Consider the following 55,644-nt stretch of genomic DNA (forward strand, 5'->3'; position numbering starts at 1 on the left):
TTTCCCCGCGCCCTTTCAGGGGCGCGGGGAACCGCGCGCTCAGCCCGGAACCAGCCGCGGACGACGGTCACCAGCGGCCTTCCACCTGCTCCTTGATCCGCCGCTCGTACAGGTCCGAGATCGCCGCGAGCGTCTCCGCGGGCAGCGGCGGCAGCTTCCCGGCGGCCGCGTTCGCGCGGGCCTGCTCCGGCGAGCGGGCCCCGGGGATCACCGTGGTCACGCCCGGCTGCTGGACGATCCAGGCAAGCGCCAGCTGGGCCGGGGTGCGGCCCTCCGGGGCCAGGGCGGAGAACTCGGCCGCCGCCTCGACACCGGTGGCGTAGTCGACGCCGGAGAAGGTCTCGCCCTGGTCGAAGGCCTCGCCGTGGCGGTTGAACGTCCGGTGGTCGTTCTCCGCGAAGACCGTGTCCTTCGTGTACTTGCCGGAGAGCAGCCCGGAGGCGAGGGGGACACGGGCGATGATGCCGACGCCGGCTTCCCGCGCGGCGGGCAGGACCTGCCGAAGAGGCTTCATGCGGAACGGGTTGAGGATGATCTGGACGCTGGCCACGCCCGGGCGGGCGATCGCCGTCAGCGCCTCGTCGCACGTCTCGACGCTCACGCCGTACGCGGCGATCCGCTGCTCCTCGACAAGGGTGTCCAGAGCGTCGAACACCTCGTCGGACGAGTACACCGGGGTCGGCGGGCAGTGCAGCTGTACCAGGTCGATGCGGTCGACACCGAGGTTGCGGCGCGAACGGTCGTTCCAGGCACGGAAGTTGTCCAGGACGTAGTTCTCCGGGACCTGGTCGACTCGGCGGCCCATCTTGGTCGCGACCAGTACGTGGAGGTCGGGCCGGCTGCGCATGAACGTGGCGATGGTCTCCTCGCTCCGCCCGTCGCCGTACACGTCGGCCGTGTCGAAGAACGTCACCCCCGACTCGGCGGCGGCCTCCAGGACCGCGAGGGCGTCCTTCTCGTCCACGTCGCCCCAGTCGGCACCGAGTTGCCAGGTGCCGAGTCCGACGACCGATGCGTGCTGTCCTGACCTGCTGAATTCGCGCTCGTCCATGGGATCAGTCTGGCACCCGGCCCGCTCCCGTCCGGACGCCGCCCCCGACAACGAGGCCATCGAGGCGACGACGGCGGACGCGGCTGCTCCGGTGATCTCCCGCGCCCTGCCCGTCTGTCCTCCGTCGGTCCTCTCCTCACCGGTCAGGAACCCAGGCGCCCCCGTGGAACGTTGTCCGGGCAAGGCCCCTCGGGGCGCGCACCGTGACCCAGCACCCCGACAGGCGGCACCGATGAGCGAGTTGGTACCCGGAGGCAATCTGCCCCTGCCGGGCGGCACCCTGACCCTCCAGGTGCCCGGCCCGTTCGACGTGTCCGCGCTGATCACCGACGACAGCGGCAAGGTGCGCGGCGACGGTGACTTCGTGTTCTACAACCAGCCGACCGCGCCCGGCGCCCAGCTCCACGGCGAGACGCTCACCGTCGACCCGCGCGGGCTGCGGGCCGGGGCGAGCCGCGTCACCGTGGTCGTCAGCCCCGCCGATCCCGGCACCCCGCTGGGCCGGCTGCCCGCGCCGACCCTGCGGGTGACCGGTTCGGGCGGCCGCCTCCTCGCCCGGTTCACCCCGGCCCGTCCCCAGCAGGAGACCGTGCTGCTGCTCGCCGAGATCTACCGGCGCGGGACCACCTGGAAGCTGCGCGCACTGGGCCAGGGGTACGCGGACGGACTGGCCGGGATCGCGCGGGACTTCGGGGTCGAGGTCAGCGAGGACGCCGGTGCGGCAGCGGGCGGCGCGGCTCCGGGCGGAGGCTCGGTGCCCGGAGGCTCCCGGACCGCCGGTGTCACGACGGCCTTGAGCGCCGCGCGTGCCGGGCTCGGGCGGCTCCGGGGCGCCGGCCGTACACCGGCGGGGCGCACCGCCCCGGCACCGGCCGGGGTCCCCCGTTCCCCCTCCGTCGTAACCCCTCGTACCGCTCCCACCGCAAGCGCGCCCGACGGCTACCTCGGCCTGGTGAACTCCGCCCGTGCCGCCGCCGGCTCCCCGCCCGTCTCCCTGGACGCCCGGCTGACCGCCGCGGCGCGGACGCACGCCGCGGGCATGGCCGCACAAGGGCGCCTGGGTTCGGAGGGCGCGGACGGGCTCTCGGTCCACCAGCGCGTCACCGCGGGCGGCTACGCCTATCTCACGGTCGGCGAGCACCTCGTCTCCGGTCCGCGCACCCCGGCGGAGTTCGTGGAGTACTGCCTCTCGGGCGAGCAGTCGCGGCGTACGCTCCACGACCCGGCGTTCACCGAGGCGGGCGTGGCGTACGTGGCCGACAACCGCTCCGGCACCCTCTACTGGACGGCTCTGTGGGCCCGCCCCCTCACCCCGGCAGGACTGGCGCGGACGGCCGCCGAGGTCATCGCGCTCACCAACGCCGAACGAGCCTCGGCCGGCCTGCCGCCGCTCGCCGGAGATCCGCTGCTCGCCGCTGCGGCGCAGGCGCACAGTGCGGACATGGTGACCCGCGCGTTCTACTCCCACACCTCCCCCGACGGCAGCGAGCCCTGGCACCGGGCCGCCGCCGCGGGCAGCACCCGACGCACCATCGGCGAGAACATCGCATGCGGCCAGCGCTCCCCCGCCGAGGTCGTGGACGGCTGGATGAACAGCCCCGGGCACCGTGCCAACATCCTCAAGCCGGCCTTCACCCACATAGGCGTCGGCTTCGCGGGCGGCGGCTCGGCGGGCACGTACTGGACGCAGCTCTTCGGCGCCTGACCGAACCCGTCATCGACGCTGGTCAGGGGCCTGTTAACGATGATGACAACGGTCACCGGTGCAGCCTTTGCCGATCTCCGCGAGGTGCGCTTCACTGCGGGGGTCGGACATTGGATCGAGGGGGACACACATGACCAGCGCGCACCACGACCACGATCACGGGTCGGGGGGGCACGCGGGGCACTCGCACGGTGTGGCCGCCGACGCGGACCGCCGGTGGCTCGCGATCGCCCTGACGCTGATCACCTCGTTCATGGCGGCCGAGGTCGTCATCGGCATCCTCGCCCAGTCGCTCGCCCTGATCTCCGACGCGGCGCACATGCTCACCGACGCCGTGTCCATCGTGCTGGCGCTGATCGCGATGCGGCTGGCCGCGCGGCCGGCCCGCGGCGGCTTCACGTACGGCCTCAAGCGTGCCGAGATCCTCTCCGCGCAGGCGAACGGGCTGACCCTGCTGCTGCTCGGCGCCTGGCTGGCGTACGAGGCGGTGCGGCGGCTGATCGATCCGCCCGCGGTGGAGGGCGGGCTGGTGTTCGGCACGGCCCTGGCCGGGATCGTGGTGAACATCGCGGCGGCCTGGTGCATATCGAAGGCCAACCGGACCTCGCTCAATGTCGAGGGCGCCTACCAGCACATCCTCAACGACCTGTTCGCGTTCATCGGCACCGCGATCGCCGGTCTCGTCGTACTCCTGACCGGGTTCGCGCGGGCCGACGCCATCGCCACACTGGTCGTGGTGGTCCTCATGGCCAAGGCGGGCTACGGGCTCGTACGGGAGTCGGGGCGGATCTTCCTGGAGGCGGCGCCCGCGCACCTCGACCCGGACAGCATCGGGGACCGTCTGGTCGCGCACCAATTGGTCTCCGAGGTGCACGACCTGCACGTCTGGACCATCACATCAGGGCAGCCCGCCCTGTCCGCGCACGTCCTGGTCGACCCCGTGGCGGACTGCCACACGGTGCGCCGGGACCTGGAGAAGATCCTGCAGAGCGACTACGAGATCAGCCACACAACGCTCCAGATCGACCACGCCCCCGCGGAGGTTCTGGAGGTCCGCACCCGCGTCGACGACGACGGCTCGCACTGCGAGGCCCCGCACGGCCCGGTGCACCGCGACGAGCCGCACGCCCACTGAGCGGCAGTGGCTCCTGGGCCGGTGACGGCCATGATTCGCCGAGGGCAGAACGCAATGACCTCCCTGAAGCGCGCCCCGCTTCCTAGGGTGGAGCAGTGAGCAGCCACGCGCCCGACCAAGCCCGTGTCATTCCCCTGCGCCCCGTGCCGACGGAGCCCACCGAGCCGACGCCCAAGGAGCCCTTGTGGCGGGACGTCGTCGGTGACGTCCTGCGGCGCGAACGGCTCGCCCAGGAGCGGACGCTCAAGGACGTCGCCGACTCGGCCCGCATCTCGATGCCGTACCTCTCCGAGTTGGAGCGCGGCCGCAAGGAGGCCTCGTCGGAGGTTCTCGCCGCGGCCGCGCACGCGCTCGGCCTCGGGCTCGCCGATCTGCTCGCCCTGGCCCACGGCCGACTCGCACAGCCGACTCGGCCGGCCCGTCCGCTGAGGTCTCGCATCGCGCCCCGGCCCACCGAGACGCAGTCCCGGCCGGGCGACGTGCGCCTCGCCGCCTGAGGCGCTGAAGCCCGAGGCGTTGGAGTCCGAGGCGCTGAAGCCCGAGGGCGCTTGGACCGTCTGATGGCTGTCTGGCGGCACCGCGACGCCGCAAGCCTGAAGAGACAACCGTCAGACGGCCATCAGACAACCCTCGCACAGCCCGTCAGGCGGCGGACAGCATCCTTCGGCCGACCACCTCGTCGGCGAGCCCGTACTCCACCGCCTCCTGCGCGGTGAAGACCTTGTCGCGGTCCATGTCGGCGCGGAGGGTCTCGACGGTGTGGTGGGTGTGCAGGGACAGGACCTCCTCCACCTGGGAACGGATGCGGATCATCTCCTTGGCCTGGAGGCTGAGGTCGGAGACCGTGCCCCGCGCACCACCGCTCGCGGGCTGTCCGAGCAACACCCGGGCGTGCTCCAGGATGAAGCGCCGTCCGGAGTCTCCCCCGGCCAGCAGCACCGCCGCGGTGGAGGCCGCCTGTCCGATGCAGAACGTCGAGATGGGCGCACTGACGAAGGTCATCGTGTCGTAGATGGCCATCAGTGAAGTGAACGAGCCGCCGGGCGAGTTGAGGTAGATCGCGATCTCCCGCTCGGGGCCCGACGACTCCAGGTGGAGCAGCTGGGCGATGACGACGTTGGCGACCCCGTCGTCGATCTCGGTGCCGAGGAAGATGATCCGCTCGGACAGCAGCTTGCTGTAGATGTCGTACGCCCGCTCGCCCTGCGGGGTGCGCTCGACGACGTTCGGGATCGTGTACTGGCTCATCTCGATCCCGTACCGACCCATGGCGTCCATGTCTCCCATGCGCCCCATGTCAGAGTCCCATCCGTCGCTTCGAGGTGGCCGGACGGACGTCGTCGAGGGACTCGACGACGCGGTCGACCATGCCGTACGCCATCGCCTGCTCGGCGGTGAACCAGCGGTCGCGGTCACCGTCGCGGGAGACCGTCTCCTCGGTCTGGCCGGTGTGTTCGGCGGTGATCCGCTCGATGGTCTGCTTGGTGAACTGCAGGTTCTCGGCCTGGATGGCGATGTCGGCGGTGGTGCCGCCGATACCGGCCGAGGGCTGGTGCATCATGATCCGCGCGTTCGGCAGCGTGTAGCGCTTGCCGCGTGTGCCGACGGTGAGCAGGAACTGCCCCATGCTCGCGGCGAATCCCATGGCCAGGGTCGACACGTCGTTGGGAATGAGCCGCATCGTGTCGTAGATCGCCAGTCCCGCGTGGACGGAACCGCCCGGGCTGTTGATGTAGAGGCCGATATCGGTGCGGGAGTCCTCCGCGGAGAGCAGGAGCAACTGGGCGCAGACGCGGTTCGCGGAGACCTCGTCGACCTGGGTGCCGAGGAAGACGATGCGCTGGTTGAGGAGTTGGGCGGCGAGATGGTCGTCGAACCGCGACGGAGGGGTGTCCCCCTCCTCGGCTCGGGGTGCCAGGGCCGGGGCCCAGCCGCCGCCGAGGCCCGTGCCTGGCCTGGTGCCCGGCGCGGTACCGAGCCCGGTACCACATCCGGTACCGACTCCAGTGCTGAATGGTGCCATCGCTCCTCCTTGTGGTGGCCGCGGCCCGAGTCACCGCGGTGACTCCACCCTCGGCCCGTCGGCGCCGGCGCGTAAGGAATCTTGGCCCGCAGCAGATTCGCCGACGGCAGAGCGGCCGGATCACGGGGAGGGGCAGGCAGCGCGGCCGAGCCGGACGAGGTCGCGATGTTCGGCGCGGGTGGCCACGAGGGACAGGGGCGAATCAGGGAGCGGAGCGGCCGAGTTGGCGGTGCATATGGGGTACGAGGAGGGTCTTGGCCTTCATCCCGGCGGTCGTGCGGCCGCCCAGGACCACGGTCTCGCCCCGCGGCATGGGCAGCACGGTGATCCCGTCGGCCGGACCGAACGGCACCGAGAAGGGCGCGCGGCGCATGGGCCGGTGGAAGCGGGGCTCCTTGCGGTGCTTCCCGGAACTCTGGAGGTAGGCACGAATGTTGTGCGCCGCCACGTCGCCCTGGGCCGAAGCCGCCGGGACGATCTTGGCCTCGCTCACATCGGTCACGTCGCCGACGGCGAAGACGTCCAGCCGCCCGTCGACCCGGAGCAGTTGGTCGACCTTGACGTGACCCGTCTCGTTCAGCCAGTCGCCGTGTCCGCCCAGGCGAAGCCAGAGCGTGTTGGGGGTGGTGCCGCTGGTCCAGAAGGACACATCGGCGGCGAACGTGTTGCCCCGTGCGTCGCGGTAGACGCCGAAGTCGTTGCCCGGCGAGACGAAGGTATCGAGCCGCACCTCCACCTCGTGGGACTCCAGCCAGGCCAGGGCCCGCCGCCCGGCCCGGGCGCTCCCGACGGATTCGAGCAGCGCCCGGCCGGCGTGCGCGAGGATCACCCGGGTGTCCGGGTGGGCCAGCCGGATCTCGGCGCTGAGTTCCACACCCGCGGGCCCACCGCCGACGACGAGGACGCTGCCGGCTGCGGCGATGCGCTCCTGGTGCTGCCGGAAGGACTTGGCGGCCTCCTCCTCGCTGGTTCCGGTGAAGCGGGCTGGCTCGGGGTAGTCGGCGCCCGTGGCGATCACCACCACGTCGTACGGCAGCCGCTCCCCCGTGGCCAGCACCACGTGCCTTTCGCGGGCCTCCACCCGGACCGCCTTGCCCATGACCACACGGCCGTTGCCCAGCAGTCGGTCGTACGGAATGAAGGGGGTCCTGGTCCAGTCGCTGTGCGTGCTGGCGCGTAGGGAGGCGATCCGGTGGAAGAAGACATCCTTGCGGTCCACCAGCGTGACCCGCGCGACGTCGTCCAGTCGTTTGGCCAGGCGGACACCCGCGTAGCCGCCGCCGATCACCACGACATCGCCGTCAGGCATCTCCAGCCTTCCCATCGTGCGCGTGGGAACGGCGGATCACGGCGTATGGCCGTGCGACCGCTCCTTCGTGCACGAGCCTAGCCATTGAAAGTTCAAGAGACAGTCGGGAAGCGTGTGCGTTCGGTGAAGCACGGGACAGCTCAGTCCAGTTGTTCCGGTGAACCCCGGCTCCGACGGGCCGACCGCCTTGGCGGGCCCCTGCCCTACTCCGTCACCACCAGCGAGAACTCGTACAGATCGCCACGGCACAGCGACTCGCCGTACTCCACGACGTGTCCCGTGTCGTCGAAGGCCGTGCGTCGCACGAGCAGGGCGGCGGAACCCTCTTTGACGCCGAGCAGTCGCGCCTGGCGGCCGGTCACGTTCACCGCCCGGATCTGCTGGGTCGCCCGGACCACGCGGACACCATGGGTGACCTGCAACGCCTCCGACAGTGATCCCCTGAGCAGCGATTCGTCGAGGTTCGGAAAGCGCTCGGCGGAGAGATAGACGGTCTCCAGGCAGATGGGGAAGTCGTCGCCGAGGCGCAGCCGTTCGATGCGGTGGAGGGTGGTGCCGGGGTCGACGCCCAGGGCCGTGGCGTGGTGCAGGTCGGCCTCGACCAGCTCCGCGGCGAGAAGCTCGGAGCTGGGACGGTAGCCTCGCGATCGCAGGTCCTCCGAGAACGAGGTGAGCGCCGACGTCTTGGTGATCTGCGGGTGCGAGACGAACGTCCCCACGCCCCGCACACTGCGGATGAGCCCGTCCTCGCGCAGCGCCTGGAGCGCGCGCCGGGCCGTCGCCCTGCTGACCTCGTACCGCTCGGCGAGCTGACGTTCGGTGGGTAGCGCCTCGTCGGGCCGCATCCGGGCGATGTCGGCCTGGAGCCGCCGCCGCAGCGCCTCGTGCTTGTAGGACTCCGTCGTCTCGGATTCCGGCCTGTCGGATTCCGGCCTGTCGAACTCCGTCGTGTCGGACTCCGCCGCCGGGCCGTCGTCTCCGCGCCTGTCCTCGACCGTCACATTCACTCCGCGGTTCGCACGTGTCCGCTATCGCAGATGGGCGCGGTAACGGGGCATCAGCGTACGCACCACGTCCAGGGTCGCCCCGGTGGTGTCCGGGCCGGGCGGCGCCGTCTCGCCCCGGAGGGCGGTCCACCGCTCCTCCCAGTCGATCAGGGACGCCTCGAATTCCTCGGCGCGACAAGGGGATCCGGTCTCCAGCGCCTGGGCGATGTGCTCGCACCAGTGCCGCCAGCGGGGGAGGTGGAAGGAGCGGACGAGGCCGGACCAGTGCCGCCCGAGTAGTCGTGGAGCTCGCTGCGGGCGTGGCCCCAGAGGGTGAGGATGCGCCCCGCGTTGGCCTCGTACGGCTCGGCCTCGGCGGTGGTGGACGCCCAGCTTCTGGCGTCGGCCAGGTGATCTGCGTCCGGCAGGCGGTCCGCAGGTACCAGCGCAGCGCCGAGGCGCCCGCGACGCCGCTGGATCCGCGCAGGACCACACCCTCCGGGCCGGCGTCGACCTCGTACCAGTCGGGCTCGGCAGGCAGCCGCGTCGCCCCGCTCTCCCCGGGCACCACGTCGATGGTGAACTCCGCGGCCCGGTCCCCGAGGAGGCGATGCAGCAACTGCCGGGCAGCCGGGTCCTGCGGACTTTGGCCTGCCGCGCCTTGTTCTTCGGGTGGTGTCATCGTCCGGACCGGCTCCTGCCGACGTCGATCGTGGTACGTACCACAGGCGCTCAGGCTAGGTTCGACGGAGAGGACGGTCAAGGAAATCGACCGCGTGTACGGTCGGCTGGTCCGGAGGCTGTGCAGCCCCATGGCCCTCTGGTACGGTCCACAGCCACGCCAGCGGCTTCCCAGCCGCCGCCTCCGAAGAGAGGACGGCCAGGACAGCGAGATGCAGTCGACCCAGCGCACCGCGGCACTCACCAGAACACCGGACACGGTCACAGCGGCCACGGGCACAACGGCCACCGCCGGACGGCGTCACGTCACGGTCGCCGTCGACGGCGGAGAGACCGGCTGGTGCCGTGCCGCGTCGACCCCGGCCTCGACTCCGATCCCGATCCCTCAGGTGGCCTCCCCACGATGAACGCCGATCTCGCCTACTTCGCCGCTCTCCAGGAGAACCTCACCGCGCTGGCCGCCACCGAGCGGCCCGCCGTCGAGCGCGCCGCCCGCGCCATCGCGGACAGCATCGCCGCCGGGGGCGTCGTCCATTACTTCGGCAGCGGCCACTCGCAGCTGGTCGCCATCGAACCGCTCCTGCGCGCGGGCGGCCTCGCGCCCGTCAACGTGATCGCCGACCCGGCGCTCTCCCCCACCGCTCCTCGGCACGCGGGCGCGGCCGAACGCGTCAGCGGCTACGCGGCGGCGATCCTGCGTACGGCCGACATCAGGGCCGGAGAGGTGGTGGTCGTCATCTCCAACTCCGGTATCAACGCCGTGCCGGTCGAGTTCGCCCTCGGGGCGCGCGAACTCGGCGCGACCGTCGTCGCCGTCACCAACCGGGCCCACTCCCTGGCCGCCGAGTCCCGGCACACCGGCGGGCAGCGGCTGCTCGACATCGCCGACGTCGTCATCGACACGCACGGCCGCCCCGGAGACGCCGTCGTGCCCCTGGGCGACTTGGCCGTGGGGGCCCTGTCCACGGCGGTGGGGACGGCGCTCGTCAACGCCCTGACCTGCCGGGCCGCCGAGCTGCTCGCCGAACACCACGGGCAGGCACCGCCGTTGATAGTCAGTCAGAACACCGCCGACGACGCCGAGCGCCACAACAACGCGCTCCTGGAGAAGGTCAGAGACCGCTGTCCACGCGGCTGACGCACCGATGCACCGCTGCACCGCTCATCCGCCCGACGAGACCCCGCAAGGAGGCCGATGATGGACCGTACGCACCAGGTGCGCCGCGTGTGCCGCCGCCGCATCGCGGCCCTGGCCTGTGCCGTCGCCCTCGTACTGCCGCTCGCCGCCTGCGACGCTCTCACCCCTGGCAGCGCGGCCGAGGCGCCGGGGCAACGAAGCATGCCGTCCTCGACCGCCGTGCCGGACGAGGACGTCACCCTGCGCCTGCAGTTCGCCGACGCCCCGTTGATGGTGGACGCGCTGATCGCCGCGTTCGAGAAGGACCATCCCCGGATCACGGTCGAGCCGCAGTACAAGACGTTCTCCGACTACGTGCAGAACCTCAAGCTCACCATGACCTCCGACACCGCTCCCGACATCGCCCAGTACGCGGTCGGGATGACCGACCTCGCGGCGGACGGCCACATTCTCGACCTGGCGCCCTACCGGGAGGCGTACGGCTGGGACAAGTCGATACCGGCAGTCAGCCTCGACCAGCTCACCGCCGGGCGGACCAGCGAAGCCACCGGCGGGCGGGCCCTGTTCGGAGTCCCGGCCGGTCTGTCGATGACCGGCATCTACTACAACAAGGAGCTCGCCGAGCGCGCCGGGATCGACGGCCCGCCCAGGACCCTGGCGGAGTTCGAGGACCAGCTGGCCACCGCCGAGGACGCGGGCCTGACGCCGCTCGGCGTCGGCGCCCTCGACTCCGGCGGACTGCACCTGTGGGCCGCCCTCCTCAACCAGACCATGCCCACGGACGACTACTGGGACTGGGTCAACGGCACCGACGGCGCCACCATCGAGGGGGAGGGCGCGATCACCGCCGGCGAACTCGTCATCGAGTGGGGCCGTAAGGGCTACTACAACGAGTCCGCCAACGGCACCGGCCAGCTCGACTCCACCGCACAGTTCACGCAGGGCGACAGCGCCTTCCTGATCAACGGCAACTGGGCCGCCGGACAACTGGCGACCGTCATGGGAGACAACGTCGGCTTCTTCCCGATGCCGGGCGAAAACGCCGACGATCCCACGGTGGCCTCGGGGTTCAGCGTCTCGTACGCCGTCTCGTCCCAGACCGAACACCCCGAGGCGGCAGGTGCGTTCCTCGATTTCCTGACCACGCCCGAGGCCGGCCAGATCATCAGCGACAACGGCTTCCTCCCGCCCAATCCGGAGGCCGTGGCGAAGCCGGAAGGCGTGCTCGCCGACGTCGCGGAAGGCCACCGGCGGGCCGTGGCCGACGACGGGATCACGACGTTCCCCGACTTCGCCGCCCCCGCCATGCTCGACAGGCTGCGCTCCGGCGTCCAGAAGCTCATCGCGGGCCGCACCGAGCCCGCGGACTACCTCGACTCTCTTCAGGACGAGTGGGAGGAACACCATGGGGAGTAGGCCGCCGACTCCGGCCCCGGCTTCAGGTGCCCCGGCTCGAAGCACGCCGGCTCCACATGCGCGGACCCCGGGCGCCAAGTCCCGCTGGCGCAGCCCCTGGCGCGGCTACGTGTACGTGCTGCCCGCCTTCGCCGTCTACTTCCTCTTCGCGGTCCTGCCCGCCCTGCACACCGCGTATCTCTCGCTGTTCGAGTGGGACGGCGTCACGCTGGGCGACTGGGTCGGCCTCGGCAACTACCAGGAGATCTTCCAGGACGACATCCTGCGCCGGTCCGTGGTCAACGCCCTGGTGCTGGTGGTGTTCTTCTCCTTCATCCCCATCGCGCTCGGCCTGGCGATGACCGGCCTGCTGGCCCGTTACCGGCGGCCCGGCATGGCGGCGTACCGCTTCCTGTTCATGCTCCCGCAGGTCATCCCGCTGGTCGCGGTGGGCGTGACGTGGCGCTGGCTGTACGGGGACGACGGGCTGGTGAACCAGGTGTTCCGCGCGGTCGGCCTGGACGGGGTCACGCGGGCGTGGCTCGGCGACTTCGGCGCCGCGCTGATCGCCGTGGGGCTCGTCGGCACCTGGGTGCTGAGCGGCCTGTGCATGATGCTCTTCCTCAGCGGCGTACAGAAGGTGGACCCGAGCCTCTACGAGGCGGCCCGGATCGACGGGGCGGGCCCGGTCCGGGAGTTCGTCTCCGTCACCCTGCCGCAGCTGCGCGGTGAACTCGCCGTTGCCATGACCGTGACGACGGTGGCCGCGCTCGCCAGCTTCGACATCGTGTACGTGACGACGAACGGCGGTCCGGGCGAGCAGACGACGGTCCCCGGGCTCCTCGTGTACCGGCTGGCGTTCTCCGAGGGGAAGGTCGGGCTCGCCGCGGCGCTGGCCGTCGTCCTCGGCTGCCTGATACTCACGATCGTCTACCTCATCAACCGTCTGTCGAGGTCGGAGTCATGAACAGCGCCCCCCGATCGGAACGCTGGTCCGGCTACGCGCTGCTGACCGTCATGGCCATCGCCGTCGTGATCCCGTTCCTCAGCGTCTTCCTCGCCTCCATGCAGCCGGCGGGCACACCGGTGGTGGGGCTGACCTGGCCGGATCGGTGGAGCTGGGACAACTACGAGCAGGCGTGGTCGGTGGCGGGATTCTCCGACCTCATCCGCCACAGCCTCGTCATCGCGGTCGGGGTCGTCCCCGCCTCGCTGGTCCTCGCCGCGCTGGCGGGGTACGCGCTCGGCACCATGCCGCTCCCGGGCGGCAACGCGGTCGCGGCCTTCTTCATCGCGGGCCTCACCATCCCGGTCGAGCTGATCGTGGTCCCCCTCTACTTCGACCTGCGGGGACTCGGCCTGACCAACTCCTACCTGGGCGTGATCCTGGTGGAGATCGCGTTGTTCATGCCGTTCAGCGTGTTCTGGATGCGCACCCACTTCCAGTCCACGCCCGCGTCACTGGTGGAGGCGGCCCGCATCGACGGTGCCTCGTCGGCCACGATCCTGGTCAGGATCCTGCTGCCGCTGGCCCGCCCGTCGCTGATGACGCTCGGCCTGCTCGTCTTCATGTGGTCGTGGAACCAGTTCCTGCTGGTACTGGTTCTCATCCAGGACACCACCAAGCACACGGCCCCCGCGGGCCTGGGCTTCTTCGTCGGGCAGAACAGCACGGACATTCCCACACTCGCGGCGGGCACGATCATCGTGATGCTGCCGATCCTGATCCTCTTCGTCGCCTTCCAGCGCAGCTTCATCGCGGGACTGCTGCAGGGGGCGACGAAGGGGTGACTCCGCCGACCGCGCCGACCCTCCGCCCACTGTGTCCGCTCGGTCACGCCACCTTGGGCGATCTCGACTGCTCGTGGGAGTGCGGAGCTGCCGCCGACCACTCCAGGACCAGCCGCTGGTACACCCGCCGCTGTTCGCCGCTCAGCGTCCCACCGGCCCGCAGCCACAGGGCCCGGATCTCCTCGTTGACTTCGGCGGCCGTTCGCTCGGTGTCGAACGGAGCACGACGTTGAGTGGTGGACATGCCGTGAATCATACGGGGCCCGGCGTGAAGACCATGTGAGTAGTCGCTGTCATCAAAGCTACCTATTGGTAGCCGTTGACCAGCGGAATCAGCGCGCGGCGGCCCCCAGCACGAGCACCTGGATCGCCAGCACCGCGGCACCCCGCGCCCAGTCGTGGAAGTCGGACACCTTGGTCTCCAGGTTCACCGGCTCGGCCCTCGGATGACGGTTGGCGAGGATGGTCTCCTCGACCACCGGGGCCGCCACGTCGACCAGGCCCACGCCCTCCCCGGCGAGGAGGATCTTCTGCGGGATGGCGAAGTTGGCGATCTGGGCGACGAGCGTGCCCAGGGCGCGGGCCGCCTCGTCGACGACGCGGGCGCACATGGGCTCGCCCTCGGCGGCGAGGGCGAGGATCTCGTCGTACGACACGTCGCGGCCGGTGGCGGCCCGGATCTGGTAGCGGATGCTGGGGATGGTCAGCAGGGAGACGGCGCTGCCGCGCTGCCCGTCGGGGGTGAGCGGGCCGTTGGGGTCCACGATCCAGTGGCGGCCGACGCCCACACCGTCCTCCGCGGTCGCGATCCGCTTGCCGCCGCTCACCAGCCCGTAGCCGAGGCCCGCTCCGATGGTGAGCACCGCGAAGCGGTCGAGGCCGCGGCCCGCGCCGAACCAGCTCTCGGCCTCGACGAGTGCGTTGACGTCGTTCTCGACGACGACGGGCAGCCCGGTGCGTTCCTCGACGAGGCGGGCCAGGGGTACGTCGTGCCAGCCGAGGAAGGCCGACTCGTCGACGACGGACCGGTCCTGGGCGCGGCCGCCCAGGCCGATGCCGATTCCGGCCAGGCCGGGGAATCGAAGCGCGAACTCGTCCGTCAACTCCCGTAGCACGTCCGCCACTTCGGCTGGATCATGGCTGGTGAGCGGGTGGTCGTGGCGGGCGACGATGTCGCTTCTGAGGGTGGTGACGACGCCGTAGACCATGTCCTCGGTGATCTTGAAGCCGAGGAAGGTGCGGGAGTCGGCGACGACGTCGAGGGGCTGGGAGGGGCGCCCCTGACGCGCTTCCGCGATCGCCGTGCCCTCGGCGACCTCGACCAGCAGGCCCGACTCGATGAGCGGCTTCGTCAGCCGGGTGAGGCTGCCCGCGGAGAGGTCGAGCCGCCGGGCGATGTCGCTGCGCGACAGCGGCCCATGGGTGAGCACCTCTATCGCGACGGCACGCTCACCGGGACTGAGCGGCAACCAACTGGCGGCACGTGCGCTCATGGCCGAAACTTCACCCAATTTCTTTCGATGCAGAACTAATGAAGCCACGATAGATCGTCGAAGCGCGCTTCGAAAGATGCATGCACGACTCTTGACGGCTGGATTCTTTCGCCTCAAAAGTAAGGGGCCCGAGGATGAGCCGCAGACGAGGGAGTCTCCCGATGACCGTCGCCTCCAGCAGCCCTCCGTCGCGTCTGCCACTGCGCGGCGCCGAGAGGACTGAGCCGAAGCCGAGGACCGGCAAGAAGCGAGAACGAGACCGCGACGGTGGCGGCCGCGGTGACGGAGCCCTCGCGGCGCTCTTCATCGCGCCGGCCATGCTGGGCTTCCTGGTCTTCCTGCTGTGGCCGACGCTGCGGGGCATCTACCTGAGCTTCACCCGGTTCAACCTGCTGACCCCGGCGGAGTGGGTGGGCCTCGACAACTACCGGCGCATGGTCAACGACCCCATCTTCTGGGACTCGTTGACGGTCACCGTCGAGTACGTCTTCATCAACATCGGCGTCCAGACAGTCTCCGCCCTCGCCATCGCCGTCCTCCTCCAGCGGCTCACGCAGTCGGCGGTGCTGCGGGGCATCGTGCTGACGCCCTACCTGATGTCGAACGTCGTGGCCGGCATCGTCTGGCTGTGGATGCTCGACACCCAGCTCGGCATCGGCAACGAGATCATCGCGGGCCTCGGCTTCGACCGCATCCCGTTCCTGGCGGACGAGACCTGGGCGATCCCGACCATCGCGCTGATCAACGTCTGGCGGCACGTCGGCTACACCGCGCTGCTGCTCTTCGCCGGGTTGCAGGCCATACCGGGCGACATGTACGAGGCGGCGAAGGTCGACGGCGCGAGCGAGTGGCGGATGTTCTGGCGCATCACGATGCCGCTGCTGCGGCCGGTGCTCGCGGTGGTCCTGATCATGACGGTGATCGGCTCGTTCCAGGTCTTCGACACCGTCGCGGTGACGACCAACGGCGGTCCGGCGAACGCCACCAACGTGCTCCAGTTCTACATCTACGGCTCGGCGTTCGGCCGCTTCCAGTTCGGCTACGCCTCGGCGATGTCCGTCGCCCTGCTGGTCGTGCTGAGCGCGATCACCGTCCTCCAGTACCGGCTCACCCGGGCCGGCCAGACCGACCTCGGCTGAGCGGAAAGGAGACGCCGACATGGCTGCCGTGACAACAACACCACCGACACCAGCGCCAACGACGACCGTACGACGGACCAGGCCCAGGCCCTCCTTCGGGCGGGTCGTGGCCTGGACCGTGATGGGCGTGATCGTCCTCATCACCCTGCTGCCGTTCTACTGGATCCTGCGCACCGCGCTCTCCACCAACACCGGACTGAACGCCGACCCCACCAATCCCCTGCCGGCGGACTTCACCGGCGGCGGCTTCGCCCGCGCCCTCGGAATGCAGTCCACCAAAGAGGCGATCGCGCAGGGCGGCGCGGGCGGCGGGCTCGACTTCTGGCGCTATCTGCTCAACTCGGTGGTCGTCTCGACACTGATCACCGGCTGCCAGATGTTCTTCTCCGCGATGGCCGCCTACGCGTTCGCGCGGTTGCGGTGGCGCGGACGGGACAAGGTCTTCGCGCTCTTCCTGGCCGGGCTGATGGTGCCGACGATCTTCACCCTGCTGCCGAACTTCGTGCTCATCAAGCAACTGGGCCTGGTCGACTCCCTGTTGGGGATCGCCCTGCCCACCATGTTCATGACTCCCTTCGCGGTCTTCTTCCTCCGCCAGTTCTTCATGAACATTCCGCGCGAGGTCGAGGAGGCGGCGCTGCTCGACGGCGTGGGGAAGATCGGCATCTTCTTCCGGGTGCTGCTCCCGATGGCGTCCACGCCGGTGATCACCCTGTCCGTGCTGACGTACATCACCTCCTGGAACGACTACTTCTGGCCGCTGATGGTGTCGTACAGCGACAGCTCCCGGGTGCTCACCGTGGCACTGGCGATCTTCCGGGCGCAGAGCCCGCAGACGGGCATCGACTGGTCGGGGCTGATGGCGGCGACGCTCATCGCCGCGCTCCCGATGCTCGTGCTGTTCGCGTTCTTCGCGCGCCGCATCGTCAGCTCCATCAGCTTCACCGGAATCAAGTAGGAGGCACCTGATGCGATTCCATACGCCCCCGAGGCGATTCCGTACGCTCGTCGCGCTGACCGGAGCACTGGCGCTGTCCCTGGCTGGGTGCGCGAACGGCGGCTCCGCCGGGTCGTCGTCGAACACCGTGACGTACTGGCTGTGGGACGCCAACCAGCTGCCCGCGTACGAGGCCTGCGCCAAGGACTTCGAGAAGCAGAACCCCGGCCTGAACGTGAGGATCACGCAGATGGGCTGGGACGACTACTGGACCAAGCTCACCGCGAGCTTCATCGCGGGCACGGAGCCGGACGTCTTCACCGACCACATCGCGAAGTTCGGGCAGTTCGCCGACCTGGAGGTGCTCCAGCCGCTCGACGAACTCCCACTGACCAAGGGCATCAAGGACGCCGACTACCAGCCGGGGCTCGGCGCCAACTGGCTCGGCAAGGACGGCCACCGCTACGGCGCCCCGAAGGACTGGGACACCGTCGCCCTCTTCTACAACAAGAAGATGACCGAGCAGGCCGGCATCGACGCGACGACGCTGAACAGCCTCGACTGGAACCCGAAGGACGGCGGCACGTTCGAGAAGACCATCGCCCACCTCACCATCGACAAGAACGGCAAACGGGGCGACGAACCCGGCTTCGACAAGAACAACGTCAAGGTGTACGGCCTGGCCACCAACGGCGGTGGCGACGGCGACGGCCAGACGCAGTGGAGCAACTTCGCCGCGTCCGCGGGCTGGACCTACACGAACGAAAAGCGCTGGGGCGACCGCTACCACTACGACGACAAGACCTTCCAGTCCGTCATGAAGTGGTACTTCGGCCTGGCGAAGAAGGGCTACATGGTCCCCTTCGCCGACTGGAACTCCCAGTCCAACCAGGCCAACACGCAGGTCGCCGCGGGCAAGGCGGCGTCCGCCTTCGACGGCGCCTGGATGATCTCCAGTTACTACGGCTTCAAGGGCATGGACATCGGCACGGCCCTCACACCGGTCGGCCCGACCGGCAAACGGGCCACCATGATGAACGGCCTCGCGGACTCCATCACCAAGAACGCCTCCAACAAGAAGGGCGCGGAGAAGTGGGTGGCCTATCTGGCCTCCGACGAGTGCCAGCGGACCGTGGGCAGCTACGGCATCGTCTTCCCCGCGACCGAGGCCGGTACGGACGCGGCCGTCGCCGCCTACAAGAAGAAGGGCCTCGACGTCACGGCCTTCACCCGGCCGGTGGACGACAAGAAGACCTTCACCACGTTCTCCTACCCGATCACCGACTACGCGGCCGACGTTCTCGCGCTGATGAAGCCCGCCATGCAGGACATCTTCGCCAACGACGCGCCGGTGACCGGCCTCGACGAGACCAACAACCAGATCAACCTCATCCTCAACCAGTGAAGGGCAACCGCCATATGACGTTCTCCCTCGGCATCGTCGGCGCAGGCCAGTTCTCCGGCCAGTTCGCCAAACTGTTCCTCGCCCACCCGGGCGTCGGCGATGTCTTTGTCACCGATCTGCTCCCAGAGCGTGCCGAGCAACTGGCCTCCGCCGAAGGGCTGTCGGGAACCTTCCCCACGTACGAAGCCATGCTGGAGTCGAAGGCGATCGACGCCGTCGCGATCTTCACCCAGCGCTGGACCCACGGCCCGCTGGTGCTTCAGGGACTGAACGCCGGCAAGCACGTGTACTCGGCGGTGCCCATGGCCATCACCCGGGAGGAGATAGCGGCGATCATCGACGCGGTACGGGCCACCGGGCTGACGTACATGATGGGCGAGACCAGCCAGTACAACCCGGCGACCGTGCATGCCCGCGACCAGATCGCCGACGGCGCGTTCGGGCGGCTCTTCTACGCCGAGGGCGACTACGTGCACGACATGGACCTCGGCTTCTACGAGGCCTACCAGTACAGCGGCGGCGAGAACTGGAAGGCGACCGCCAGCTATCCGCCGCTGCTCTACCCGACGCACTCGGTCGGCGGCGTGCTCGGCGCCTGGCAGACGCATGCGGTCAGCGTGTCGGCGATCGGGGTCAAGGACGATCGCGCGGACGGCGTCTTCGACCAGGACGTCAGCCAGTTCGGCAACGACTTCTCGAACGCGACCGCGCTGTTCGAGGTCGCGGGCGGCGGCTCGTTCCGTACGAACGAGTTCCGGCGGGTGGGCTATCCCTCACACATCAGGGAGTCGCGTTTCCGGTTCTTCGGAACGGACGCCAGCATGGAGCAGCTCGCCACGGTCAGCTTCTGGCAGGACAAGAAGGGGGTGAAGGACATCACCGAGCTGTTGGAGCCCAAGCCGACCCTGGCTCCTGATGATCCGTCACTTCAGCACATCGCGCCCGCGCTCCGGGCGGCCTTCACGTCAGGTTCGGCGCCCGTGCACGACCGTGAGCGGCTGCCCCGGGAGTTCGACAACCTCCACAACGGCCACGAGGGAAGCCACCACTTCCTGGTGGACGACTTCGTCACCGCGGTCAACACACGCACGCTGCCCTCGGTGAACGCCTGGGTCGCCGCCCGCTACACCCTGCCGGGCATCGTCGCGCACGAGTCGGCGCGGCAGGGTGGGGCGAGGCTGGAGATCCCGGACTTCGGGGACGCGCCCGAGGCGTAACTCCCTCGTGCGGTCCGGCCGGTCGCGAGGCCGGCCGGGCTTCGTCACCTGCGCGGCCGCGACTGGGGCCGGGGCTGTGGCTGGGTCACGTGCCGGGCTTGCGGCCGTACACGAAGACGTCGTCGCCCTTCTTCAGCAGCGACCAGTACTTCTGGGCCACCGTCTTCGTCATGTTGACGCAGCCGTGCGAGCCGGGCGGGTTCCACATGCTCACGCCGACCGAGTGGAAGGCCTGACCGCCGTCGAAGAACTGGCTGTAGGGCATCGGCACGTCGTAGATGGACGAGACGTGGTCGATGTTCCGCCAGTAGATCTTCTTCAGGCCGGTGCGGGTCTCATAGCCGTTACGGCCGGTGCGGACCGGCACCGGTCCGTACACGAGGTTCCTGCCGTCCTGGATCCAGCTGAGCTGGAGCGTCAGGTTCACGCAGGCTATGCGGCCCTTGTTGACCGGGCACCTACCGTCCCTGTTGGGGTTGTTGCCCACGGCCTTCTGCTTGGTCATCAGGTCCATCACGCCCCAGGTGACGGAGCCCGCGTAGCCGATGTTCGGCGTGATGCCATGCTTGGTCTGGAAGGCCCTGATCGCCGTGCAGTCGGCCCCCGACTGCTTACCGTCGACCGTCCGGCCGAGGAACTTCTCGACCTGCTTCTGATACGGGCCGGTCTGCGTGGTGCAGCTCGCCGCTTGTGCGGGCGCCGCGCCCAGCGCGACGGTCAGCGGCACCACCAGTCCGGTGATCCCCAGTGCGACGGCTCCCCGTCTGCGTATGTCCCCCATGATCAGGCCTCTCCCGTTCGATCCGGTCAATCTCTGCCAGCTAGACCTGCGCCGGGGGACATCGGTTGTAGGGCAGACCAGACTGCGACGAAACGGTGACATGGGCGGAAGGTCGGGTCAGATCACACGGAAGAGGTCGGCGGCGGCGTGGACGTCGGTGAAGTCCTCGATGGAGCGGAGGTTGTCGCACAGGGCGTCCAGGACCGAGTCGGCTTCGGCGACGCGCGGGGCGCCGATGGCCACGCCGAAGACGCGGAAGCCCAGCAGGTGCTTGGCGTCGTTCCAGCCCCGCATCCATCTCTCGGTGACGCCGCAATCGTCGTCGGTGAGCATCACGATGTCGCCGCGCGTGCGGGCGGCGTCGTTGAACTCTTCCTCCAGCAGTTCACTGGCTGCCGTCAGCGGCGTCTGGTAGCTGGTACCGCCACCGAGAAACGTCTCCGCGAAGTCGAGGATCCGGGCGGTGCCGGCCGGCTGGTCGGCCGGGAAGCGGAAGACCTGGATCTTGTCGGCGGCGGAGAACAGGATGCCGACGAAGTCACGCCCCGCGTGGCGGGCCTGATCCAGCAGCGCCAGGGCGCACGCCTTGGCCCACGCCTCCCGGGTGACTCCGCCGGGCCCTGCCTCGTACATGGAGTGCGAGGTGTCCACGCACGCGATGATGGCGCCCCGGCCGGTGGTCTGCTCTCCCTGACTGTCGTAGAGCATCAGCTCCCCGGCGGCGTAGCGCGCGGCGAACACCGCACGCAGCTCGGGCAGGCCGAGATTGGCCAGCTCGGAGGGGATGACACGGGAGAGGTCATTGCCGAGCGTGACGCCGACCAGCTCCCCGGCGGCGTTCTCCACCTTGCGGGCGCGCTCACCGCCGGCCATCTGCCGGAAGCGGCCGATCAGCTCGGCCCACTCTGCGAGACGGCTGGTGCGCAGCCGCTCGGCGAGCCGACCGCGCTGATCGAACGGCATCCGCTCCAGCTCGCCGGGACCAACGCCCCATGCCCGCATCAGCGTGGCCTCCTCCCGCACCGCCTCGGCGGCCTTCGCCGCCGCGTTCCGCGCGGCGGCACGGATACCGGGGGCCGCCGCCGCGAGGGCCCGCACGGCGGCCCGGGCAGCCTGCCGCGCGGCGGCCTCGGCGGCTTCGGCGGCCTCGATCGCCTGTTGGACGGCGTCGGAGGCCGGGGCCGGTACGGTGCCGTCCTCGTCGGCCTCGTCGGCGGCCTGCTGGAGCGCCTCGCCCACGGCGGTCGCCGCGCCTTCGGTGTCCTGCCGGGCCTTCTTCGCCTGCTCGGTCTCTTCCTGGGCATCCCGGGAGTGCTCCAGCATCCGGCGCAGCGCGGCGGCCTGGGCGAGCACGGCCATGGCGGCGGCGTAGGGGTCGCCCGCCGTCTCCCGGCGCAACTCGGCGAACTCCAGTGACTCCACCAGTGAGGTGATGACCTGGTGGTTGACCAGCCGGGAGGGGTCCATCTCCGCGCGCTCGCGCAACCGCGGGCTGACCTTGTATGCGGCCAGGAACACGTCGGTCAGGAGGTCGGTGGTGGAGGCGGAGGCGGCGGAGGAGTCGAAGCGCTCGTTCAGCTCCTCGGCCAGCTCGCGCAGTCCGGCCGACTGCTCGTAGGTGTCGCGCCATGTGATCTGTTCGAACCGGTCCGCGACCACGGCCGCAGTGTGCCGCTCGGGAGCGGCGGCGGACAGGCCCAGCCACTTCCCGGCCCGGCTCGCCAGCTCGTTGAGCTCGTCCAGCGTCTTGCCCGCCTCACCCATCTCACCTGCCTCGCCTGTCTCGCCTGTCTCGGCCGCCTTGCCCGTGTCGCCTGCCTCGCCCGCCTTGACTGTCTCGCCCGCCTTGCCCGTGTCGCCCGTCTTGACTGTCTCGCCCGTCTCGTTCATGGTCCTGATCCCCCGGAGCTCAGAGCTGGGCCTGCACCATGCTCGCGTCCATGCCGAGGGCCTCGGTGAGAACGCGGGCGCGGACGGCGCGCCGGCGGACGGCGACTCGGTCGATGGCGGCGGTGGAGCGCCCGGCGCCCGCCGCCTCCTCACGCAGCTTCTCCAGCCGCTTCCCCGCCATGGCGAGCTGGTTGTGGGCCTTTTTGATGACCCACTCGCTCAGCGCCTCGCGAGACTGCCCGGCCATGGCGTCGAGTTGGACCTCCAACTCCTCGATGGCGTCGGCCAGGTCGAGCGCCTCCTTGGCGTCGGGGTTGACCAGTTGCAGCACCTCGCGCTCGACGGTCGGGCGCTCGGCGGGGGAGTCCCACAGCACGTGGGTCAGCACCGACAGGTCGGTCTCGCCGACCGCCTGGCGGCCGTCGAGGTACGCGGACGCCTGGAGCAGGCCCACCGCCTGTCGCCAGCGGCGGTCGGAGGCGACGAGTTCCCTGCGGCGCAGAGCGGCCCGCAGCGTACACACCGCGTCCACGATCACGTCGGGGACGTCCACGGCCGGGACGGCTTCGGTCACGGCGTGCTGCAACGCGGCCAGCTCGATGGTGGTCCGTGTCGGTGCCGCCGGGCGGCTGACGGCGGAGCGGACCAGCGCGGCGAAGTTCGAGGGGTCGGCCAGGTACCCGACCTCGATCCGCACGAGCAGCCGGTCGTAGATCGCGGCCGTATCCTCTCCGCTGGGCAGTTCGTTGCTCGCCGTGATGGCCCCGATCAGGGGGCAGCGGATCGGCTCGCCGCCGCTCTCGGGGTGGTAGATCCGCTCGTTGAGGAAGCCCAACGTCTCGTTCAGCGCCGCCGTGGAGCACTTGAAAATCTCGTCGATGAACGCGACATGCGCGGTCGTGGCGCGGCCCTCGTACACCTGGCGGTACTCACCCCGGGCCAGCGCGGCGACGTCGATGGGGCCGAACATCCTCGTCGGCGCGGTGAACTTCGACAGGAGGATCTCCCAGTAGGACGCCCCCTCGACCCTGCCCGTGAGCTCCCGGGCCAACTCGGACTTCGCCGTTCCGGGCGGGCCGAGCACCAACGAGTGCTGCCCGGCCAGCAGCGTCACCACGAGCGTCCGCACCACGTCAGCCCGCTCGTAGAAACGGTCCGACAGCTCGTCGCTGATCGCCCGCAGCTTCTTGGCCGTGTCCTGCGCGTCCTGTGCGCCCATCCTCAACTCCTCGCCTCTGACTCCCGGTTGGGCCGGCAAGTCATACTCTCTCGGGGAGGGAGTTCGTTGGGCGAGTGGCCCGGAGCGCGGGAAGGGTCCATGCCACGCGGCTGCCTGAGGTGCAGTCAGCCGACGTCCCGTCCCTGCCCGGCTGAGCACTCACCGCGCCGTGCGGTCGCCAGGGCCTCGACGGCGTCCACACTCCTCAAACTGCCCTGGCAGGCCCACCAGCGGCTCGGTTACTTCCCGCTGTCCGGCTCGTTCAGGCCGGCCGACCGTGAACTGGGCGTCCAGCCATGGCACTTGCTGCTGCACTCTTCCCCCTTGCGTCCCACTGTGCTTGTCTGGGGGCCGTTTTTCGGTGGCTGGGGCGGGAGTTGCCGTATGCGCAAGCCGTGGATCGTTGGGGTGGTGGCGGGTTTCCTGCTGCTCGGCGCGTGTGGGGACCCAGCATCCGGGCCCGACGCCGCGCCGCCGCCCGTTCCTTCGACTGCCCGTACATCACCGTCGCCGTCGTTGACCACGCATCAGCGCCCGGTCGCGACACCCGGGGCCGGGACCGAAACCAAGCCCGCGGCTGAGATCAAGGCGCCCGCCGAACCCCCCACCGTGCTCTACCTCGGCGACTCGCTCGCGATGGAGAACCAGAAGGTGCTCGGCGGGCTCCTGCGGGACGAACTGAACGCCCGCTACACCAGCGCCCCGTACTCGGGCACCACCCTCTGCGACTACCTGGAAGGCACGGGCGAGAAGTCCCTCGTACCGCCCAAGGACAAGGCTGCCGCCCTGGTCCGCTCCCTGCGGCCGGACTTCGTGGTGCTGCAGTTCTGGGGCAACGCGTGGGACTACACGTGGTGCATGGACGGCATCACCCACGACAAGGCGCGGGACGAGTACTTCGCGCGCTACACCGCCGACGCGCGGAAGCTGACCGACCAGATCGCGGGCGCGGCGGGCGGCGCGGACCGGCCCAAAGTCGTGTGGGTGCTCCAGGGACCCGACCCGATCACGCCCGACCGAGTCCGCGGCGTCAACGCGATCTACGAGCGGCAGGCCGACGCCTCCGGTGATCTGCTCGCGGACGCCGGCAAGGCGGTGAGCCCGGCCACGGCCCGCTACACCTGGGCCCAGTACCTGCCGTGCACCGCGTACGAACGCGACCGCGCGGAGGACTGCACCCAACCCGGCCGCGACCGGACCGCCCTCCACCGCGACGACGACTATCTGCACTTCTGCCTCGCCCCCACCACGTCGAAGTCCAGGCCCTGCCCGGTCCGCTCCCCCGGCATCCTGCGCATCACCCGGGAGATCACCCAGGCCGTGGCGTCGGCGACGGGCTGACGAACGGATGGGCGGATGGGCCGGTGAGCCGGGTCAGTCCCCGCGCCCGGACGTCAACTCCGTTTCGACCAGCCGGTACAAGTGGCGGCGGGCCTCCTCTGTGCTCAGCGGAGGCGCCTGCCGCAGCCGCTGGAGGGCCAGTCCGTCGGAGAGGGCGGCGAAGCGGACGGTGAAGCCGGCCGAGTCCGCGCAGACGAACTCACCGTCGGCGACGCCCCGTTCGACCAGGGCCCGGATCTGACTGTGCCAGTCCTCGTACCGCTTGGCCTGGCCGCCGGCGAAGGCCTGCTCGGGATCCCGGTCGCGGTCGCCGGCGCGCCAGTAGTCGAACCACATCCGCCAGTGCCGGTCGGTGTCCTCCGTGAACAGCGCGTCGATCAGCAGCCGCAGCGCCTCGGCGCTACTGGACGCCTCTTCTGCGGCCTCGCTCAGCGCCGCGTAGTACCGCTCGATGTGCAGCACCATGGCCTCGGAGAGGATCTCCTGCACGCTGGCGAAGTGGTACGTGACGGTGCCGACCGACACTCCGGCCGCGGCGGCGACGTCGCGCACCCCCACGGACGCGTACCCGCGCTCGGCGATGAGCGGTACGGCCGCCTCCACGATGAGCCGGCGGCGCACCTCGGTGGGCTGGCGGGTGCGGTCGGCGGCGGCGACGGCACGGCGGGGCGTCCTGGCGGCGTTCATGCCGACGTCCTCGGGGTGGTGCGGTGCCATGCGCGCTTGACCACTGTCTCTCCGTCCGCCCGTGCTTCGATGCGACTGTCCATGATGAACTCCGTGGCCGTGGCCCGCAGCTCGGTGCGCGCCATGATCTCAGCGTCCCAGTCGTCGCCCCGCCGCAGCCGGATCCCCCACTCGGAGACGGCGCGCGCCGAGAGCGGGTCGTCGGTGCGGATCCGGTACGTCTCGCGCGCGCTCTCCTCGTAGCGCAGCCCGTCGGGGTAGGTCCGGGATCCCCCGTAGTTGGGGTCGACCTCCAGCGTCCACTCCCCCTTCGCGACGTCGTGCGTGACCAGACGCTCCGGCATCGGTTCGGCGGGCCGCTCGTACCCGACGGGGAGCGGCGCGGCCTGCTCGGGCTCCTCGAAGCGGATCGGCGCCAGGTCGGCTCCGTACGCGGGATCCCGTACGGGAAGGAGCAGGGCACTCTCGGCGGGCCGCACGGTCAGCTCGCCGCGCTCGCCGTGCGGCCACACCCACGGCCAGTACGCGTCGGAGACGGCGACCCTGATGCGATGTCCGGGCGGGAAGGCGTACCCGATGCCGTTGAGCTCGAACTCGACGGTCTCGTACGTACCCGGGGTCCACTCCACGGCCCGGTCACGCCCGTGTCTGCTCAGCAGGTTGAGCACGCCGCGGGTGACGAGCGTGGACGAGCCGTCGGGTGCGACGTCGCAGACGCGGGCGATCACGTGGGCGCGGGGAGTGGCGCTGTCGAGGCGGAGCCGGACGCGCGGTCGCCCGAGGATCTCGACCCTCTCCGGTAGGGGAGCCGAGTCGAAGCAGACCGAGCGGCCGTCCTCCTCCCGCTGGTCCGGCGGCAGATCGCTCGCGTTGCCGAAGGGGAAGAAGCGGCCGGCGTCGAGGCCTGTGTGCTGTGGCGAGCGTACGAGGACGGGCGCACTCGTCGCTTCGCCCAGCGGCCGTTCGTCCCAAGTGACCGACGGCGGCGGCCAGTTCGGCTCGCCGACCCAACGGCCGGGCATGACGTCGTACGAAGTCGCGGGCGGGACCGGGTCGTTGAGCCAGGCGCGGAGCTTCGGTTCGCGCATGATCCCAGTGTCCTCACCCTTGAGGTGCTGGTCCCACCAGCGGAGGGTCTCCTGGAGGAAGCCGATGGCCGGGCCGGGCGGCAGGCCTCGGTCCGGGTACTGGTGCGACCAGGGCCCGATGAGTCCTCGTACGCGCTCGTCCGGCAGGTGTTCCACGAGCCGCAGCACGGTGTCGCGGTACGGGTCGTGCCAGCCGCCGACGGCCAGGACGGCCGCGTCGATCGCCGTGTAGTCCTCGCAGACGCTGCCGTGCCGCCAGTAGGCGTCGCGCTGCTGGTGTGCCAGCCAGGTGTGCAGGAAGGGTTCGAGGGCGTCGAGGCGTTCGCGCCACATCGGGAGCCAGCGGTCCTCGCCGACGCTCGTGGGGTCCGGCGGGCGGGCGGTGAAGGCGAGCATCGTGCCGGCCCAGGCGAGCATGTCGATGCCGAGGACGGCGCCGCCCGTGTAGTGCACGTCGTTGTCGTAGCGGTCGTCGGTCGAGCAGACCGTGACGATCGCCTTCAGCGGTTCCGGGGCGAGGGCGGCTGTCTGGAGGGAGTTGAAGCCGCCCCAGGAGATGCCGAACATGCCGACCTTGCCGGTGCACCAGGGCTGCTCGGCAAGCCAGTTGACGACGTCGACGCCGTCCGCGAGTTCCTGCGCGTCGTACTCGTCGCCGGGGGTTCCCTCGCTGTCGCCGTGTCCGCGGATGTCGACGCGGACGGAGGCGTAGCCGTGGCCGGCGTACCAGGGGTGGCGTTGGGCGTCTCGGGGAGCGGTCCAGTCGGTCTTGCGGTACGGGAGGTATTCGAGCAGGGCGGGTACGGGGGTGTGTTCGGCGTCGGTCGGTCGCCAGATGCGGGCGTGCAGGCGTGTCCGGCCGGCCCGGGTGGGGATCCAGACGTCCTCGCGCATGACCTGCCGGTCGAAGCGGTCGCGGTACTTCACGTGGCTCCTTGTTCTTGGGGGTGGGTGTCCGCGGTTGGTTTTCGCCCCCGCCGCCCCTACGCCACCACCCGCCACCGCCGAACCCGATGCCCCGCACCATGATCCGTCCAGAGATCATCCGGCTCCGCGGCGTCAGCCCACTCCACCGCCCCGCCCTCAAGAGGACGCGCCCCTGGAGAAGGTTCCAGCACAGCCGCCATCAGCTGACGCGTGTAGGGATGCCCGGGGTCGGAGAACACCGAGTCCGTGGGCCCCTCCTCCACGACCACCCCGTGCCGCAGCACGACCACCCGGTCGGCGATCCCTCGTACGACAGCGAGATCGTGACTGATGAACAGGCAGGCCAACTCCCGCTCCCGGCGCAGATCGTCGAGCAGCCGCAGGACGTCGGCCTGGACCGAGACGTCCAGGGCCGTGGTGATCTCGTCCGCGATGAGTACATCCGGCTCACCGGCCAGCGCCCGCGCGATCCCGATCCGCTGCCGCTGCCCGCCGGAGAGCTGCGCGGGCAGCCGTTCGGCGAGGGCGGGATCGAGCCGCACGTCGGAGATGAGCTCCCGGGCGCGCGCGGCGGCCTCCGTACGCGAGCCCGCCGTGCCGAAGAACCGCAGCGGCCGCCGCACCGCGTCACCGACCGTGCGGCGCGGGTTCAGGGACGTGTCGGCGTTCTGGAAGACGAGCTGGACCCGGCGCCTCAGCGACAGCGGTCGCTTCCCGGCGGGCCTGGCGAGGTCGCCCGATTCATGGGTCATCGTGCCGCCGGACGGGGTGCGCAGGCCCGCGAGCGTCCAGGCGAGCGTGGATTTTCCGCTGCCCGACTCCCCTACGAGGGCGACGACTTCGCCGCGCCGGACGTCGAAGGAGACACCGTCCACGGCGCGGGACGATCCGTAGTCGATGGTGATGTCCCGTGCGGAGACGGCCGGGGGCGAGTCGTCGGGCACCGCCGTCCTCGGACGCACCTCCCGCTCCCCCGTCTCGCCCACGAGCGCGAGCCCTTCGTCGTCGAGGCGCGGCACACTCGCCAACAGCCGTCTGGTGTACGGGACTTGGGGCGCGGCGAAGAGCCGCCCGGTGGGCGCGGCCTCCACGATCCGTCCGGACCGCAGCACGCTCACCTCGTCGGCCATGTGGGCGACGACCCCGAGGTCGTGGCTCACCAGGACGGCGGCGAGGCCGAGTTCGTCGCGCAGCGTTCCGATCAGATCGAGGACACCACGCTGGGTGACGACATCGAGCCCGGTCGTCGGCTCGTCGAGGACGAGGAGCTTCGGACGGGCCGCGATGGCCATGGCGATGGCGACGCGCTGCTGTTGACCTCCGGAGAGCTCGTGCGGGTAGCGGCGGGCGAGTTCGGCGGGGCGGGGCAGCCGGACCTGGTCGAGGAGGTCCACGACGGGTACCTCCCCGCCCGCCTCGGCGATCTGCCGTCCGATCCGCATGGAGGGGGTCAGGGCCTGCCCGGCATTCTGTCCGACCATGGCGGCCGTCCCGCCCCGCAGCCGCCTCAACTCCCGCGCGGGCAGCGCGAACACGTCGGCTCCGTCGACGCGGACCGAGCCGCCCGTCACCCGAGACCCGTGCCGCAGATGCCCCAGCAGCGTCGCCGCGACCGTCGACTTCCCGCTGCCCGACTCACCCACCAGCGCCAGCGTCTGCCCGGGCAGCACGTCCAGCGACACCTCACGCACCACGGGCACCTCACGCCCGCCCGAGCGATAGGCGACCGACAACCCGGCAACGGAGACGATCGAGGTCTTTGGAGTCATCAGAACCCCTCCCTGACCCGGTCGACGCCCCACGCCTTGGACAGACCGTCGGCCGCGAGGTTGAGCCCCACCACGAGCGTGGCCAGGGCGATGATCGGCGCGAGGCTCGCCATCGGGACGACAGTGATGGCCGTGCGGTTCTCGGCCACCATCAGGCCCCAGTCGGGAGTCGGCGGATCGGCGCCGAAGCCGAGAAAGGACAGCGAGGAGATCAGCAGCACCACCCATGAGGCCCGCATCGCGAACTCGACACACACCACGTCGACGATGTTCGGCAGGACCTCGCGCCGCAGGATCGGCCAGGTGCCCTCGCCCCGGGCCCGCGCCGCGGTCACGTAGTCGGCGGGCACGACCGCGAGCGCGGCGCCTCGCACGACCCGTACGACCTGCGGTACGTACACCACCGCGATGGCGAGGACGATGACCGACGGCCCCGTGCCCAGCGCGGTGACGACGACCAGCAGCGCCAGGACCGGCGGCACGGAGAGGACCGCGTCCAGCACCCGCCCCAGCACCTCGTCGAACCAACCGCCGCGCAGTGCCGCGGCGCACCCCACGATCGTGCCGATGAGCAGAGTCACCAGCGTCGCACCGATGGACACACCGAACGCGTACCGGCCGCCGTACAGGACGCGCGCCAGCACGTCGCGACCGTACTGGTCGGTCCCGGCCAGATGCCCCCAACTCGGCCCGAGCAGCGCCTGGTTCGCGTTGTTGGCGATGGGATCGTAGGAGGTGAGGACCGGTGCGAGCAGGGCGATCAGGACGTGCACGGAGACGATCGCGAGGCCGGCCGTGGCCGCTCGCGAGGACCGGAGCGTGCGCCATGCGCGGACCGCGGCGGACGGCGGCGCGACAGGAACGGCGGGCGCGGCCGCCGGGGTGTCCAGGGTGGTCATCGGGTCCTCCCGCGCGTACGGAGCTTGGGGTTGAGGGCCATGGCGCCGAGGTCGGCGGCCAGGTTGCAGGCCACGTACACGACCGCGCTGACCAGCGCGATGGCCTGGATGACGGGCAGGTCCCGGTTCTGCACCGAGGCGAGCATCAGCTTTCCGATGCCGGGGTAGTTGAAGACGTTCTCGACGACGGCGACCCCGCCGGCCAGCCAGGCGACGTTCAGCGCGATGACGTGCAGGGTGGGCAGCAGGGCGCTGGGCAGCGCGTGTCGAGTGACGACCCGCCATGTCGACAGGCCCTTCAGCCTGGCCGTCGTGACGTACTCGCTCGCCATCACGTCGATGACGGACGTGCGGGCCATGCGGACGATGTACGCGGCCATCACGACGGCGAGTGCGAGGGCAGGCAGCCATACGCCGGGCAGGAGTTGACCCACGCTCGCCTCGGGCCCGTACAGCACGACGGCGGGAAACACCGGCAGCGCGACCGAGAAGCACAGCACCAGCACGGTCGCGACGACGAACTCGGGGACGCTCATCCCGACCAGGCTGACCGTGGAGATCAGATGGTCCGGCCAGCGGTCGCGGTGGAGGCCCGCGAGGATGCCGAGGACGATCGAGCCGGTGACCGCGAACAGGACGGTGATCAGGGCGATGAGCGCGGAGTTGCCGAGATACATGGCGACTTCGCCGCCGACCGCCTTGCCGGACACCAGCGAGAGCCCGAAGTCGCCGTGCAGGGCCCCGCCCATCCAGTCGACGTACCGCTCCCAGGCCGGCTGGTCGAGCTTCAGTTTCTCGCGGAGGGCGGTGACCGCGTCCGGTGTCGCGTCCTTGCCGAGCACCTGGGTGGCGACGTCGCCGGGCAGCGCCTGGACGGCGAGGAAGACCAGGACGGAGGAGAGGAAGAGGGTGCCGACGGCGGCGAGTACGCGGCGGGCGACGAACGAGAGCACGCTCAGGCCCCCTTCTGCTGAAGGCCGATGCCGAGGTAGTCGAACTCGAAGCCGTACTCGGCGTATCCGCGCACCTTCCGCGAGATGCCGACGAGCCGGTCGGCGAACATCGGGGTCATCGCCCCGCCCTTGTCGATGACGAACGTCTGTGCCTCGCCGTAGAGTTCGCGCCGCCGCGTCTCGTCGGTCTCCTGGCGGGCCCGGTCGAGCAGTGCGTCGAACTCCTTGTCCGACCAGGCGGTCTCGTTGTAGGAGGAGCCGCTGCGGAAGACTTGGGTGAGGAGCTGGTCGACGGGTCTGCCGGTGAACCAGTACGTGGCCATGAGCGGCTTCTTCATCCAGATCTGCGTGTAGTACGAGTCCGCCGCGGCCGTCTTCACTCGGATGCGGATCCCGGCCCGCCTGGCCGAGTCCTGGTAGGCGAGGGCCATCGGTGTGAAGACCGGGTCGTACGAGGACGTGTAGAGGTCGACCGTCAGGCCGTCGTGCCCCGCCTGCTTGAGCAAGTACCGCGCCTTCTCCGGGTCGTGCTTCGGGTGGGCGGTGATGTGGGCGGGGTCGCTCGGCGGCACCGGGTTGTCCCAGCCTGCCGTGCCCGCGCCCTGCAACGCGACCCTCACCACGTACTCCGGGTCGTAGGCGAGCTTCATCGCCTGCCGGACGCGTACGTCGGTGAAGGGCTTCTCGGTGGTGAGCATCGGCAGCACGTACCACTGGGCGTTCTCGACCCGGGCGATCGTCGCTCGGTCGGAGGCGGCGACGACGCGGGCGGTGGCGAAGTCGAGGTTGGTCTGGGAGAGCAGGTCGACCTGCCCCGCCAGCAAGGCATTTGAGCGGGCCGACATGTCGGCGACGGAGTAGAAGTCGATGGCGTCCAGGACCGGGCGGCCGGCCCAGTGGTCCTCGTACGCGGTGATCCGGCCGGGGCCCGCGGGCGTGAACGACTCCAGCTCGAAGGGGCCGGTGCCTATGCCGGTGCGGCCGATGCCTCGAGCGCTGCCGTCAGGGATGACGTAGCAGTTGTAGTGGGTGAGGAGGCTCGGGAACTCCGCGTTGGGGGTCTTGAGCGGCACGACGAGCGTATGGGCGTCGGGTGTTCGCAGCTCCTCGGGGTCGATGAGTGGTGCGAGCACGGCCGCCTGCGGGGAGGCCGTCTGCTTGTCGAGGATGTGGCGCAGGGTGTACGCGGCGTCGGCGGAGGTGAGTTTCCGCCCGTCGTGGAAGGTGACGCCCTTGCGGAGGCGGAAGGTCCAGGTGCGCGCCTTGGCGTCCGGTTCCCAGGACTCGGCGAGGTCGGGGGCGAGCTCGCCGTTCGCGGCGATGCGGACCAGGCGGTTGTAGAGGGCGCCGAGGTACTCGTACGCGGACAGGGCGCTCGCCGGGTCGAGGGTCTCGGCGTCGGAGGCGGGCGGCCGGGCGATGCGGAGGGTGCCGCCGCGGTCGGGAGTGCCCTCCTTCGAACCCGTGGGCAGGGCCGGGGCCGCCGAGGCGCCGGTGCAGCCGGTGAGCAGCCATGACGCACCGAGCGACGCGCCGCCCGCGGCGGCAGCGGCGAGGACCGAGCGCCGTCCTGGGTGGTGGATGTCGGGCATGGACCGACCGCCCTTCCCGCTATTCGTTCAGCGGAACGATTGAGTGAACGGCGTGAACGATAACCAGCCGCTGGTTCCGCGCCAACCCCGGGAACGCGGAAATTAACCCAGGAAACCGAGCTGTTACGCCGACGCAGGAAGCCCGGCCGCCCCGCGTGCAGCTGGTAGACGCCTGAACGGAAAGCGCTTGCTCCGTTCTCATCTCCCTTTGGGAGGGACGGCCACCCATGGCCTCGCGGGAGAAACCGCTCGAGCACCGCTACCGCGGCGAACACCCGATCCGCACGGTCGTCTACCCGTTCCGCGCCGACCGCTGGAAGCTCGCAGCCGCCTTCCTCGTCTCCACCGTCGACGACCCCCCTGGCGGGGCCGGCTCCGGTCATCACCAAGGGCCTGGAGTCCGTACTCGGTCTCGTCATCGGGGGCATCCGGCCGACCTCGGGACGGCTGCTGCTCGACGGGGCCGACATGAACTCCCTGGACCTGCGGACGTACCGGCGCTTCGTCTCGGTCGTGCCGCAGGAGTCGATCCTCTTCGAGGGCACCGTGCGGGAGCACGTCGCGTACGGCACCGACGACGCCGACGAGGCGACGGTTCGCGCGGCGCTGGAAGACGCCAACGTGCTGGAGTTCGTCGACCGGCTGCCGCGCGGGCTCGACACCGTGGTGGGAGAGCACGGGGCCCGGCTGTCGGGCGGTCAGCGGCAGCGGCCGTCCGTCGCGCGCGGGGCCCTCATCCGCGATCCGCGCGTGCTCATCCTCGACGAGGCGACGTCCGCGCTGGACACCCGGTCGGAGGCGCTGGCCCGGCTGGCGCTGGCCCGGCTGGTGCGTGGGCGCACCACGTTCATGGTGGCGCACCGGCTGTCCACGATCCGGGGTGCGGACCGGATCGTGGTGATGGGAGACGGTGCCGTGCGGGAGATCGGGTCGCACAAGGAGCTGGTACGGCGCGGGGGTGCGTACGCGGCACTGCATGGCGGCCAGCTCGCCTGCGCCGATGCGGCGCTCGGGTCTGTCCGAAGGATCAGGCCCCGGGGGGCTTCTGGCCGGGATCCGCCAGAAGCCCCTGGGCCGACAGGGCCCAGGGGTCCGACCACCGTGCCGACCGCCTCACTCCCCCGCGTAGGCCTTCTCCAGGGCGGCGATGTCGAGCTTGGACATCTTCATCATCGCCTGCATCGCGCGGGCCGCCTTCTCCACGTCCGGGTCGCTGATCATCTCGGTCAGCCTGATCGGGTTGACCTGCCAGGAGAGGCCGAACTTGTCCTTCAGCCAGCCACAGGGGCCGTGCTCGCCGCCGCCCTCGATGAGCTTGTCCCAGTAGAAGTCCACCTCCGCCTGGTCCTCGCAGTCGATCAGGAAGGAGACGGCCTCGGTGAACTTGAACTCCGGGCCGCCGTTCAGGGCGACGAACTTCTGGCCGTTCGCCTCGAACTCCACGGTCAGGACGGAACCGGCGGGGCGGCTGGGCCCGGCCTCCGGGTAGTGGGTGATCCGGCCGATCCGGGAGTTCTTGAAGACCGAGGCGTAGAAGTTGGCGGCGTCTTCTGCCTGGTCGTCGAACCAGAGGCAGGTGGTGAATCCTTCGGTGGCCATGGGCACCTCCTGGAGTGGGAACGCTGTCACCTCTGTCGACTGATCCTCGTGCGGAAACTCATCGGTGGCTCGGGCAATCGCCTGGATATCCGCAGCAGGATGTCTACCTTTGATCTTGGCCAGTGCTCCGCCGTTTACGGCGAGGGTGAAGGCCATGTCAGGGCTGCTGTGACCCGTGCTGGTGCACGGGTCCGCAGTGTTGTCCTCAGCCGGCGGGGCGCTGCTGGTTCTCGATGTACTGGCGGACGACGGTCAGCGGTGCCCCGCCGCAGGACCCGGCGAAGTAGGAGCCGGACCAGAAGTGTCCGCCCCACAGGTAGCGGCGGACGTGGGCGTCGTATTCCTGGCGCAGGCGTCGGGAGGAGACGCCCTTGAGGCTGTTGACCAACTTGGAGAGCTGGACCTTGGGCGGGTAGTGGACGAGGAGGTGGACGTGGTCCTGTTCGCCGTTGAACTGCTTCAGCTCGGCCTCGAAGTCCTGGCAGACCTCGCGCATGACCTCTTCCGTGCGGGTCAGCATGACGTCGGTGAAGGCGTTGCGCCGGTACTTCGTGACAAAAACCAAGTGGACATGGAGGTTGTAGACGACGTGACGACCGGTGCGTACATCGGGGCTTGGATTCCAGCGGGGTGACATAAACCAATATCGTATAGTGTCGTCCATGAGTGATCACGACGTGGAGACACGGCAGTTCGGGCACCGTGCCCGGCTTGCACTGCCCCCTGCCATGGCGCTCAAGGCTGATGGCCAGGCGCACGCGGCCCGCACCATGTGGAATCTCCTGCACGCCTGGTGGCAGATGATGCCGAGGCAGAAGCGGACGCTCGCGAACGCGGACGCCGCGATCCGCCAGGCCCGCCAGGACATCGATTTCCTCGCCGTCCTTCCCGCTCACCGCGCAGGCGGTGCTGAAGACGTATTTCCAGGCGTGGAAGAACTGCTGGGACGGCCGGACGGACGCCCCGAACTTCAAGGCCCGTTTCCGCACCGCCCTGACCGTGGACGTGCCGCAGGGCCGGGATTTGAACATCGTCCGTGTCCACCGCCGGTGGGGCATGGCCAACCTGCCGAAGATCGGCCGTGTCCGCTTCCGCTGGACCAAGGACCTCCCCGTCGGCGAGCACGCCGGCAAGGAGAACCGGATCACCGGCGCCCGGCTGGTCAAAGACCCGCTCGGCTGGCACATCGCCTTCCGTGTCCAGAGCCTCGAACCCGTCCCGGAACCCCACCAGGGGCCGCAGGTCGGCATCGACGTCGGCATCACCGTGCCCCTCGCACTCTCCGACGGCCAGACGTACGAACACGGCGCATGGCTGACCGAGCAGGAGCGGGCCAAGCTCCTGGGCCTGGAGCAGCGCGCCGCCCGCCGCAAGAAGCACCACAAGCCGACAGAGCGCACCTCCCGCCGGCTGCACCACACCTACGACCAGATCGCAGCACTGCGCGCGAAAGCCAAGCGCCGGGCCACGGACTGGCAGCACAAGACCACCACCCAGATCGCCGACAAGTACGGCGTCGTGGTGGTGGAAGCACTCCAGATCACGAACATGGTCAAGTCCGCCAGGGGAACCGTCGAAGAGCCGGGAACGAACGTCGCCCAGAAATCCGGGCTGAACCGCTCGATCAGCGGAGAGGCATGGGGCCGCACGGTCACCCTGCTGACGTACAAGCTCGCCCATCGAGGCGGCACCCTGGCCAAGGTCCCCGCCCCGGGCACCTCCCGGCGTTGCTCAGCCTGTGGGTTCACCACACCCGGCAGCCGGGAGACCCAGGCCCTGTTCGTGTGCAAGAACCCCGACTGCGGATGGTCCGCCAACGCCGACCACAACGCGGCCCGGAACGTCTTGCACCTGTACCGGACGGGCCACGCGCTCATCCCGGCTGCCGGGAGGGCAGTCGCCAGGCGCGCTCGCCGCGTCAAGCCCGCCACCGCAAGGTAGGCAGGAATCTCCCTGCTTAGCTGGGAGAGCACTTCAAACGTGCCGTTTCACCTCGTAGATCGTCTCGGAGACGGGCGCCGGATGGGGTGTGTCGTGCCAGCCGATCTCCGCTGCCCGCTTGACGATGGCCCGGCGGGCGGCCACGGCAGCGTCCTCGTTCTCGAAGAACGCGACGGACAGGCCGTTGCCCGTGGCCGGGTCGACGAGGTGATAGGCGGCGTGGACACCCGGGACACCGACTGCCGCGTCCAGCACCCAGTCCCGGTCGTCGTCGGGCATCGGTTCCCACACGGCTACTCTCGCGATCATCGCTTCCTCCAGTGGTGGCGTCCTGTCTCGTTCGTCCTGTCCTGTCTTCCTGTCCCGTTCGGCTTCCATGGCGTCGGGACAGCGGTGCCGACGGCCGGTACCCATGGCTTTTATTCACGCGACCGAGTTCCGGTACGGAACTAGCATGGCCCGCCATGACCTCTTCCGACGTCGAGAGCATCCAGCCCTTCCGTATCGACATCGCCCAGGCGGACCTCGACGATCTGCACGCACGCCTCGACCGCACGCGGTGGCCGGACGAGCTGCCGGGCGTGGGCTGGGCGTACGGAATCCCGCGCGACTACCTCAAGGAACTCGTGCGGTACTGGCGGCACACGTACGACTGGCGTGCGGCCGAGGCCCGGCTCAACGAGTGGCCCCAGTTCACGACGACGATCGACGGGGCGAACGTCCACTTCGCGCACATCCGCTCGCCGGAACCGGACGCGACCCCGCTGATCATCACGCACGGCTGGCCGGGCTCGATCGTCGAATTCCTCAATGTGGTCGGGCCGTTGACCGATCCGCGCGCCCATGGCGGTGATCCGGCCGACGCGTTCCATGTGGTGGTGCCGAGCATCCCGGGATTTGGTCTGTCGGGGCCCACGACGGCCACCCGCTGGGAGATCGGCCGGGTCGCCGCCGCGTTCGCCGAGCTGATGGACCGGCTCGGCTACCGGCGCTTCGGGGCACAGGGCGGCGACTGGGGCGCGGCGATCTCCCGCGAGCTGGGCCGCACCCACCCCGAGCGGATCATCGGCGTCCACCTGAACCTACTGCCGGGCGCACACGCGACCGTCGAGCCGGACCCCGCGGAGCTGTCCGCGCTGAGCCCGCGGGAACGCGAACGCACGCTCGCCTCGTGGCGACGCACGCAGGAATGGACCCGCGAGCGGCAGGGGTACGGCGTCCTCCAGTCGACCCGGCCGCAAACCCTCGCCTACGGGCTCACCGACTCGCCCGTCGGCCAACTCGCCTGGATCGCCGAGAAGTTCAAGGAGTGGACGGACTCGGACGAGCGCCCCGAGGACGCCGTCGACCGGGACCAGTTGCTCACGAACGTGATGCTGTACTGGCTGACGGGGACGGCCGGTTCGTCCGCGCGGCTCTACTACGAGCGGGCCCATGCGGACGGCTGGGGCGGGCCCGTCCCGCCGTCGACCGCGCCGACCGCGCTCGCCGTCTTCCCTCGGGAGAACTTCATCCCGCTGCGGCACATCGCGGACCGCACGGACTCCATCGTGCGGTGGACGGAGTTCGACCGGGGCGGGCACTTCGCCGCGATGGAGGAGCCGGACCTGCTCGTTGGTGATGTCCGGGCGTTCTTCCGGGAGCTTCAGGGCGGGCGGGGACAGTGATCGGGGAGAGTCTTCATCTCCAACGTCAGCATTTCCGACGTCAGCCGGTGAGCCCGCGGACAGCCGACCAGCGTGGCCCGCTCCCCCACGAACCCTCTGGGTGAGCCTCGGGCGTCCGCGGGCAACCGCCACCGTTTTCTCAGCTCGCGGGGGCCGACTCCGTCGTCGTGTCGGATGACGTGTAGTCGGGCGGCGGCGACGCGGGGGAATCGTCAGGGGCGGGTTCCGTCGTCGGGGGCTCGGGGGACGGGGAGTCGGATGGCGGTGTCGGTGAGGACGGGGTGGGCGAAGAGGTCGACGGGGACGGGGAGTCCGGCGACGGCGGCAGCGAACTCACCGACGGGGAGGGCTTGTTCACCGGCGGGTCCGTCTTCTTGTCCTTCTCGCCGGTGTCGCCCTTGTGGCGGTTGAACCAGTCGCCGTTTTCGGGGTCGTAGATGACGAAGATGTTCACGACCTGGGGCGCGGGCGAGACGACCACGACGTTCGACGGCCGGTACGACGGCCAGGAGTCGCCGGTCCGCTTGGGCGTGGCCTGCTGCGCGACCGGGGGCAGCAAGGGGTTGCCGCAGGCGCAGCGCACCCGGGGCACGCCCCGGTCGTCGACGAGGACGGCGGTGCCGGTCTGCAGGACGGCCTGGTAGCTGGTGGGCTTGCCGCCGCGGTAGCCGTGGTTGGTGACGCGGGTGTCCATCCGCAGCTGTACGGGGGTGAGCGAGCGCAGATACGCCGGGACGCCGGAGGGCTCGATGCCCTCGACCGAGGCGAACGCCTTGTTCTTGGCCGGAGCCTCCTGGAGCGCGGAGATCTGCTTCTCGACGTCGCAGGTGGCAACCTTTCGCGTACCGCCGTAGAGGCCGGGCGCCGAACCGTCCACGCCGCGCGTCACGTTGGCGGAGTCGGAGGTGCTCGTCGGCGACGGCGTCTCGGGCGGGGTGGAGCTGTCGCGTGCCGTCGACTCGGTGAACGGGTCGGGCCCCGACTTGCCCGCGGCCTGGAGGAAGACCTCGCCGCCCGAGCCCGAGGTGCCGCCGTCGGGGCGGGTGAGGACGACGGCCAGGGTCACGGCCACGACAAGCGCGGTGGCGATCACCGCGACCCGGGGCGCGGACTTCCACCAGCGCCGGTCGGGTCCTTCCCCGGAGCCGGTCCCGCCCGGGCCGAGCGGACCACTGGGTCCGCCTCGGCCGCCCGGACCGGAAGGACCTGAAGGGCCACCGCCCGATCCGTCCGCACCCGAGTCGCCGCCCGACGGGCCCAGCGGGGCACGGTCGTCCGGCGGAGGCGTGGGACCCGGCCGGGTCGGCCCCGACAGCGGGCCGGAGGGTGGTCCTGTGGGGCGGCCGGAGGACGGCGGTTCGACACTCACGAGTTCTTCTTCCCGGCGTAGGGATCACGCGCCACTTCATACGTTTCTTGCAGATTTATTACCCAATCAGCCCATTGTGTGCTCTGGTCCTATACCTCCCGCAAGCGGACGCGGTCGGCCCTCTCGGCAGGCGGGCCGCCAGAGCCCTGTCTAGCGTGGCAACGTGAGCCTCCGAACACGTCCTGACCAGGCAGTGGCCCGCCACGGCTGGGTGCAGGCTGTCGCAACGGTCCTGGCCGGGTTGATCGCCATGGCCGTGGTCGCCGCGCTCGGACTGTGGGCGGCCGGTGCGGCGGATCTGCCGGACGGGGCGTTCCCCCGGGTCGTGGCGGCCACCGTCGTCGTGGCGGTCGGCGGCTCGATCGAGCTCTCGGGTGGCGCCGGGGCGATCGCCGAAACCAAGGCGGGACTGACGGTCATTCCCCTGTCGGTGACACTCACCGGAGTCCTGGTCGTCGCCGCCGGTTTCCTCCGACCGCTGCGTCACCGGGCCGTCGCCGGAGCCTCCGAACTCGCGGGCTGGGCCGCCCGGATCGCGGTCCTGTGGATCCTGGTGCTGACCGCCCTCGCCCTGCTGGCCCGCCAGACCTTCACGATCTCGCTCGGCGAGGGGACGATCTCCGACATCGGTGACCTGTTCGGCGCGACACCCCGGGTGGGCTTCGAGGCGGACGTGCCGGTGACGCTCTTTTTCGGCCTGCTGTGGCTGGCCGGCGTACTCGTCCTCGCGCTGCTCGTCTCCCCCAGGGCCCCGCTCCCGGCCCGGCTGCTGCGTTTCCAGCAGTCGGTGCGGCCGGCCGCGTACGCCATGGTCGTGCTGCTCCTCGCGTACGTCGCCGTGGGCGTGCTGATCGGCCTCGTGGTGGCGGCGACGCGCGGGCATGTCCGGGAGACGTTCGGCGTCATCCTCCTCGGGCTGCCGAACCTCGTCTGGCTCGCCTTCACGATCGGCCTCGGCGCCTCCTGGGAGGGGCGCGTCGAAGGGCCGTTCGGACTGCCGATGCCGCAGTTGCTGGACACCGTGCTGCGTACGCCGGACATCTCCACCCTGAATCTGCGCACGCTCGCCGAGCACGACGGCAAGGTGTGGTGGCTCGTGGTCGTCGACGCCGTTCTGCTGCTGGCCGCCGCGTTCCTGATGGTCTCCCGCTCACCGGCCCGCATGCGGGCCTGGCAGCACGCCCTGCACATGGCGGTCGCGCTCGCACTCACGGTGCTCATGATCTGCCTCGTCGGCCGGATCTCCGCGCACTACGGCCTGTCGGTGCTCGGCATCGGGGACCTCGGCAGCGGGCTCTCCGGTGACCTCTTCCTGCGGCCACGGCTGTGGACCGCGCTCGGTTTCGCCGTGCTCTGGGGGCTGGTCACGGGCTTCCTGGGCGGTCTGCTCGCCTCGCGGGTGCGCCGGCGGGGCGAGGTGGCCGACTCCCGCCCCTGAGGTACCGGCGTCGCACTACGGTACGGATCCATGATCGAGCCAGACTTCCTGCGCACCACTCGAACGGGGTACGACTCCGTGGCGGTCCGCTACGCCGAGCTGTTCGCCGACGGACTCGAGGACTACCCGCTGGACCGGGCGATGCTCACCGCGTTCGCCGAACTGGTGCGGGCGGACGGCGGCGGGCCGGTCGCCGACGTGGGCTGCGGGCCGGGCCATGTGACCGCGCTCCTGCGGTCACTCGGGCTGAACGCGTCCGGCATCGACCTGTCGACGGAGATGGTCGCGCTCGCCCGTAAGGCCCATCCGGACCTGCGGTTCGAGGCGGGCTCGATGAGCGCCCTGGATGTGGCGGACGGTGCGCTCGGTGGACTCCTCGCCCGGTACTCGATCATCCACACCCCGCCGGAGCGGCTCCCGGAGTTGCTCGCCGAGTTCCATCGGGTGCTGGCCCCGGGCGGCCATCTGCTGCTCGCGTTCATGGCCCACGACCAGCCCTCGGCGCCGGCGGAGTCGTTCGACCACAAGGTGGCGCTCGCCTACCGCTGGTCGCCGGACCGCGTCGCCGAACTGCTGCAGGAGACCGGTCTCGTCGAGACGGCCCGGCTGCTACGCGCACCCAAGGAGAACGAGCGAGGCTTCCCCCAGGCCCACTTGCTGGCTCGCAGGATCTAGCGGGTGTTTTGAAGGTCCGTGTGGTGCCCGCGGTGTCCGGTGCGTGCCCTGGGGGGGTACCCCGGCCGAAGGCTGAGGGGAGTGCCGGCCGAAAGCCCTCGCACTGGACGTACTTGGGCTTTCGGCCGGTGCGGCGAAGGGGGCCCCCGCCCGAGCCGTGCGAAGCCGGTTCGGGCGGGGGCGCGTGCCGGGCGCCGTGGGTGCCGTGCGGGACTTTCGAAACACCCCTGGCTGACCGACCGGCGGCAGGGCATCAGGACGGCAGCCGCGGAAAGGCGGGAAGGGCCCAGCGCGGCGGTTCGGGCGGCGGCCCGGGACGCTCGGGTGACCCGACCACCCGGAGGTCCACCTGGGTCGGTGTGTGGCCCGTCTCCGCGGCGCCGGTCGCTGCGGCGCGAAGCGCGCCCACGAAGGCGAGGCAGGAGTCGTACCGGTCGTCGGGGCTCTTGGCGAGAGCCTTCGCCAGGACGCCGTCCACGGGGGCGGCGAGCTCGGGGCGCTGCTCGGTCAGGCGGGGCGGCTGGTCGTACTGGTGGGCCCAGAGCAGTGCCATGTCGTCGTCACGCTGGAAGGGGGGCCTGCCGACCAGGGTCTCGTGGACGACACAGGCGAGGCTGTAGACGTCACAGCGTCCGTCGACCGGACGTCCGGAGATCTGCTCGGGCGCCACGTAGTCGAGCGTGCCGACGAACTGGCCGACGGTCGTGAATCCGGTCAGGGACAGCGACTTCTTCGTGAGGCCGAAGTCGGTGAGGTAGACGTGCTCGGGGTGGTCGCTGTCCGTGCCCGCGGCGACCAGGATGTTGCCGGGTTTTACGTCACGGTGGACCAGGCCGTGGTCGTGGGCGGCGTCGAGTGCGGACGCCACCTGGGCGGCGATGCGCGTGGCCACCGCGATGGCCAAGTGGCCCTCGCGGTCGAGCAGATGGCGCAGGTCGCGGCCGGAGACGTACCGCATGGCGATGTAGAGGACGCCGTCCGTCTCGCCGGCCTCGAAGACCGGCACGATGTGCGGGTGGTCGATCGCGGCGGCCACGCGCGACTCGTGCGTGAAGCGTTTGCGGAAGGTGTCGTTGCGCGCGAGTTCCGGGGCGAGCAGTTTGAGGGCGACGGTGCGGTCGAGGCGCAGGTCCTTGGCGCGGTAGACGACGGCCATTCCGCCGCGACCGATCTCGCGCTCGATCCGGTAGCCCGCGATCTGCTTGCCGATCAGCTCGGAGGGCCGCCCGGAGTACACGCTCATGTCGTTGGCCATCAGCCGTCACCGTCGCCATCGCCGTCGCCCGTGACCAGCCGGGTGGGGGCGTGGCTCGTGTCCTCCACGATCTGCGTCGGTTCCGGTCCGGCATCCCGCACGACCTGCGTCGGCTCGGGTCCGGCATCCCGCACCACCTGCGTCGGCTCCGGACCAACATCCCGCACCACCTGCGTCGGCTCCGGACCAACATCCCGCACCACCTGCGTCGGCTCCGGACCAACATCCCGCACCACCTGCGTCGGCTCCGGACCGGCAGCGGGCGGCTCCGGTGTCGCGTACGTGTTCAGCCGGGTGCCGTCGCAGTACACCCACCGCTCGTGCTCGGCCTCGTACAGCCACACGGCCTCGCCGTCGACGACGATCCCGACTCGCATCCCCTTCGTACGGCCGTGGAACGACTCCCCGTCGAGGTGTCCGTTCGCCAGTTCCTCGACCGTCTGCCGGTAGCGGCCCAGCGTCTCCTCGACCCGGGCGAGCAGCGGGCGCGGGTCCGCGGTGCGGGCGAGTGGTTGGCCCGCGGCGGGTGGTTCCCGCGGTACGGCGAGCAGGAGGCGGCCGTCGACCCACGCCGACCAGCCGTTGGCGCAGACGACGTGGCCCCAGTCACCGCGGCGTTCGTCGAGCCGGACCGGCAGCAGCGCGTCGAGGGACACCGTGGGCCGGGCCGAGTCCGGGGCCTCCCAGGCCGGCATGCCGTCCTGCGGGACGACATGCGTGGGGCGGAAGTCGGGGGTCGTCGTCATCGCGCCTACTTCCGCATGACCTCGGGTTCGTGCCGCCTCAGCAGCCGGGCGACCACGTATCCGAAGACGACCGAGAGGACGACGAGCATGCCCATGTTGAGCAGCCACACGCCCGTCGAGTGCCGGAACAGCGGGTCGGCGGTCAGGTCACCCGGTACGAGCCGGGCCAGACCGACCGTGCCCGCCATCGCGCCGAGCGCCCACCGAGACGGCACCAGCCACGACAACTGCTCGATGCCGGGCACGCCGTCGAGCTTCAGCAGCGCGCCGCAGAACACGACCTGGACTATGGCGAGCAGCACGAGCAGCGGCATCGTCACCTCCTCCTTGCGCACCAGCGCGGAGACGAGGAGGCCGAGCATCATCGCCGTGAAGGCGAGCAGTGCGACGGCGAGCGTGATCTCGGCGAGGGGCGGAATGAGCACGCCCTCTCCGCCGGGCGCGTTCAGGTCGACGCCGAGCAGCGCCACCAGCGTCAGTACGACGGCCTGCAGGACGGTGATCGCGCCGAGGACGACGACCTTGGACATCAGGTACGCCGATCTGGAGAGGCCGACGGCCCGTTCGCGCTGGTAGATCACGCGTTCTTTCACCAGTTCCCGCACGGCGTTGGCCGCACCCGTCAGGACTCCGCCGACGCACAGGATGAGCAGCGCGTTCATCGCCGTCTCCTGCGTCAGTTCGCTCCCGGCCAGCGCTCGGGCCATGGCGCCCATCACGAACGGCAGGGCGATCATGATGGCGAGGAACGTCCGGTCGGCGCCGAGGGCGGCCGCGTACCGGCGCACCAGCGTGTTCAGCTGGGAGCCCCAGCTCTGGGCCTTGGGCGGCCGGGCGACCGTGCCGGTCGCGGGCGCGGCCTGCGGGAGGTGCGGCTGGGCGGTGGAGTTGACGATGTACTGCCGGTGGTGGAGGGACTCGCGGTACTGGCCCGCCCAGTCCCGGTCGTGGTCCCGTTCGAAGGCCTCGAACGCCTCGGGCCACTGTCTGTAGCCGAAGAAGTCGAGGGTCTCCTCGGGTGGCCCGTAGTAGGCCACCCGTCCGCCGGGGGCGAGCACGAGCAGCCGGTCGCAGACGTCGAGGCTGAGCACACTGTGGGTGACCACGATGACGGTCCGCCCGTCGTCGGCCAGTCCGCGCAGCATGTGCATCACGGAGCGGTCCATGCCGGGGTCGAGACCGGAGGTCGGCTCGTCGAGGAAGAGCAGGGACGGCTTGGTGAGCAGTTCGAGGGCCACGCTGACGCGCTTGCGCTGGCCGCCGGAGAGACTGTGGATGGGTTGTCCGGCACGCTGTTCCAGGCCCAGCTCACCCACGACCTCGTCGACCCGGGCCCGGCGCTCGGCCTTCGCGGTGTCCTGCGGGAAGCGCAGCTCGGCGGCGTACGCGAGGGCCCGCCGCACGGTCAGCTGGGCGTGCAGGATGTCGTCCTGCGGTACGAGGCCGATGCGCTGGCGCAGCTCGGCGTAGTCCCGGTACAGGTCGCGGCCGTCGTACAGGACCGTGCCCCGGTCGGCGGGACGCTGCCCGGTCAGGGCGTTCAGCAGTGTGGACTTTCCGGCGCCGCTGGGTCCGACGACCGCGAGCAGGCACTTCTCACCGACGGGGAAGGAGACCCGGTCGAGGAGCGTCTTGCGGCCCCGGTCGACGGCGACCGTCAGGTCCTGCACGTCGAGTGAGACCTCGCCGGTGTCGACGTACTCCTGCAGCTGGTCACCGACCAGGCAGAACGCCGAGTGGCCGATCCCGACGATGTCGCCCTCGGCGATCCCGGCGCCAGTGATGGGCTGGCCGTTGAGGAACGTGCCGTTGTGGCTGCCGAGGTCGACGATCTCGTACGTCCCGTCCGGCAGCGCGCGCAACTCCGCGTGCCGTCGGGAGACAACGAGGTCGTCGATGACCAGGTCGTTGTCGCCGCCGCGGCCGATGCGGACCGTGCGGGCGGGCAGCGGGCGCACGGTCGTGGGCTGCCGGAAGGTGCCGGTCGCGGCCGGCACGGAGACTGCGGAGGGTCGTTCGGGTGTGGGCGGGGGCCGGTCGACGAGCACGGCGCACGGGCCGTCGGCGGGGTTGCCGAAGCGGATGACGCTGCCCGGTCCGACGTCCCACTCATGGACGCGGCGGCCGTCGGCGTACGTACCGTTCGTGCTGTTCTCGTCCTCGAGCGTCCAGTGGTCGGCGTCGGGCCGCAGGATCGCGTGGTGCCAGGAGACCCTGGCGTCGTCGATGAAGATCTCGCTGAGCGGATCGCGTCCGACGTGATAGTCGTGGTCCGGGGTCATCAGCGTGGAGCCCGTCTCGGTTTCGAGGACGAGTTCGGGTACCAGCGACCGTTCTCCCATGCCTGAATTCTAGCTATTCGTCCACATGTGTGCCTGATCGGCGAGAACCGCGCCCGAGCCGCTCCAGCAGTGATCAGACAGCCGGGAGCCGACGGCCGGGGTCAGGCGGCCGGGACGGACAGGAACGGAAGGGTGCGCTGCATCCGCAGGGCGTCGACCGACTCCGCGAGCAGCTCGTACTCGGTGGTCTCGTCACTCGTGGCGATGCGGACGAGATACCCGGCGGCCAACTGGTCGGCCGCCAGCTCCTGTTCCGCGATATCGCCGCACCAGGTTCGCAGCACGCCCGGCACGTCAGGCGTGGTGTCCGCGACGGGCGCCATCGAGTTCGGCGGGAAGTACGGGGCGTCGGGGTCCGGGTCCAATCGCTCGGCGATCCATGATGCCCGGTCCCGTAACCACCACATCGCCAGCGCCAGAGTGGGCGCCCGGTACGTGCCGAGCGGTACGCCGACCCACATGCCCCCGCACACTCCGTACGCGGTGACATGGCACAGGAATTCGTCGTGCACGATAACTCCCCCATTGCATCCGCTCGCTGCGGTCCGGCCTCTCTTTCCTGCGGCTCGCTTGCCGTGCACCATGGCGCTGTTCGATCGACGGTTCTGCCCGCGGTTCCGCACGCGGTTTCCTCTGGGGTGAATGGTCCCAGCATTTAAGTATCGCAACTCCTGAAACACTGTCACCATGCCTTTCCGGCCAGTCTCCTGGCATATTCACGGCAGTGATTGGCCGAAACGACACGGCTCGTGTCCGCCCCGGCCCTCGGGCCCATTACCCGTGGGGTAATCGACGCGCGGAGCGCCGCCGGGCATGGTTGCGGTACCGGATTCCGAGGATCTCTCATCCGATTCCGAGGATCTCTCATCCGGTCCCTGACCAGCACGTACGACCTCAATGGAGGCTGATCGCCCATGCCCGCGAACCAGGATCGTTACGAGACCGCCGTCGCCCGATACTTCGAGGCCTGGAACGCCGACGAGGACGGGGCCACGGCGAAGGCCGTGGCCGCCGCCTGGGCCACGGACGGGAGCTACACCGACCCGTTCACGGATGTCAGCGGGCACGACGGGATCGCGGCCGTGATCGCCGCTACCCATGAGCAGTTCCCCGGTTTCGTCTTCCGGCCGACCGGTGCCGTGGACGGGCACCACGACATCGCCCGCTTCGGCTGGGAACTGGTCAGCACCGCGGACGGTTCGGCACCCGTCGCCGGGTTCGACGTGATCTGCCTGGACAGCGACGGGCGAATCCGGAGCGTGCACGGATTCCTGGACCGGGTGCCCGCCGGGGCGTGACGCGGCCCGCCGCGATGAGTTTTGCCTGGCTCGGTGGTCTCTTCAGTAAGGGATCACCGGGTGAAGTGGAGAAAACGATGAGCACGAAGACCGAACTGGATCAGCAATTCACCGCCGTGCTTCGGAAGAGCCCCGAAAAAGGCGGCTGGACCTATCTCACCTGGCCCGATTCCGTCGGATTCTTCGGCACCCGGGGCCTGGTCAAGGTCCGCGGGACGATCGACGGCCATCCCTTCCGGAGTTCGTTCATGGCCCTGGGCGACGGCACCCACATGCTTCCCGTGAAGGCCGCCGTGCGAAAGGCGATCGGCAAGGAGGCCGGGGACACCGTGACCGTACGACTGGAGGAACGCATTACGGACTGATTCCCTCCCCTTCGAGCTCGGGAGAGGGACACGTGGAACTCACGACAGATGCCGTTGCGGTGCCGCACCTGCACAGTCGCGCAGGTGCGGCATCCGGTGCATCCGATGCATTCGGCGCATCGGTGGAATCCGCGGTCCGAGGCCCGCAGGCCGAGGTCCGCGGGTCCGCCGGCCGCTGCCCGGCTGCCCGGCTGAGCGGCTGAGCGGCTGAGCGCATCGCAGTCGAAGCGACAGCTTCGAGGCCGGCGTGGGGGTTGGGAGTCAGGAGTTGGGAGTTACGCCGCTGCCTGCCGCACGATCTCGTCGATCCGGGCGAGCTCCTCCTCGGCGAACTCGAGGTTGCGCGTGGCCGCCACGCTGTCCTCCAGCTGCTGCGGGCTGCTGGCGCCGACCAGCGCGGAGGTGACCCGGCCGCCGCGCAGGACCCAGGCCAGCGCCATCTGGGCCAGGGACTGACCACGGGACTTCGCGATGTCGTCCAGCGCGCGCAGATGGCCGACCAGTTCATCGGTCACCTTGTCGGCGCTCAGGAAGGGGCTGTCGCTCGCGGCTCGCGAACCCTCCGGGATCCCGTCGAGGTAGCGGCCGGTGAGCAGGCCCTGCTCCAGCGGCGAGAAGGCGATGGAGCCCACCTCGAGCTCGTCGAGCGCGTCCAGGAGCCCCTCCTCGGGACGCCGGTCGAGCATCGAGTAGCGCGGCTGGTGGATCAGCAGCGGGGTGCCCAGCTCGCCCAGGATCCGGGCGGCCTCGCGGGTCTGCTCCGGCGAGTAGTTGGAGACGCCGACGTACAGCGCCTTGCCCTGCTGGACCGCCGAGTGGAGGGCGCCCATCGTCTCCTCCAGAGGGGTCTCCGGGTCGGGGCGGTGGGAGTAGAAGATGTCCACGTAGTCGAGGCCCATGCGGGCCAGGCTCTGGTCCAGCGAGGACAGCAGGTACTTGCGCGAGCCCCATTCGCCGTACGGGCCAGGCCACATCAGGTAGCCGGCCTTGGTGGAGATGATCAGCTCGTCGCGGTACGACGCGAAGTCCGCCTTCAGCGCGTCGCCGAGGGCCGACTCCGCGGCGCCGGGCGGCGGCCCGTAGTTGTTGGCCAGGTCGAAGTGGGTGACGCCCATGTCGAACGCGCGGCGCAGGATCGCTCGCTGGGTGTCCACCGGCCGGTCTGGGCCGAAGTTGTGCCACAGGCCGAGCGACAGCGCGGGCAGCTTCAGACCGCTGCGTCCGGTGCGCCGGTAGGGCATGTCCGCGTAGCGGTCGGTGTGTGCTGTGTACAACACGTGCTCCAGAGGGGTCGGTACGGAGGGGACCGGCGTTTACTCTCGCCTGTCCAGTAGGCAGCGGTCCAACAGGAGAATCGGATGGGATTCAGCGGATACGCTTCTCAATCATGGAATTGCGCCACCTACAGCACTTCGTCGCGGTCGCCGAGGACCAGCACTTTACCCGGGCAGCGGAACGGCTGATGGTGTCGCAGTCGGGTCTGTCCGCCTCGATCCGCTCCCTGGAACGGGAGCTCCGGGCTCCGCTCTTCGTCCGCACCACCCGCCGCGTCACGCTCACCGAGGCCGGCCGCGCCCTGCTGACGGAGGCGGAGCGGATTCTCGCCCAGGTCCGCGCGGCCGAGGACGCGGTGGCCGCTGTGCAGGGTGTGCTGCGGGGCACGCTCTCGTTGGGCACCGAGCAGTGCATCGCCGGAGTGCCTGTGGCCCGGCTGCTGGCCGCGTTCCGTCGGCAACACCCGGACGTGGAGATCAGGCTGCGGCAGGCGGGATCTGGCGCGCTCGCCGAGGACGTCGCCGCGGGCCGCCTCGACCTGGCCTTCGCCGTCACGACCCGCCCCGACACGGAACAGCTCCGCTGCCTGCCGCTGACCAGTGAACCGATGACGGTGCTCTGCCATCCCTCGCACCGCCTGGCGACCGGCGGCCCGGTCACGCCGTACGAGCTGGGCGGCGAGGCCTTCGTCGACTTCCACCCCGACTGGGGTCCGCGCCAGACCACCGACGCGGCCTTCGCGGCGGCGGGCGTGCGCCGGACGGTCGCGCTGGAGGTCAACGACGTACACAGCCTCCTCGACCTCGTCGAGGAGGGCCTCGGCATCGCCGTCGTACCCCACCACTTCGCCCACAAGCGGCAGGCCCTGCCGGCCCTCCCGCTCAAGGCCGACACAGAGACGCCGTACGAGACCGTCGCCATGCTCCCGCCCACGGAGGCGACCAGTCCGGCGGCGCGGGCGCTCATGGGACTGCTCGAACCGACCGACGCGTGACGCTCAGAGCGCGTACCCCGGCAGGACGACGTCCTGGATCAGGGTGTTGCGCTCGTCGAACGGGATGAACGCGCTCTTGACGGCGTTGACCGTGACCGCGCGCAGGTCGTCGAGGGTCCAGTCCGCCTCGTCGACGAGCAGGGACATCTCGCGGGTCATGGTCGTGCCGGAGACCAGGCGGTTGTCGGTGTTGAGGGTGACGCGGAAACCCAGGTCGCGCAGGTGCGTGATCGGGTGGTCGGCGATCGAAGTGGCCGCGCCCGTCTGGAGGTTGGAGGTGGGGCACATCTCCAGGGCGATACGGCGATCGCGTATCCAGCCCGCGAGGTGGCCGAGTTTGCCGTCCACGATGTCCTCGGCGATGCGGACGCCGTGGCCGATGCGCTGGGCGCCGCAGACCTGGAGGGCCTGGTGGATGCTGGGCAGGCCGTGGGCCTCGCCGGCGTGGATGGTGAAGGGGACGCTCTCGGCGCGCAGGTACTCGAAGGCGGCGAGGTGGTCGGCGGGCGGGAAGCCGTCCTCGGCGCCGGCGATGTCGAAGCCGACGACGCCCGCGTCCCGGAAGGCCACGGCCAGGTCCGCGATCTCACGGCTGCGGTCGAACATGCGCATCCCGCACAGCAGGGTCCGGACACGGACCGGGGTGCCCGCGGCCGCCGCCTTCGCCATACCGGCGGCCAGGCCCTCCTGCACGGTCTCGACGACCTCGGGCAGCGTGAGCCCGCCGTTCAGCATCAACTCGGGGGCGTAGCGGACCTCGCCGTAGACCACGCCGTCCTCGGCCAGGTCGAGGACGTACTCCTCGGCGGTCCGCAGCAGGCCCTCGCGGGTCTGCATCACGGCGAGGGTGTGCTCGAAGGTGGCGATGTAGCGGACCAGATCACCGGAGTTGGCCGCCTCGTAGTACCAGGCGGCGAGCGCGTCCGGGTCGGTGGTGGGGAGCGTGTGGCCCACCGCGTCGGCGAGTTCGACGAGTGTCGCCGGGCGGAGGCCGCCGTCGAGGTGATCGTGGAGGACGGCCTTGGGGAGGCGGCGGATGGTGTCGATGTCTATGCGGGGCTCGGTCATGCGGTGGTTCCTCGGCAGTTGTCGCAGTTGTCTGCGAGTCAGGTTGTCTGTGAGCGGTTCTCTGTGAGCGGTTGCCTGCGAGCGGTTCTCTGTGGGTGGCTACCTGTAAGTCCAGTTGTCTGGGGTAGGGCTGAGGGCCTGGCCTCGGCCGGTGCGTCGGCCGGTCCGGTGGGGCGCCGGTCGGCTACTGGGCGGAATCTTCGGTTGGAGTGGGCTGCAGCAGGTCCCACCGGTTTCCGCACAGGTCCTGGAAAACGGCGACCGAACCGTACGTCTCGTGCCGCGGCTCCTCCAGGAAGGTCACGCCCGCCGCAGTCATGCGTGCGTGGTCGCGGGCGAAGTCGTCGGTGTGCAGGAAGAAGCCCACGCGTCCGCCGGCCTGGTCGCCGACCCGGGCGCGCTGCGCCTCGTCCTTGGCCCGGGCCAGCAGGAGCGCGGCGCCGTGCCCACCGGTGCCCGGCTCCACGACGACCCAGCGGGACCCGTCGGGTCGCGGGGTGTCCTCGGTGAGCCGGAATCCGAGTGCCTCGGTGTAGAAGCGGATCGCCTCGTCGTAGTCGTCGACGACGAGGGTGACCAGGGCGATACGTTTCATCGGGGCCTCTCGGGCGGGAAGTCGGATGGCGAGGGTTATACGTAACACGCGAGGATACGGCATCGCCGGGACTGGTCTGTCGCGGTGAGCGTGTCGAGGTGGGCCCAGGGAAGCAGTCCGTCGAATCGGTCCTTGGGCCCGGCTCCCCAAAGGCCCCTGGTTGGCCCCTTGTTGGCCCTGGTTTCCCGCCCGGGGTGGGGGCCGCCTGCTGCCGCCTCACTCGCCACCTGCATGCTGGAGTCAAGATCCAGTGCCCGAGTGACAGGAGTGACCCACCAATGTCCGAGACACCCAGGTCGACCGGAGCTCCCGCCCACCAGAACCTCACCTTCCCGAGCGGCGGGACCACCGCGCACGGTTACCTGGCACTGCCGCCCGCCGGGCAGGGGCCCGGGGTGATCGTGATCCAGGAGTGGTGGGGCCTGACCGACCACATCGCGGACGTCACCGAACGCCTGGCGAGGGAGGGCTTCGTGGCGCTGGCGCCCGACCTGTACGGCGGCAACGTCGCCCACGACAGCTCCGAGGCGTTCCGCATGATGCAGGACCTGCCCGTGCCGCGCGGCGTCGAACTGCTCTCGGGTGCCGTCGACCATCTGCTCGCGATGCCCGAGGTCACCTCCGAGACCGTCGGCTCGGTCGGCTTCTGCATGGGCGGGGGCTTCGTCCTCTACCAGGCGGCCACCGACCCGCGCGTCAGCGCGGCCGTCCCGTTCTACGGCGTCATCCTGGGCGAGACGCCCGACTTCTCCGGCCTCAAGGCCCAGGTCCTCGGCCACTACGGCGAACGCGACGCCAGCATCCCCGTCGAGTCCCTCGATTCCCTGCGCGACACGATCCGCGAGCAGTCCGGCATCACCCCGGACCTCCGTGTCTACCCCGCCGACCACGCCTTCTTCAACGACGGCCGCCCCGAGGCCCACGACCCCGAGTCGTCGGCCCAGGCCTGGCGCAGCACGGTCGACTTCCTGCACGGGCAGCTGGGCTGATACGAGACAGAGTCGGCGCGACGCGGGCGGCGAGGGCGGCGAAGGACGCCCGCGTCGCACCGCTCAGCCAGCTCCGTCCACGGGTGCGGTGGCCGGGTCCGTCCATGGACGCGCTCCCGTGAACCGATCGACGACCAGTTCCCCGGAGCCGTTGTGCGAGTGTGCGCGCCCGTGAAATTCGCACGAACAGGCCGTGACAATCCCACGCCCAGCCGGTGACAGACGATGGATGTCCGTGCCCCCGGGCTCTGCCATCGTTGGAGGTGAGAGGTACCAGGTAGGCGGCCTGAACGCCCCGGCCGCCCGCCCCCCGCCCGGCACCGCCCCCCTCACTGTGAGGCAACCGCTCAGAGAGGAGAGCGCGCCCCACTGGAGGCTTCCGTGGACAAGCGGTACGAGGTGTACTGCCTCAGGGACCCATATTTCTACGATGCGCCGGCCCCTGGCCGGACGCGGGGCCGCTTTCCACAGGCTCAGCGTCAGCTCCCCGCGTCGTGGGTGCGCGAAGAACTCGACGACTGGCTGGCCTGTCGTCCCGCCGACGCGGTGCTTCCCCGGCAGGGCTGGAAGATCCACGTCTCGGCGTGTCTGGACAACGCGGCGACGATCCTGGACACGGTGTGGGACTACTGCGTCCCGCACCGCATCGCGTTCAAGTTCCTCCCCGGCCTGGACGCCCTGTTCCTCGCCAACACGAAGTACGCGCATCGCGGGTCAAGCGGGAAGTTCGTGACCATCTATCCCGCGGACGAGACCCAGTGCGAACGCGTGCTCACCGAGCTGGGCACCGTCCTCGACGGCCGGCCGGGACCGTACATACTCAGCGACCTGCGCTGGGGGGACGGTCCGCTCTACGTCAGGTACGGGGCCTTCGCCGACCGCTACTGCGTGTCGGCCGACGGTGTGCTGGAGCACGCGGTGGAGGATCCCTCCGGGCGTCTGGTGCCCGACGTGCGCGGCCCCACCTTCCAGGTGCCGGAATGGGTGCGGCTGCCTGAATTCCTCGAACCCCACCTCGCCGAGAGCCGACGAACCACCGTCACCGACCTGCCCTACCGGATCGAGAAGGCGCTGCACTTCTCCAACGGCGGCGGACTCTACGCGGGAGTGGACACGCGCACCCAGGAACGGGTTGTCCTGAAGGAGGCCCGGCCCCACGCGGGACTCACACCGGACGGCGCGGACGCCGTCACCCGGCTGGAGCGTGAGCGGGAAGCCCTGGAACGGCTGCGCGGGCTGCCCTGCTTCCCCGCGCTCCGCGATCACTTCGAACTGGGCGATCACCACTTCCTCGTCGAGGAGTTCATCGAGGGGACGAGCCTGCACGAGCAGTTCGTCAAGCGCTATCCGCTCGCCGCACTGGCCCCGGACGCGTCGGCCTTCGCCGACTACACCCCCTGGGCCCTCGACCTGTTCCGGCAGGTGGAGGACGCGGTCGCGGCGGCCCACAACCGCGGCATCGTGATCGGCGACGTACACACGGACAACGTGCTGGTCCGCCCCGACGGCAGGGTGGTGCTGATCGACTTCGAGGGCGCGTCGGACGTGGCGCACGCGCGGCAACAGGTCCTCGCAGCCCCCGGCTTCGTCGCCCCGGGAGGGACCACCGGCTTCGACATCGACCGGTACGCGCTGGCCTGTCTGCGGCTCTTCCTGTTCATGCCGCTGACCGCCATGATCGAACTCGACAGCGGCAAGGCGGGGCAGCTCGCCAGGGAGGCCGCGCGGCTGTTCCCGGTCCCCCGCCGGTTCCTCGACGAGGCCGTACGCACGGTCACCGGCGACGGCGGGATCGCGACCGGGGCGGACGACGAGCCCCGTCTGGAACCCGACCACTCCGGCTGGCTGCGCGCCAGGGATTCGATGAGCGCCGCCATCCTGGCCGCCGCCACACCCGAGCGCCGCGACCGGCTCTTCCCGGGCGACATCGAGCAGTTCACCCTTCCGGGCGGCGGCCTCGACGTGGCCCACGGCGCGGCGGGTGTGCTGTACAGGCTCGACGTGACGGGCGCCGGTCGCCACCCCGACCACGAGGACTGGCTGATCCGGCACGCGCTCCACCCGGAACCCGGCACCCGCCTCGGCTTCTACGAAGGCATGCACGGCGTCGCGTACGTCCTCGAACACCTCGGGCACCATGAGGAGGCCGTCAAGGTCCTCGACATGTGCCTCGGCGAACGCTGGGAAGGGCTGTCTCCCGACCTCAAGGGCGGCCTGTCCGGCATCGGGCTCAACCTGTTGCACTTCGCCACCACCACCGGCGACACCACGTGCCTCGACACCGCGCACCGAGTGGCGGAAGCTGTCGCCGACGGCCTCGGCCCGGCCGACGGCGTGCCGGAGATCAGCGGCGGCGCCCACCCGAGAGCGGGCCTGATGTACGGATCGTCCGGGCCCGCGCTGCTGTTCCTGCGCCTGTACGAGCACGGCGGCGACCCGGCGTATCTCGACCTGGCCGCCACCGCGCTGCGCCAGGACCTGCGCCGCTGCCTCCTGAGCGAGGAGGGGTCGATGGAGGTGAACGAGGGCTACCGCACCATGCCCTACCTCGCCGACGGCAGCGTGGGCATCGGCATGGTCCTCGACGGCTACCTGGCCCACCGGGCCGACGAGGAGTTCTCGTCCGCCGCCGACGCGATCCGCAAGGCTGCCAGGGCGCCCTTCTACATCGAACCCGGGCTCTTCGACGGTCTCGCCGGGATGATCCTCCACCTCAGCCGCCCGCACCCGCCAGGCACGGCCGCTGTGCGGGACCCGGTGACAGCGGACCACGTACGCCATCTCGCCCGCCACGCCTGCCTGCTCGACGGCCGACTGGCCTTCCCGGGCGAGCAGTTGATGCGGCTGTCCATGGATCTGGCCACCGGCGGCGCGGGCGTCCTGCTCGCCCTGGGTGCCGCCTTCCACTCCCGGCCTGTCGGGCTGCCGTTCCTGACACCGGGCCTGCCCGCCCATGAACTCCCCGTCCCTACGCGCATACGAGAAAGGAGGTGAGAACCTATGTCGCTCCTCGAACTTCAAGGCCTGACCATCGAGCCGGAGAACGGACACGGACCGCCCAAGGGCAGCCGGGCAAGCAAGTGGTGCGGAGGCGGCGGAGGCAGCTTCCTCAGCCTCCTGCTCTGTCACTAGTCCCGACCACCGCGGCGGGGACACTCCCGGTGTCCCCGCCCCTTCCGCTGGAACCGTACGACGACGGGAGCAGCCGTGGACCGACGCGCGGCGGACCATCTGCTGTTGGCGACGGTCCGGCAAGGCGGTGCCTGGGGCGGCGTCCTGGCCGCCATATCCCTGCTGCTCGCCGGGGTCTACGTCGTACTGCCCGCCCTCGTGGGCCGCACGGTCGACGCCGTGCTCGGGCGCGGCGACTCAGCCCTGTGGCTGACCCTGTCCGCCGTCACCGTCGGGCTACTGGTGGTCTGCGACGCGGTGGACGACTACGCGGGCGCCGTCGCCAACGCCCGCTCCACGGCCTGG

51 protein-coding genes and 4 pseudogenes (1 of these 55 only partly in view) are annotated in these 55,644 nt (G+C 70.3%); 25 read left to right on the forward strand and 30 right to left on the reverse strand.

Annotated features, from left to right (window positions below; all coding sequences use genetic code 11):
* Positions 1-67: 67 nt before the first annotated feature.
* Entirely contained in the window at positions 68-1,051 is a 984-nt protein-coding gene (locus ACTWQR_RS17595) for an aldo/keto reductase (RefSeq protein WP_443228028.1), read from the reverse strand.
* Between the two features lie 232 nt (positions 1,052-1,283).
* Here ACTWQR_RS17595 and ACTWQR_RS17600 point away from each other — a divergent pair, with 232 nt between their 5' ends.
* From ACTWQR_RS17600 to ACTWQR_RS17610, 3 genes are all read left to right on the forward strand, one after another.
* Positions 1,284-2,756 (forward strand): CAP domain-containing protein, encoded by a 1,473-nt coding sequence (locus ACTWQR_RS17600; RefSeq protein ID WP_443228029.1) that lies wholly within the window; start codon positions 1,284-1,286, stop codon positions 2,754-2,756.
* 130 nt (positions 2,757-2,886) lie between these two features.
* Positions 2,887-3,891 carry a cation diffusion facilitator family transporter gene (locus ACTWQR_RS17605; protein WP_443228030.1) on the forward strand — a complete coding sequence of 335 codons (1,005 nt, stop codon included), beginning with the start codon at positions 2,887-2,889 and terminating at the stop codon, positions 3,889-3,891.
* A 95-nt stretch (positions 3,892-3,986) separates the two neighbouring features.
* On the forward strand, positions 3,987-4,388 hold the full coding sequence (locus ACTWQR_RS17610) for a helix-turn-helix domain-containing protein (RefSeq protein WP_443228031.1): 402 nt from the start codon (positions 3,987-3,989) through the stop codon (positions 4,386-4,388).
* A gap of 145 nt (positions 4,389-4,533) precedes the next feature.
* Here ACTWQR_RS17610 and ACTWQR_RS17615 read toward each other — a convergent pair whose 3' ends face one another.
* The 7 genes and pseudogenes from ACTWQR_RS17615 to ACTWQR_RS17645 all read right to left on the reverse strand — a co-directional run.
* A complete protein-coding gene (locus tag ACTWQR_RS17615; protein WP_443228150.1) occupies positions 4,534-5,139 on the reverse strand; it encodes a ClpP family protease in 606 nt (201 codons plus the stop codon).
* A gap of 49 nt (positions 5,140-5,188) precedes the next feature.
* Positions 5,189-5,914, reverse strand: coding sequence for an ATP-dependent Clp protease proteolytic subunit (locus ACTWQR_RS17620; RefSeq protein WP_443228032.1), 726 nt, complete (start codon positions 5,912-5,914; stop codon positions 5,189-5,191).
* A gap of 202 nt (positions 5,915-6,116) precedes the next feature.
* Positions 6,117-7,223 (reverse strand): NAD(P)/FAD-dependent oxidoreductase, encoded by a 1,107-nt coding sequence (locus tag ACTWQR_RS17625; protein ID WP_443228033.1) that lies wholly within the window; start codon positions 7,221-7,223, stop codon positions 6,117-6,119.
* Positions 7,224-7,426: 203 nt separating this feature from the next.
* Positions 7,427-8,224, reverse strand: a complete 798-nt coding sequence (locus ACTWQR_RS17630; protein WP_443228034.1) for a GntR family transcriptional regulator — start codon at positions 8,222-8,224, stop codon at positions 7,427-7,429.
* Between the two features lie 27 nt (positions 8,225-8,251).
* Positions 8,252-8,539: an alpha-N-acetylglucosaminidase C-terminal domain-containing protein gene (locus tag ACTWQR_RS17635; protein ID WP_443228151.1), complete on the reverse strand. Its 288-nt coding sequence runs from the start codon at positions 8,537-8,539 to the stop codon at positions 8,252-8,254.
* Positions 8,515-8,688 (reverse strand): annotated as a pseudogene (locus ACTWQR_RS17640) (alpha-N-acetylglucosaminidase C-terminal domain-containing protein); the annotation flags it as partial. The gene ACTWQR_RS17635 and the pseudogene ACTWQR_RS17640, both read right to left, overlap by 25 nt.
* Positions 8,625-9,023, reverse strand: a pseudogene (locus ACTWQR_RS17645) (alpha-N-acetylglucosaminidase N-terminal domain-containing protein); the annotation flags it as partial. The pseudogenes ACTWQR_RS17640 and ACTWQR_RS17645, both read right to left, overlap by 64 nt.
* Positions 9,024-9,102: 79 nt before the next feature.
* Between ACTWQR_RS17645 and ACTWQR_RS17650 the strand changes: the two are divergent.
* The 5 genes from ACTWQR_RS17650 (at position 9,103) to ACTWQR_RS17670 (ending at position 13,214) form a co-directional block, all read left to right on the forward strand.
* Positions 9,103-9,297 (forward strand): hypothetical protein, encoded by a 195-nt coding sequence (locus ACTWQR_RS17650; RefSeq protein WP_443228035.1) that lies wholly within the window; start codon positions 9,103-9,105, stop codon positions 9,295-9,297.
* Positions 9,294-10,028, forward strand: coding sequence for a sugar isomerase domain-containing protein (locus ACTWQR_RS17655; RefSeq protein ID WP_443228036.1), 735 nt, complete (start codon positions 9,294-9,296; stop codon positions 10,026-10,028). The genes ACTWQR_RS17650 and ACTWQR_RS17655 overlap by 4 nt, the downstream gene beginning before the upstream one ends.
* A gap of 57 nt (positions 10,029-10,085) precedes the next feature.
* A complete protein-coding gene (locus ACTWQR_RS17660; RefSeq protein WP_443228037.1) occupies positions 10,086-11,444 on the forward strand; it encodes an ABC transporter substrate-binding protein in 1,359 nt (452 codons plus the stop codon).
* A gap of 109 nt (positions 11,445-11,553) precedes the next feature.
* On the forward strand, positions 11,554-12,390 hold the full coding sequence (locus ACTWQR_RS17665; RefSeq protein ID WP_443228038.1) for a carbohydrate ABC transporter permease: 837 nt from the start codon (positions 11,554-11,556) through the stop codon (positions 12,388-12,390).
* Positions 12,387-13,214, forward strand: coding sequence for a carbohydrate ABC transporter permease (locus tag ACTWQR_RS17670; protein WP_443228039.1), 828 nt, complete (start codon positions 12,387-12,389; stop codon positions 13,212-13,214). Before ACTWQR_RS17665 ends, ACTWQR_RS17670 begins: the two co-directional genes overlap by 4 nt.
* A 43-nt stretch (positions 13,215-13,257) precedes the next feature.
* Here ACTWQR_RS17670 and ACTWQR_RS17675 read toward each other — a convergent pair whose 3' ends face one another.
* On the reverse strand, positions 13,258-13,470 hold the full coding sequence (locus ACTWQR_RS17675; protein ID WP_443228040.1) for a hypothetical protein: 213 nt from the start codon (positions 13,468-13,470) through the stop codon (positions 13,258-13,260).
* 76 nt (positions 13,471-13,546) lie between these two features.
* The gene (locus tag ACTWQR_RS17680) at positions 13,547-14,707 is read right to left on the reverse strand and encodes an ROK family protein (protein ID WP_443228041.1); all 1,161 of its coding nucleotides are present in this window, start codon (positions 14,705-14,707) and stop codon (positions 13,547-13,549) included.
* Between the two features lie 161 nt (positions 14,708-14,868).
* Between ACTWQR_RS17680 and ACTWQR_RS17685 the strand changes: the two genes are divergently transcribed.
* From ACTWQR_RS17685 to ACTWQR_RS17700, 4 genes are read left to right on the forward strand one after another with little or no spacing between them, the layout of a single operon-like run.
* Positions 14,869-15,846 carry a carbohydrate ABC transporter permease gene (locus ACTWQR_RS17685; RefSeq protein ID WP_443228042.1) on the forward strand — a complete coding sequence of 326 codons (978 nt, stop codon included), beginning with the start codon at positions 14,869-14,871 and terminating at the stop codon, positions 15,844-15,846.
* 19 nt (positions 15,847-15,865) lie between these two features.
* Positions 15,866-16,804 (forward strand): carbohydrate ABC transporter permease, encoded by a 939-nt coding sequence (locus ACTWQR_RS17690; protein WP_443228043.1) that lies wholly within the window; start codon positions 15,866-15,868, stop codon positions 16,802-16,804.
* A gap of 10 nt (positions 16,805-16,814) precedes the next feature.
* Positions 16,815-18,188 (forward strand): ABC transporter substrate-binding protein, encoded by a 1,374-nt coding sequence (locus tag ACTWQR_RS17695; RefSeq protein WP_443228044.1) that lies wholly within the window; start codon positions 16,815-16,817, stop codon positions 18,186-18,188.
* 14 nt (positions 18,189-18,202) lie between these two features.
* Positions 18,203-19,405: a Gfo/Idh/MocA family protein gene (locus ACTWQR_RS17700; RefSeq protein ID WP_443228152.1), complete on the forward strand. Its 1,203-nt coding sequence runs from the start codon at positions 18,203-18,205 to the stop codon at positions 19,403-19,405.
* Between the two features lie 85 nt (positions 19,406-19,490).
* Here the strand turns inward: ACTWQR_RS17700 and ACTWQR_RS17705 are convergent, their stop codons facing one another.
* From ACTWQR_RS17705 to ACTWQR_RS17715, 3 genes are all read right to left on the reverse strand, one after another.
* Positions 19,491-20,186, reverse strand: a complete 696-nt coding sequence (locus ACTWQR_RS17705; RefSeq protein ID WP_443228045.1) for a L,D-transpeptidase family protein — start codon at positions 20,184-20,186, stop codon at positions 19,491-19,493.
* A gap of 117 nt (positions 20,187-20,303) precedes the next feature.
* Positions 20,304-21,950, reverse strand: coding sequence for a VWA domain-containing protein (locus ACTWQR_RS17710; protein ID WP_443228153.1), 1,647 nt, complete (start codon positions 21,948-21,950; stop codon positions 20,304-20,306).
* 145 nt (positions 21,951-22,095) lie between these two features.
* Positions 22,096-23,295 carry an AAA family ATPase gene (locus ACTWQR_RS17715; protein WP_443228046.1) on the reverse strand — a complete coding sequence of 400 codons (1,200 nt, stop codon included), beginning with the start codon at positions 23,293-23,295 and terminating at the stop codon, positions 22,096-22,098.
* Positions 23,296-23,679: 384 nt separating this feature from the next.
* On the opposite strand from ACTWQR_RS17715, the gene ACTWQR_RS17720 reads away from it, so the two are divergent.
* Positions 23,680-24,636, forward strand: a complete 957-nt coding sequence (locus ACTWQR_RS17720) for an SGNH/GDSL hydrolase family protein (protein WP_443228047.1) — start codon at positions 23,680-23,682, stop codon at positions 24,634-24,636.
* A 33-nt stretch (positions 24,637-24,669) separates the two neighbouring features.
* Here the strand turns inward: ACTWQR_RS17720 and ACTWQR_RS17725 are convergent, their stop codons facing one another.
* From ACTWQR_RS17725 to ACTWQR_RS17750, 6 genes are read right to left on the reverse strand one after another with little or no spacing between them, the layout of a single operon-like run.
* On the reverse strand, positions 24,670-25,323 hold the full coding sequence (locus ACTWQR_RS17725) for a TetR/AcrR family transcriptional regulator (RefSeq protein ID WP_443228048.1): 654 nt from the start codon (positions 25,321-25,323) through the stop codon (positions 24,670-24,672).
* Positions 25,320-27,338, reverse strand: a complete 2,019-nt coding sequence (locus ACTWQR_RS17730) for a CocE/NonD family hydrolase (protein WP_443228049.1) — start codon at positions 27,336-27,338, stop codon at positions 25,320-25,322. Before ACTWQR_RS17730 ends, ACTWQR_RS17725 begins: the two co-directional genes overlap by 4 nt.
* A gap of 56 nt (positions 27,339-27,394) precedes the next feature.
* A complete protein-coding gene (locus ACTWQR_RS17735; protein WP_443228050.1) occupies positions 27,395-29,107 on the reverse strand; it encodes a dipeptide ABC transporter ATP-binding protein in 1,713 nt (570 codons plus the stop codon).
* Complete coding sequence (locus tag ACTWQR_RS17740) at positions 29,107-30,006, reverse strand: ABC transporter permease (RefSeq protein ID WP_443228051.1); 900 nt, start codon at positions 30,004-30,006, stop codon at positions 29,107-29,109. The genes ACTWQR_RS17735 and ACTWQR_RS17740 overlap by 1 nt, the downstream gene beginning before the upstream one ends.
* Positions 30,003-30,959: an ABC transporter permease gene (locus ACTWQR_RS17745; protein ID WP_443228052.1), complete on the reverse strand. Its 957-nt coding sequence runs from the start codon at positions 30,957-30,959 to the stop codon at positions 30,003-30,005. Before ACTWQR_RS17745 ends, ACTWQR_RS17740 begins: the two co-directional genes overlap by 4 nt.
* Positions 30,960-30,961: 2 nt before the next feature.
* Entirely contained in the window at positions 30,962-32,551 is a 1,590-nt protein-coding gene (locus tag ACTWQR_RS17750; protein WP_443228053.1) for an ABC transporter substrate-binding protein, read from the reverse strand.
* 396 nt (positions 32,552-32,947) lie between these two features.
* Between ACTWQR_RS17750 and ACTWQR_RS17755 the strand changes: the two are divergent.
* Positions 32,948-33,544: pseudogene (locus ACTWQR_RS17755) on the forward strand (ATP-binding cassette domain-containing protein); the annotation flags it as partial.
* A gap of 120 nt (positions 33,545-33,664) precedes the next feature.
* Here ACTWQR_RS17755 and ACTWQR_RS17760 read toward each other — a convergent pair.
* Both ACTWQR_RS17760 and tnpA read right to left on the reverse strand, forming a co-directional pair.
* Positions 33,665-34,150: a VOC family protein gene (locus ACTWQR_RS17760; protein WP_443228054.1), complete on the reverse strand. Its 486-nt coding sequence runs from the start codon at positions 34,148-34,150 to the stop codon at positions 33,665-33,667.
* Positions 34,151-34,355: 205 nt separating this feature from the next.
* Positions 34,356-34,787, reverse strand: coding sequence for an IS200/IS605 family transposase (gene tnpA / locus ACTWQR_RS17765; protein WP_443228055.1), 432 nt, complete (start codon positions 34,785-34,787; stop codon positions 34,356-34,358).
* 91 nt (positions 34,788-34,878) lie between these two features.
* Between tnpA and ACTWQR_RS17770 the strand changes: the two are divergent.
* A pseudogene (locus tag ACTWQR_RS17770) lies at positions 34,879-36,091 on the forward strand (RNA-guided endonuclease InsQ/TnpB family protein).
* 33 nt (positions 36,092-36,124) lie between these two features.
* On the opposite strand, the gene ACTWQR_RS17775 reads toward ACTWQR_RS17770, so the two are convergent.
* Positions 36,125-36,400, reverse strand: coding sequence for a hypothetical protein (locus tag ACTWQR_RS17775; protein ID WP_443228056.1), 276 nt, complete (start codon positions 36,398-36,400; stop codon positions 36,125-36,127).
* A 155-nt stretch (positions 36,401-36,555) separates the two neighbouring features.
* Here ACTWQR_RS17775 and ACTWQR_RS17780 point away from each other — a divergent pair, with 155 nt between their 5' ends.
* Positions 36,556-37,758 (forward strand): epoxide hydrolase family protein, encoded by a 1,203-nt coding sequence (locus ACTWQR_RS17780; protein ID WP_443228057.1) that lies wholly within the window; start codon positions 36,556-36,558, stop codon positions 37,756-37,758.
* A 139-nt stretch (positions 37,759-37,897) separates the two neighbouring features.
* On the opposite strand, the gene ACTWQR_RS17785 is transcribed toward ACTWQR_RS17780, so the two are convergent.
* Positions 37,898-39,127 carry a DUF6777 domain-containing protein gene (locus ACTWQR_RS17785; protein WP_443228058.1) on the reverse strand — a complete coding sequence of 410 codons (1,230 nt, stop codon included), beginning with the start codon at positions 39,125-39,127 and terminating at the stop codon, positions 37,898-37,900.
* 163 nt (positions 39,128-39,290) lie between these two features.
* Here ACTWQR_RS17785 and ACTWQR_RS17790 point away from each other — a divergent pair, with 163 nt between their 5' ends.
* Entirely contained in the window at positions 39,291-40,565 is a 1,275-nt protein-coding gene (locus ACTWQR_RS17790; RefSeq protein ID WP_443228059.1) for a streptophobe family protein, read from the forward strand.
* 30 nt (positions 40,566-40,595) lie between these two features.
* Complete coding sequence (locus ACTWQR_RS17795) at positions 40,596-41,240, forward strand: class I SAM-dependent methyltransferase (protein WP_443228060.1); 645 nt, start codon at positions 40,596-40,598, stop codon at positions 41,238-41,240.
* 253 nt (positions 41,241-41,493) lie between these two features.
* On the opposite strand, the gene ACTWQR_RS17800 is transcribed toward ACTWQR_RS17795, so the two are convergent.
* From ACTWQR_RS17800 to ACTWQR_RS17815, 4 genes are all read right to left on the reverse strand, one after another.
* On the reverse strand, positions 41,494-42,495 hold the full coding sequence (locus ACTWQR_RS17800; protein WP_443228061.1) for a serine/threonine-protein kinase: 1,002 nt from the start codon (positions 42,493-42,495) through the stop codon (positions 41,494-41,496).
* Positions 42,495-43,241, reverse strand: coding sequence for a hypothetical protein (locus ACTWQR_RS17805; RefSeq protein WP_443228062.1), 747 nt, complete (start codon positions 43,239-43,241; stop codon positions 42,495-42,497). Before ACTWQR_RS17805 ends, ACTWQR_RS17800 begins: the two co-directional genes overlap by 1 nt.
* Before the next feature lie 5 nt (positions 43,242-43,246).
* On the reverse strand, positions 43,247-45,583 hold the full coding sequence (locus tag ACTWQR_RS17810) for an FHA domain-containing protein (protein ID WP_443228063.1): 2,337 nt from the start codon (positions 45,581-45,583) through the stop codon (positions 43,247-43,249).
* Between the two features lie 101 nt (positions 45,584-45,684).
* The gene (locus tag ACTWQR_RS17815) at positions 45,685-46,095 is read right to left on the reverse strand and encodes a hypothetical protein (RefSeq protein WP_443228064.1); all 411 of its coding nucleotides are present in this window, start codon (positions 46,093-46,095) and stop codon (positions 45,685-45,687) included.
* Positions 46,096-46,497: 402 nt separating this feature from the next.
* Between ACTWQR_RS17815 and ACTWQR_RS17820 the strand changes: the two genes are divergently transcribed.
* Positions 46,498-46,881: a nuclear transport factor 2 family protein gene (locus ACTWQR_RS17820; protein ID WP_443228065.1), complete on the forward strand. Its 384-nt coding sequence runs from the start codon at positions 46,498-46,500 to the stop codon at positions 46,879-46,881.
* Positions 46,882-46,958: 77 nt separating this feature from the next.
* Complete coding sequence (locus ACTWQR_RS17825; RefSeq protein WP_443228066.1) at positions 46,959-47,246, forward strand: DUF1905 domain-containing protein; 288 nt, start codon at positions 46,959-46,961, stop codon at positions 47,244-47,246.
* 275 nt (positions 47,247-47,521) lie between these two features.
* Here ACTWQR_RS17825 and mgrA read toward each other — a convergent pair whose 3' ends face one another.
* Complete coding sequence (mgrA, locus tag ACTWQR_RS17830) at positions 47,522-48,520, reverse strand: L-glyceraldehyde 3-phosphate reductase (RefSeq protein ID WP_443228067.1); 999 nt, start codon at positions 48,518-48,520, stop codon at positions 47,522-47,524.
* A gap of 113 nt (positions 48,521-48,633) precedes the next feature.
* On the opposite strand from mgrA, the gene ACTWQR_RS17835 reads away from it, so the two are divergent.
* Positions 48,634-49,515, forward strand: a complete 882-nt coding sequence (locus ACTWQR_RS17835) for a LysR family transcriptional regulator (protein ID WP_443228068.1) — start codon at positions 48,634-48,636, stop codon at positions 49,513-49,515.
* A gap of 3 nt (positions 49,516-49,518) precedes the next feature.
* On the opposite strand, the gene ACTWQR_RS17840 is transcribed toward ACTWQR_RS17835, so the two are convergent.
* Positions 49,519-50,583, reverse strand: coding sequence for an adenosine deaminase (locus ACTWQR_RS17840; protein ID WP_443228069.1), 1,065 nt, complete (start codon positions 50,581-50,583; stop codon positions 49,519-49,521).
* Positions 50,584-50,767: 184 nt separating this feature from the next.
* Positions 50,768-51,178, reverse strand: coding sequence for a VOC family protein (locus ACTWQR_RS17845; protein WP_443228070.1), 411 nt, complete (start codon positions 51,176-51,178; stop codon positions 50,768-50,770).
* A 278-nt stretch (positions 51,179-51,456) separates the two neighbouring features.
* Between ACTWQR_RS17845 and ACTWQR_RS17850 the strand changes: the two genes are divergently transcribed.
* From ACTWQR_RS17850 to ACTWQR_RS17865, 4 genes are all read left to right on the forward strand, one after another.
* Positions 51,457-52,167: a dienelactone hydrolase family protein gene (locus ACTWQR_RS17850; RefSeq protein ID WP_443228071.1), complete on the forward strand. Its 711-nt coding sequence runs from the start codon at positions 51,457-51,459 to the stop codon at positions 52,165-52,167.
* Between the two features lie 381 nt (positions 52,168-52,548).
* Positions 52,549-55,161, forward strand: a complete 2,613-nt coding sequence (lanKC, locus tag ACTWQR_RS17855) for a class III lanthionine synthetase LanKC (protein ID WP_443228072.1) — start codon at positions 52,549-52,551, stop codon at positions 55,159-55,161.
* 6 nt (positions 55,162-55,167) lie between these two features.
* Complete coding sequence (locus ACTWQR_RS17860; protein ID WP_443228073.1) at positions 55,168-55,299, forward strand: SapB/AmfS family lanthipeptide; 132 nt, start codon at positions 55,168-55,170, stop codon at positions 55,297-55,299.
* A gap of 75 nt (positions 55,300-55,374) precedes the next feature.
* A protein-coding gene (locus tag ACTWQR_RS17865; protein WP_443228074.1) for an ABC transporter ATP-binding protein crosses the window boundary here: on the forward strand, positions 55,375-55,644 show its beginning. It continues 1,452 nt past the right edge of the window; only the first 270 of its 1,722 coding nucleotides appear in the window; the start codon lies at positions 55,375-55,377; the stop codon falls past the right edge of the window.

Origin of the sequence: Streptomyces sp. 2A115, assembly GCF_052245575.1 — a bacterium.
Taxonomy (GTDB): domain Bacteria; phylum Actinomycetota; class Actinomycetes; order Streptomycetales; family Streptomycetaceae; genus Streptomyces.

Bases quoted from the DNA above. Each gene is read 5' to 3' on its own strand.
- ACTWQR_RS17595 (WP_443228028.1), bottom strand. From the start codon at position 1,051: ATGGACGAGCGCGAATTCAGCAGGTCAGGACAGCACGCATCGGTCGTC.
- ACTWQR_RS17600 (WP_443228029.1), top strand. From the start codon at position 1,284: ATGAGCGAGTTGGTACCCGGAGGCAATCTGCCCCTGCCGGGCGGCACC.
- ACTWQR_RS17605 (WP_443228030.1), top strand. From the start codon at position 2,887: ATGACCAGCGCGCACCACGACCACGATCACGGGTCGGGGGGGCACGCG.
- ACTWQR_RS17615 (WP_443228150.1), bottom strand. From the start codon at position 5,139: ATGAGCCAGTACACGATCCCGAACGTCGTCGAGCGCACCCCGCAGGGC.
- ACTWQR_RS17620 (WP_443228032.1), bottom strand. From the start codon at position 5,914: ATGGCACCATTCAGCACTGGAGTCGGTACCGGATGTGGTACCGGGCTC.
- ACTWQR_RS17625 (WP_443228033.1), bottom strand. From the start codon at position 7,223: ATGCCTGACGGCGATGTCGTGGTGATCGGCGGCGGCTACGCGGGTGTC.
- ACTWQR_RS17650 (WP_443228035.1), top strand. From the start codon at position 9,103: ATGCAGTCGACCCAGCGCACCGCGGCACTCACCAGAACACCGGACACG.
- ACTWQR_RS17655 (WP_443228036.1), top strand. From the start codon at position 9,294: ATGAACGCCGATCTCGCCTACTTCGCCGCTCTCCAGGAGAACCTCACC.
- ACTWQR_RS17660 (WP_443228037.1), top strand. From the start codon at position 10,086: ATGATGGACCGTACGCACCAGGTGCGCCGCGTGTGCCGCCGCCGCATC.
- ACTWQR_RS17670 (WP_443228039.1), top strand. From the start codon at position 12,387: ATGAACAGCGCCCCCCGATCGGAACGCTGGTCCGGCTACGCGCTGCTG.
- ACTWQR_RS17675 (WP_443228040.1), bottom strand. From the start codon at position 13,470: ATGATTCACGGCATGTCCACCACTCAACGTCGTGCTCCGTTCGACACC.
- ACTWQR_RS17680 (WP_443228041.1), bottom strand. From the start codon at position 14,707: ATGAGCGCACGTGCCGCCAGTTGGTTGCCGCTCAGTCCCGGTGAGCGT.
- ACTWQR_RS17685 (WP_443228042.1), top strand. From the start codon at position 14,869: ATGACCGTCGCCTCCAGCAGCCCTCCGTCGCGTCTGCCACTGCGCGGC.
- ACTWQR_RS17690 (WP_443228043.1), top strand. From the start codon at position 15,866: ATGGCTGCCGTGACAACAACACCACCGACACCAGCGCCAACGACGACC.
- ACTWQR_RS17695 (WP_443228044.1), top strand. From the start codon at position 16,815: ATGCGATTCCATACGCCCCCGAGGCGATTCCGTACGCTCGTCGCGCTG.
- ACTWQR_RS17700 (WP_443228152.1), top strand. From the start codon at position 18,203: ATGACGTTCTCCCTCGGCATCGTCGGCGCAGGCCAGTTCTCCGGCCAG.
- ACTWQR_RS17705 (WP_443228045.1), bottom strand. From the start codon at position 20,186: ATGGGGGACATACGCAGACGGGGAGCCGTCGCACTGGGGATCACCGGA.
- ACTWQR_RS17710 (WP_443228153.1), bottom strand. From the start codon at position 21,950: ATGGGTGAGGCGGGCAAGACGCTGGACGAGCTCAACGAGCTGGCGAGC.
- ACTWQR_RS17715 (WP_443228046.1), bottom strand. From the start codon at position 23,295: ATGGGCGCACAGGACGCGCAGGACACGGCCAAGAAGCTGCGGGCGATC.
- ACTWQR_RS17720 (WP_443228047.1), top strand. From the start codon at position 23,680: ATGCGCAAGCCGTGGATCGTTGGGGTGGTGGCGGGTTTCCTGCTGCTC.
- ACTWQR_RS17725 (WP_443228048.1), bottom strand. From the start codon at position 25,323: ATGAACGCCGCCAGGACGCCCCGCCGTGCCGTCGCCGCCGCCGACCGC.
- ACTWQR_RS17735 (WP_443228050.1), bottom strand. From the start codon at position 29,107: ATGACTCCAAAGACCTCGATCGTCTCCGTTGCCGGGTTGTCGGTCGCC.
- ACTWQR_RS17740 (WP_443228051.1), bottom strand. From the start codon at position 30,006: ATGACCACCCTGGACACCCCGGCGGCCGCGCCCGCCGTTCCTGTCGCG.
- ACTWQR_RS17750 (WP_443228053.1), bottom strand. From the start codon at position 32,551: ATGCCCGACATCCACCACCCAGGACGGCGCTCGGTCCTCGCCGCTGCC.
- ACTWQR_RS17760 (WP_443228054.1), bottom strand. From the start codon at position 34,150: ATGGCCACCGAAGGATTCACCACCTGCCTCTGGTTCGACGACCAGGCA.
- tnpA (WP_443228055.1), bottom strand. From the start codon at position 34,787: ATGTCACCCCGCTGGAATCCAAGCCCCGATGTACGCACCGGTCGTCAC.
- ACTWQR_RS17775 (WP_443228056.1), bottom strand. From the start codon at position 36,400: ATGATCGCGAGAGTAGCCGTGTGGGAACCGATGCCCGACGACGACCGG.
- ACTWQR_RS17780 (WP_443228057.1), top strand. From the start codon at position 36,556: ATGACCTCTTCCGACGTCGAGAGCATCCAGCCCTTCCGTATCGACATC.
- ACTWQR_RS17795 (WP_443228060.1), top strand. From the start codon at position 40,596: ATGATCGAGCCAGACTTCCTGCGCACCACTCGAACGGGGTACGACTCC.
- ACTWQR_RS17800 (WP_443228061.1), bottom strand. From the start codon at position 42,495: ATGGCCAACGACATGAGCGTGTACTCCGGGCGGCCCTCCGAGCTGATC.
- ACTWQR_RS17805 (WP_443228062.1), bottom strand. From the start codon at position 43,241: ATGACGACGACCCCCGACTTCCGCCCCACGCATGTCGTCCCGCAGGAC.
- ACTWQR_RS17810 (WP_443228063.1), bottom strand. From the start codon at position 45,583: ATGGGAGAACGGTCGCTGGTACCCGAACTCGTCCTCGAAACCGAGACG.
- ACTWQR_RS17820 (WP_443228065.1), top strand. From the start codon at position 46,498: ATGCCCGCGAACCAGGATCGTTACGAGACCGCCGTCGCCCGATACTTC.
- ACTWQR_RS17825 (WP_443228066.1), top strand. From the start codon at position 46,959: ATGAGCACGAAGACCGAACTGGATCAGCAATTCACCGCCGTGCTTCGG.
- ACTWQR_RS17835 (WP_443228068.1), top strand. From the start codon at position 48,634: ATGGAATTGCGCCACCTACAGCACTTCGTCGCGGTCGCCGAGGACCAG.
- ACTWQR_RS17840 (WP_443228069.1), bottom strand. From the start codon at position 50,583: ATGACCGAGCCCCGCATAGACATCGACACCATCCGCCGCCTCCCCAAG.
- ACTWQR_RS17845 (WP_443228070.1), bottom strand. From the start codon at position 51,178: ATGAAACGTATCGCCCTGGTCACCCTCGTCGTCGACGACTACGACGAG.
- ACTWQR_RS17850 (WP_443228071.1), top strand. From the start codon at position 51,457: ATGTCCGAGACACCCAGGTCGACCGGAGCTCCCGCCCACCAGAACCTC.
- ACTWQR_RS17860 (WP_443228073.1), top strand. From the start codon at position 55,168: ATGTCGCTCCTCGAACTTCAAGGCCTGACCATCGAGCCGGAGAACGGA.